At 44.5% G+C, this 57,671-nt stretch carries 51 protein-coding genes and 1 other annotated feature (1 of these 52 running past the window's edge); of the genes, 34 read left to right on the top strand and 17 right to left on the bottom strand.

Features of this window, described 5'->3' with window-relative positions; genetic code table 11:
* From BM003_RS11190 to BM003_RS11165, 6 genes are all read left to right on the top strand, one after another.
* Positions 1–874, top strand: the 3' portion of a protein-coding gene (locus tag BM003_RS11190; protein WP_093673101.1) for a sigma 54-interacting transcriptional regulator. Its footprint begins 1,868 nt before the window's first position; the window shows 874 of its 2,742 coding nt (coding positions 1,869–2,742); its start codon lies off the left edge, out of view; the stop codon is at positions 872–874.
* 97 nt (positions 875–971) lie between these two features.
* Positions 972–1,466 (top strand): PTS sugar transporter subunit IIB, encoded by a 495-nt coding sequence (locus BM003_RS11185; RefSeq protein WP_093673099.1) that lies wholly within the window; start codon positions 972–974, stop codon positions 1,464–1,466.
* Positions 1,467–1,468: 2 nt separating this feature from the next.
* Complete coding sequence (locus BM003_RS11180) at positions 1,469–2,257, top strand: PTS mannose/fructose/sorbose/N-acetylgalactosamine transporter subunit IIC (protein WP_093673097.1); 789 nt, start codon at positions 1,469–1,471, stop codon at positions 2,255–2,257.
* Positions 2,258–2,260: 3 nt separating this feature from the next.
* The gene (locus BM003_RS11175; RefSeq protein WP_093673094.1) at positions 2,261–3,076 is read left to right on the top strand and encodes a PTS system mannose/fructose/sorbose family transporter subunit IID; all 816 of its coding nucleotides are present in this window, start codon (positions 2,261–2,263) and stop codon (positions 3,074–3,076) included.
* A gap of 13 nt (positions 3,077–3,089) precedes the next feature.
* A complete protein-coding gene (locus tag BM003_RS11170; protein WP_177184758.1) occupies positions 3,090–3,497 on the top strand; it encodes a PTS sugar transporter subunit IIA in 408 nt (135 codons plus the stop codon).
* A gap of 14 nt (positions 3,498–3,511) precedes the next feature.
* Complete coding sequence (locus tag BM003_RS11165; RefSeq protein ID WP_093673090.1) at positions 3,512–4,636, top strand: glycoside hydrolase family 172 protein; 1,125 nt, start codon at positions 3,512–3,514, stop codon at positions 4,634–4,636.
* 649 nt (positions 4,637–5,285) lie between these two features.
* Here the strand turns inward: BM003_RS11165 and BM003_RS11160 are convergent.
* The 4 genes from BM003_RS11160 to BM003_RS11145 form a co-directional block, all read right to left on the bottom strand.
* A complete protein-coding gene (locus BM003_RS11160; RefSeq protein ID WP_093673088.1) occupies positions 5,286–6,239 on the bottom strand; it encodes a sensor histidine kinase in 954 nt (317 codons plus the stop codon).
* Positions 6,226–6,876: a response regulator transcription factor gene (locus tag BM003_RS11155; RefSeq protein ID WP_093673086.1), complete on the bottom strand. Its 651-nt coding sequence runs from the start codon at positions 6,874–6,876 to the stop codon at positions 6,226–6,228. The genes BM003_RS11160 and BM003_RS11155 overlap by 14 nt, the downstream gene beginning before the upstream one ends.
* Positions 6,877–6,978: 102 nt before the next feature.
* Complete coding sequence (locus BM003_RS11150; protein ID WP_245734230.1) at positions 6,979–8,964, bottom strand: FtsX-like permease family protein; 1,986 nt, start codon at positions 8,962–8,964, stop codon at positions 6,979–6,981.
* Between the two features lie 10 nt (positions 8,965–8,974).
* Complete coding sequence (locus BM003_RS11145; protein WP_093673082.1) at positions 8,975–9,733, bottom strand: ABC transporter ATP-binding protein; 759 nt, start codon at positions 9,731–9,733, stop codon at positions 8,975–8,977.
* Between the two features lie 224 nt (positions 9,734–9,957).
* On the opposite strand from BM003_RS11145, the gene BM003_RS11140 reads away from it, so the two are divergent.
* From BM003_RS11140 to BM003_RS11100, 9 genes are all read left to right on the top strand, one after another.
* The gene (locus BM003_RS11140; RefSeq protein WP_093673081.1) at positions 9,958–10,284 is read left to right on the top strand and encodes a hypothetical protein; all 327 of its coding nucleotides are present in this window, start codon (positions 9,958–9,960) and stop codon (positions 10,282–10,284) included.
* 219 nt (positions 10,285–10,503) lie between these two features.
* Positions 10,504–10,812, top strand: coding sequence for a coiled-coil domain-containing protein (locus tag BM003_RS11135; RefSeq protein WP_093673079.1), 309 nt, complete (start codon positions 10,504–10,506; stop codon positions 10,810–10,812).
* Positions 10,813–11,205: 393 nt separating this feature from the next.
* Entirely contained in the window at positions 11,206–12,954 is a 1,749-nt protein-coding gene (locus BM003_RS11130) for a sigma-54 interaction domain-containing protein (RefSeq protein WP_093673077.1), read from the top strand.
* A gap of 1,222 nt (positions 12,955–14,176) precedes the next feature.
* Complete coding sequence (locus BM003_RS11125) at positions 14,177–15,220, top strand: proline racemase family protein (protein ID WP_093673075.1); 1,044 nt, start codon at positions 14,177–14,179, stop codon at positions 15,218–15,220.
* On the top strand, positions 15,204–16,490 hold the full coding sequence (prdC, locus tag BM003_RS11120) for a proline reductase-associated electron transfer protein PrdC (RefSeq protein WP_093673073.1): 1,287 nt from the start codon (positions 15,204–15,206) through the stop codon (positions 16,488–16,490). Before BM003_RS11125 ends, prdC begins: the two co-directional genes overlap by 17 nt.
* Before the next feature lie 30 nt (positions 16,491–16,520).
* Positions 16,521–18,236, top strand: coding sequence for a D-proline reductase (dithiol) proprotein PrdA (prdA, locus tag BM003_RS11115; RefSeq protein WP_093673071.1), 1,716 nt, complete (start codon positions 16,521–16,523; stop codon positions 18,234–18,236).
* A gap of 23 nt (positions 18,237–18,259) precedes the next feature.
* Positions 18,260–18,448: a CBO2463/CBO2479 domain-containing protein gene (locus BM003_RS11110; RefSeq protein WP_093673069.1), complete on the top strand. Its 189-nt coding sequence runs from the start codon at positions 18,260–18,262 to the stop codon at positions 18,446–18,448.
* Between the two features lie 66 nt (positions 18,449–18,514).
* A complete protein-coding gene (gene prdB, locus BM003_RS11105) occupies positions 18,515–19,240 on the top strand; it encodes a D-proline reductase (dithiol) protein PrdB (RefSeq protein WP_093673067.1) in 726 nt (241 codons plus the stop codon).
* Between the two features lie 40 nt (positions 19,241–19,280).
* Positions 19,281–20,519 carry an aspartate aminotransferase family protein gene (locus tag BM003_RS11100; RefSeq protein WP_093673065.1) on the top strand — a complete coding sequence of 413 codons (1,239 nt, stop codon included), beginning with the start codon at positions 19,281–19,283 and terminating at the stop codon, positions 20,517–20,519.
* Between the two features lie 1,196 nt (positions 20,520–21,715).
* Here the strand turns inward: BM003_RS11100 and BM003_RS11095 are convergent.
* Positions 21,716–22,873, bottom strand: coding sequence for an RNA-guided endonuclease TnpB family protein (locus BM003_RS11095; protein ID WP_093673063.1), 1,158 nt, complete (start codon positions 22,871–22,873; stop codon positions 21,716–21,718).
* A 200-nt stretch (positions 22,874–23,073) separates the two neighbouring features.
* Entirely contained in the window at positions 23,074–24,132 is a 1,059-nt protein-coding gene (hisC, locus tag BM003_RS11090; protein ID WP_093673061.1) for a histidinol-phosphate transaminase, read from the bottom strand.
* Positions 24,133–24,358: 226 nt separating this feature from the next.
* Between hisC and BM003_RS11085 the strand changes: the two genes are divergently transcribed.
* Complete coding sequence (locus BM003_RS11085; RefSeq protein WP_093673059.1) at positions 24,359–24,685, top strand: YnfA family protein; 327 nt, start codon at positions 24,359–24,361, stop codon at positions 24,683–24,685.
* A gap of 223 nt (positions 24,686–24,908) precedes the next feature.
* Entirely contained in the window at positions 24,909–27,824 is a 2,916-nt protein-coding gene (locus BM003_RS11080; RefSeq protein ID WP_177184757.1) for a PAS domain S-box protein, read from the top strand.
* Positions 27,825–27,905: 81 nt separating this feature from the next.
* Here BM003_RS11080 and BM003_RS11075 read toward each other — a convergent pair whose 3' ends face one another.
* Positions 27,906–29,090, bottom strand: coding sequence for a metal-dependent hydrolase family protein (locus BM003_RS11075; protein WP_093673055.1), 1,185 nt, complete (start codon positions 29,088–29,090; stop codon positions 27,906–27,908).
* A 24-nt stretch (positions 29,091–29,114) separates the two neighbouring features.
* Positions 29,115–30,302: a hypothetical protein gene (locus tag BM003_RS11070; protein ID WP_093673053.1), complete on the bottom strand. Its 1,188-nt coding sequence runs from the start codon at positions 30,300–30,302 to the stop codon at positions 29,115–29,117.
* A 213-nt stretch (positions 30,303–30,515) separates the two neighbouring features.
* Positions 30,516–30,735 (top strand) — a binding site (T-box leader).
* Positions 30,736–30,775: 40 nt separating this feature from the next.
* Between BM003_RS11070 and thrS the strand changes: the two genes are divergently transcribed.
* A complete protein-coding gene (gene thrS / locus BM003_RS11065; protein WP_093673051.1) occupies positions 30,776–32,704 on the top strand; it encodes a threonine--tRNA ligase in 1,929 nt (642 codons plus the stop codon).
* Positions 32,705–33,585: 881 nt separating this feature from the next.
* Here thrS and BM003_RS17390 read toward each other — a convergent pair.
* From BM003_RS17390 to BM003_RS11040, 5 genes are all read right to left on the bottom strand, one after another.
* Positions 33,586–33,771, bottom strand: a complete 186-nt coding sequence (locus BM003_RS17390; RefSeq protein ID WP_143128457.1) for a hypothetical protein — start codon at positions 33,769–33,771, stop codon at positions 33,586–33,588.
* A 115-nt stretch (positions 33,772–33,886) separates the two neighbouring features.
* The gene (locus BM003_RS11055) at positions 33,887–34,879 is read right to left on the bottom strand and encodes an acyltransferase family protein (protein WP_177184756.1); all 993 of its coding nucleotides are present in this window, start codon (positions 34,877–34,879) and stop codon (positions 33,887–33,889) included.
* A gap of 458 nt (positions 34,880–35,337) precedes the next feature.
* On the bottom strand, positions 35,338–35,808 hold the full coding sequence (locus BM003_RS11050; protein ID WP_093673045.1) for an RpiB/LacA/LacB family sugar-phosphate isomerase: 471 nt from the start codon (positions 35,806–35,808) through the stop codon (positions 35,338–35,340).
* A gap of 107 nt (positions 35,809–35,915) precedes the next feature.
* Complete coding sequence (locus BM003_RS11045; RefSeq protein ID WP_093673043.1) at positions 35,916–36,785, bottom strand: TIGR03943 family putative permease subunit; 870 nt, start codon at positions 36,783–36,785, stop codon at positions 35,916–35,918.
* A gap of 12 nt (positions 36,786–36,797) precedes the next feature.
* On the bottom strand, positions 36,798–37,838 hold the full coding sequence (locus BM003_RS11040) for a permease (protein ID WP_093673041.1): 1,041 nt from the start codon (positions 37,836–37,838) through the stop codon (positions 36,798–36,800).
* Between the two features lie 206 nt (positions 37,839–38,044).
* On the opposite strand from BM003_RS11040, the gene rpsN reads away from it, so the two are divergent.
* The 4 genes from rpsN to BM003_RS11020 all read left to right on the top strand — a co-directional run bounded on the left by rpsN (position 38,045) and on the right by BM003_RS11020 (position 40,997).
* A complete protein-coding gene (gene rpsN, locus BM003_RS11035) occupies positions 38,045–38,314 on the top strand; it encodes a 30S ribosomal protein S14 (RefSeq protein WP_093673039.1) in 270 nt (89 codons plus the stop codon).
* A 100-nt stretch (positions 38,315–38,414) separates the two neighbouring features.
* The gene (locus BM003_RS11030) at positions 38,415–39,317 is read left to right on the top strand and encodes a metal ABC transporter solute-binding protein (RefSeq protein ID WP_245734228.1); all 903 of its coding nucleotides are present in this window, start codon (positions 38,415–38,417) and stop codon (positions 39,315–39,317) included.
* 27 nt (positions 39,318–39,344) lie between these two features.
* Entirely contained in the window at positions 39,345–40,118 is a 774-nt protein-coding gene (locus BM003_RS11025) for a metal ABC transporter ATP-binding protein (RefSeq protein WP_093673037.1), read from the top strand.
* A gap of 69 nt (positions 40,119–40,187) precedes the next feature.
* Positions 40,188–40,997, top strand: coding sequence for a metal ABC transporter permease (locus BM003_RS11020; protein WP_093673035.1), 810 nt, complete (start codon positions 40,188–40,190; stop codon positions 40,995–40,997).
* Between the two features lie 34 nt (positions 40,998–41,031).
* Here the strand turns inward: BM003_RS11020 and BM003_RS11015 are convergent, their stop codons facing one another.
* On the bottom strand, positions 41,032–41,919 hold the full coding sequence (locus BM003_RS11015) for a CvfB family protein (RefSeq protein ID WP_093673033.1): 888 nt from the start codon (positions 41,917–41,919) through the stop codon (positions 41,032–41,034).
* Positions 41,920–42,146: 227 nt separating this feature from the next.
* On the opposite strand from BM003_RS11015, the gene BM003_RS11010 reads away from it, so the two are divergent.
* From BM003_RS11010 to BM003_RS11005, 3 genes are all read left to right on the top strand, one after another.
* Complete coding sequence (locus tag BM003_RS11010; protein ID WP_093673031.1) at positions 42,147–42,869, top strand: Crp/Fnr family transcriptional regulator; 723 nt, start codon at positions 42,147–42,149, stop codon at positions 42,867–42,869.
* 212 nt (positions 42,870–43,081) lie between these two features.
* Positions 43,082–43,270, top strand: a complete 189-nt coding sequence (locus BM003_RS17385; RefSeq protein ID WP_143128456.1) for a zinc ribbon domain-containing protein — start codon at positions 43,082–43,084, stop codon at positions 43,268–43,270.
* 156 nt (positions 43,271–43,426) lie between these two features.
* Positions 43,427–44,311, top strand: a complete 885-nt coding sequence (locus BM003_RS11005) for a thermonuclease family protein (protein WP_245734226.1) — start codon at positions 43,427–43,429, stop codon at positions 44,309–44,311.
* 67 nt (positions 44,312–44,378) lie between these two features.
* Here BM003_RS11005 and yvfG read toward each other — a convergent pair whose 3' ends face one another.
* Both yvfG and BM003_RS10995 read right to left on the bottom strand, forming a co-directional pair.
* On the bottom strand, positions 44,379–44,621 hold the full coding sequence (yvfG, locus tag BM003_RS11000; RefSeq protein ID WP_093673027.1) for a protein YvfG: 243 nt from the start codon (positions 44,619–44,621) through the stop codon (positions 44,379–44,381).
* 38 nt (positions 44,622–44,659) lie between these two features.
* Positions 44,660–45,328, bottom strand: a complete 669-nt coding sequence (locus tag BM003_RS10995; RefSeq protein ID WP_093673025.1) for a B3/B4 domain-containing protein — start codon at positions 45,326–45,328, stop codon at positions 44,660–44,662.
* Positions 45,329–45,522: 194 nt separating this feature from the next.
* Here BM003_RS10995 and BM003_RS10990 point away from each other — a divergent pair, with 194 nt between their 5' ends.
* The 6 genes from BM003_RS10990 (at position 45,523) to lepB (BM003_RS10965) (ending at position 51,169) form a co-directional block, all read left to right on the top strand.
* Positions 45,523–46,038 (top strand): methylated-DNA--[protein]-cysteine S-methyltransferase, encoded by a 516-nt coding sequence (locus tag BM003_RS10990; RefSeq protein ID WP_093673023.1) that lies wholly within the window; start codon positions 45,523–45,525, stop codon positions 46,036–46,038.
* An 85-nt stretch (positions 46,039–46,123) separates the two neighbouring features.
* Complete coding sequence (locus BM003_RS10985) at positions 46,124–47,023, top strand: amidase domain-containing protein (RefSeq protein ID WP_245734224.1); 900 nt, start codon at positions 46,124–46,126, stop codon at positions 47,021–47,023.
* A 153-nt stretch (positions 47,024–47,176) separates the two neighbouring features.
* Complete coding sequence (trmL, locus tag BM003_RS10980; RefSeq protein WP_093673021.1) at positions 47,177–47,650, top strand: tRNA (uridine(34)/cytosine(34)/5-carboxymethylaminomethyluridine(34)-2'-O)-methyltransferase TrmL; 474 nt, start codon at positions 47,177–47,179, stop codon at positions 47,648–47,650.
* 226 nt (positions 47,651–47,876) lie between these two features.
* Entirely contained in the window at positions 47,877–49,772 is a 1,896-nt protein-coding gene (locus BM003_RS10975) for a PrkA family serine protein kinase (protein ID WP_093673019.1), read from the top strand.
* 66 nt (positions 49,773–49,838) lie between these two features.
* Positions 49,839–50,408 (top strand): signal peptidase I, encoded by a 570-nt coding sequence (gene lepB, locus BM003_RS10970; protein WP_093673017.1) that lies wholly within the window; start codon positions 49,839–49,841, stop codon positions 50,406–50,408.
* Between the two features lie 197 nt (positions 50,409–50,605).
* On the top strand, positions 50,606–51,169 hold the full coding sequence (gene lepB, locus BM003_RS10965) for a signal peptidase I (RefSeq protein ID WP_093673015.1): 564 nt from the start codon (positions 50,606–50,608) through the stop codon (positions 51,167–51,169).
* Between the two features lie 129 nt (positions 51,170–51,298).
* Here lepB (BM003_RS10965) and yhbH read toward each other — a convergent pair whose 3' ends face one another.
* Complete coding sequence (gene yhbH, locus BM003_RS10960) at positions 51,299–52,456, bottom strand: sporulation protein YhbH (protein WP_093673013.1); 1,158 nt, start codon at positions 52,454–52,456, stop codon at positions 51,299–51,301.
* A 612-nt stretch (positions 52,457–53,068) separates the two neighbouring features.
* On the opposite strand from yhbH, the gene BM003_RS10955 reads away from it, so the two are divergent.
* The 3 genes from BM003_RS10955 to BM003_RS10945 all read left to right on the top strand — a co-directional run bounded on the left by BM003_RS10955 (position 53,069) and on the right by BM003_RS10945 (position 57,423).
* The gene (locus BM003_RS10955; RefSeq protein WP_093673011.1) at positions 53,069–53,743 is read left to right on the top strand and encodes an HAD family hydrolase; all 675 of its coding nucleotides are present in this window, start codon (positions 53,069–53,071) and stop codon (positions 53,741–53,743) included.
* A gap of 130 nt (positions 53,744–53,873) precedes the next feature.
* Positions 53,874–55,616 (top strand): phospho-sugar mutase, encoded by a 1,743-nt coding sequence (locus BM003_RS10950; RefSeq protein ID WP_093673009.1) that lies wholly within the window; start codon positions 53,874–53,876, stop codon positions 55,614–55,616.
* Positions 55,617–55,842: 226 nt separating this feature from the next.
* Positions 55,843–57,423, top strand: coding sequence for a peptide chain release factor 3 (locus BM003_RS10945; protein WP_093673007.1), 1,581 nt, complete (start codon positions 55,843–55,845; stop codon positions 57,421–57,423).
* The last annotated feature ends 248 nt before the right edge of the window (positions 57,424–57,671 follow it).

Below are 57,671 nucleotides of genomic sequence, written 5' to 3'. Positions count from 1 at the left end.
GTTGACGGAAATCAACAGTCAGATCTCCGTAGACGTGGACTTTCCAATTGGCCTGGTCACGAACACATCAACAGCGATTGCTCTTGAAGTCGCGGAAAGTATTGAAAACCACAAGAACATCGAACATATCCTGGAAGCAGTTAAACAGGAGGAGCACATAAAGACTTCTCTTATCTACCCTCAAAGAGTTAAAAAGAATATCATTATTGTGTGTTGCGCCACTGGCCAGGGAACGGCCTCAAAGATCAAACACCTCTTAACAGAAAGTTTTCCTCGAGATATGAAGGTAGAGGTGTTTCCATATGATGAAAAACAATTGGAAAACAAGTCAATCAGAGAAATGATCTTAACCAGTTATCATTGTATGGCCGTTGTTGGAACCATGAATCCATCTCTTCCAGACACCCCCTTTATCTCATTGGAGTCATTGATATCCGGCAATAGTTTTGACTACTTGGCAAGTATTCTCAGTCCTGCTGACGATCAAGAGGCAACCGAGCTCAGCGAGAATATCGTCAGGAATTTTACAATCGAACGTGTTCTTAGCCTTCTCACTATCCTTGATGCACACACGATTATGCGTGCAATCGAGCTGTTCATGCATAAATACACGAGTGTTACCAATAAATCCTTGGACAATAAAACAAAGGTTGCGCTGTACGTGCATATTAGTAGTCTCGTTGAACGTTTGATAAGAAATGAACCAATTGAAAATTACGGCGATCTTAATGGACTTATTCGTGAACATCAACCTGAATTGCGAAATATTAAAGCCGCATTTAGTGTCATAGAGGAAATGTATAGTGTCAAAGTTCCAACGACAGAGCTCGCGTACATTTATGATTTACTGGATAAAGTCCCGCAACAACAGTGATTTTCATACTAATTAATGGCGTGCCCACTAAGTGGCACGCCATTTGCTTAACTAATATTGAACGCAAAAAATAAGACAAAAAAAGGAGGAAACGGTAATGAGTATTGTTATGGCAAGAATTGATAACCGTTTATTACATGGGATCATCGTGACCCAGTGGGCACCAACGTCCGGAGCCAACCGAGTAATGGTAATTGACGACAAAACCGCTAATGACGAGATCGCTAAAGCCAGCATGAAGATGGCCCGTCCTGCGGGGACAGCAATTTCAATTATCACCGAAGAGAAAGCGTTGCAAAACTTCTCAATTGGAAAATACGATGCGGAAAAGGTATTCATCATTTGTAAGACACCAGACATCTTTGTACACCTTGTCGAACAAGGGGTCAATATTCAAGAGCTTATCATTGGCGGCACCTTGGTCAAGCCGGATGGCATTCAGCTTTCTCAACGTGCATATGCGACACAGGAAGAATTGCAGGATTATCAAAAGTTATTAAGTCAGGGTGTTCAGCTTATCACCCAATTTGTTCCGGCCAATAAGCCAGTGAAATTAACCAGTGCGGACTTACGAGACAAGGAAGTGAACTAAGGATGCATTTAACTATCATTGAGATTGTTCTATTAACGACTTTAGCTTTTATAAAACACGTCGATTATTACGGAATTCCTATGATATTTGTTAACTATCCTGTTTTTTGGGGATTCTTCACGGGCCTGCTTATGGGTGATGTTAAGACCGGGTTGATCGTCGGGGGGACAGTTCAACTAATGTCCCTCGGCGTTGCCGGTTTTGGAGGCTCTTCGGTACCTGATTATGGAACGACTGCCATTATCGCTACTGCATTCGGTACATCTCTTGGTGTTAGCGCAGGGTTGGCAGTTGGGTTGCCGGTAGGTATGTTAGGTGTTCAGCTTGATGTTATAGTCAAGATTCTTAACGGTTTTGTTGTACGAAAGTCTCAGCAGTATGCTAATCAACATAAGTTTAAGAAAATGAACGCTATCTTATGGCTGGGTCCAGTTTTCTTTGGACTGTCAGCGGCCATTCCTGTCTTCGTTTCTGTCACGCTTGGTCAATCCGCTGTCAACTTTCTCTTAGAGAGCATGCCGGCATGGTTTATGTCTGGCCTGACTCTTGCTGGAAAGATGCTGCCAGCGGTAGGAATTGCGATGTTACTAAACTATATGCCAACAAAGAAGTTGACGAATTATTTGCTGATTGGCTTCTTCATAGCAGCATTCTTGAAAGTTCCGATCATTGGTGCCGCAATCGTTGGTTTTGCTTTGGCATTCAGTTTTTATAAGCGCGCAGAAAAAGACAATCAACTCAAAACCGCAGTTGCCGCAAACAACGGATCACAAATTGGGGAGGATGAGTAGCAAATGAAGAAAAAGCAAGACAACATTTATGGTCCCATCGTCACAAAGAAGGATCTACGTAAAGCTAATTATCGTTGGTTAATGAGTGTCTGTACGTTCAATTATCAAACGCAACAAGGGGCTTCCGTTGCATACGCGCTATCCCCGATTTTAAGAAAGATTTACAAGCAGGATGACAATTACGTTAAATCCCTGAATAGCCACTTCCAATATTACAACACTCAGCCGTGGCTTGCTGCTATTATCCTTGGTGCCTGTGTCTCGATGGAAGAGCGGCAGGGATTGAAGGCTAAAGACGCTGTCCAAGACTTCAAAGTCGGGACGATGGGGCCATTAGCCGGGATTGGCGACTCACTCTTAATGACGATGATTCCAACTATCATGGGATCGATAGCTGCATATATGGCTTTGGAAAATAATCCGGTTGGTATCTTCTTATGGATGGCTTTAATCGCATTGATCTTCTTTTTTCGGATGCACTGCTTCGAATTCGGTTACAGGCAGGGTGCTAAGGTTATTACTGAATATGGCGACAAGATCAATTATCTGACTGAAGCTGCTTCAATTTTAGGAATCACTGTTGTTGGGGCTCTGGTTGGTTCAGTTATCAGCGTTGCCTCTCCGCTGAACTTTCAGTTTGGAAAAGTTGCAATGAAAATCCAGCCTATGATCGATAAGATTCTACCTCAACTGATACCCGTCCTGCTGGTGTTCATTGCATATCGATTACTGAAATCAAAGAAAATCAGCATGACATGGGTTATTCTTTTGTTTATTGTCATCGCAATGTTCAGCGCAGCATTCGGAATTTTAGCATAAGGAACTGATGAGTATGAAGAAGATTATTGTTGCAACGCACTATACACTAGCAAAAGGCTTCAAAGAGACTCTTGACTATCTAACAGGCTCAGTCGATGGCGTTCAGGCAATTTGTGCATATGTGAACGGAAATAATCAAGAATTAGCAAAAACCATCGGTAAGCAACTTAATAATGACGATGAGTGCTACATTTTGACAGACCTGAATTATGGGAGTGTGAATCAGGCCTTTTACCCCTATATGTCGTCAAAAGTGCACTTAATTACCGGGATCAATCTGCCATTGGCGCTTGAAATTACCTTGGCTGTGAAAAGCGGTCAAGCGGTAAATATTCCTGAGATCATCACTAAAGCAAAATCCCAAATTATGTATGTCAACGCATTTGCTTCTGTATATGAAGAAAGTTCAAAAGATGAATAGGAGTGATTGGTGTCATGGGATTATTTGATGATATTTTGCATTTTCATAATGAACAAAGCAGGACGATTTCATCTGAAAATAAAACTGGGGAGCCCGGTAAAGCCGCAATGAAACCAGGTAAGCTGGGACCTGCGCGGAAGGGTTCTCCGGATATTTCCCTGAATCCAGGTGAAACCGCTATTTTAGCTGATATAAAAGGATCAGGAGAAATTCGTCATATTTGGATGACTGTCACGGATCGAACAACGGCTGGAAGCTTCGTTCTACGTGATCTGGTACTGCGCATCTATTGGGACGGAGAAGAAACGCCTTCGGTAGAAACGCCATTGGGGGACTTCTTCTGCAACGGATTCGGTACGCGCTATCTGGTTAACTCGTTGCCGGTTGTTGTTAACCCGACTTCTGGAATGAACTGCTACTTTAAGATGCCGTTTAAAAAACATGCGCTGATCACCATTACCAATGAACATCCAGTTTTTATCAAACATTTTTTCTACACTGTAAACTATGCTGAAACCGAGCTTACCAATGAAGAAATACTGTATTTTCATGCTAGATGGAATCGGGAAAATCCTGTGCAAAAGGGTTCTGACTACACGCTGATTGATAACATCCAGGGAAAGGGATACTATGTTGGGACCTTTATGGCCCTATGTGCCCTGCAAAGATACTGGTGGGGTGAAGGTGAAGTCAAGTTCTATATCGATGAAGACACTGAATACCCGACGGTTACCTCGACTGGGGCTGAAGATTACTTTGGCGGTGCCTGGGCATTCCATGAACACAAGTTCGGCGAGCTACCGCATGCACTGAACTATTGCACCCTCTTCCAGGGCTATCCATATCAATCGACGAAGGATCACACGCGGGAGCGTTTCAGCGCAGGAAAACCGGATCCAAATCCAGTTCACGCATTTGGCTCAGATGCTTTGCCAATGCACGGACTTTATCGCTGGCACCTCCCGGATCCTATCGCATTCCACAGTCGTCTGAGGGTAGATTTCCAAGACCTGGGAAATGATGATATCGGATTATTCGAACGCGCTGATGATATCTCTACGGTGGCCTATTGGTACCAGATGGAACCCCATACGAAGTTTAAAGGTATGCCAAATCGAGAAGATCGATTGCCAAGGTGATATTTAGTTTTGCCGGAGTGAATGACGTTTATAATAAGGATGAGGGTATGAATCAAGCTGTACTCGCCAGCAGTATTGTACAAAAATCACCTCAGTAATTTGGACTATAGATAAATCAGTAGTCCAAAACAGATAGTAATCAGTATTGCTAATTAAACAATAGTAGAATGAATTTTTAAAGCTACTTTTTATTAATTCATAAGTGTCAAATAACCCCATCTGCAAGTCAGATGGGGATTCCTTTTTAAGACAGTCATTTGATCGAAACAGGTATCCTTGATGTTTTTCAAACTATGTTAAAGTTGGGATAGAAAAATTGTAAGATTAGCAGCAAATCTTTTAACAAGAATTAATACGTCGGTCTTATGTGTATTTACATAGGGATTATCCGAAAGTTCGCCGCTGTGGTCTGCAGTTTTGAGTATAAAAATCTACAATAAACTGAACAAGTGTGTTATGGACATTCGACTTTCAGAAAAAAATAATAAAAAACTTTTTTCACCTGTGATCTATCAATGCGGATATCAGGTACAATCCAAACGGATGTGTTTGGGATTTTTATTTTGATCTGAAGAGCGGTTAGAAGGGAAACTAATCAAATGCACGCAGCTTCATCCCTAGAATAACAGAAGATGGAAAAGTACATGGTTCAAATCATTTGCGATGAGTCTTTATCATTTCTCCTTATCGTCACACTTGTCCCTTTGTCGATTTCCGAATCAACATGAATGCTTAGTGAAAGTCGGTCGACAATTTCTTTTGCCAAGAAGAAGCCTAGACCGGTAGCTTTTTTGTCGCGGCGACCGTTGTAGCCGGTAAAGCCGTGTTCAAACAGGCGTGGCAGATCTTCTTTTAAAATGCCGATGCCTGTGTCGCTGATTTGTATGGAGTCCGGAGCGATATGGATGCTGACCTTGCCTTGTTTGGTATATTTGACGGCGTTGCTAATGATTTGTTCAATGGCAAAAGAAAGCCACTTTTCGTCTGTGGTCCAGGATGCGTCGCCTTCGACGGTTACGCTCAGCCCTTTTCGGATAAACAGTGGGGCGAATTTGCGAACGATCGCCTGGACGAGCGGCTTTATTGGCACCTTTGTAAAACGGTAATCCGTCTGTTCATGGTTCAAGCGCAGATAATGGAGTAGCATCTCCAGGTAGTTCTCTAACTGAAAGGTTTGCTCTTTCATTTCCTCAACTGTAAAATCTTGCGTCTGGCCCATTAAGTCAAGCGCAGACAGCGGTACTTTCATCTGGTGGCTCCACATGCGCACCACGTCGGTTAAGTCCTCATCAAATTGTTTGATTCGAGCGATTTTATTTTCGTAGTATTCCTTTTGTTCATCAAGCAACTTCAGCATATCTTTTTCAGCTTGCGACACGGGTTTCAAGTCAACCTGAGGAACGACTTGATTGAGGCGTTCTTTATGGCGGCGTTGAAATCGGTAATAATCATAGCTGCCGAAAATGACGAGGACAGTTGCTCCAAATAATAAGCTTGACCAGAAGGTACGCGTAGGCAGACCGCGCAGATAAAAGGTCAGTCCCATGACAGCCACGATCACCAAGACCGTATAAAAATAATGCTTTCGTTCACGCCAGTACATAGCCGACACCTCGCACTGTTCCGATGTAATCGAATCCGATGACATTCAATTTTTTGCGCATGCGGGCAATGTTGACTTGCAGGGTATTGGCATCGATGTAGTCATCGGATTCCCAGAGTTTTGCGAGCAGTACGTCTTTGGAAACGGTTTGGTTGGGTTGCTCGAATAATGTGCGTAGCAACTTGGCTTCCGTTGGTGTCAAATCGACCCTGTCCTGCCCTTTTTTCAATTCTGTTCCCTCCAATATGAATCCGTTGAAGGTCAATTGCGCTTGAGAGAAATTGTAGGTTCGGCGCAGCAGAGCATTGATCTTTGCCTTCAATAATTCTACCGAAAACGGTTTTGTGACATAGTCGTCAGCTCCCATGTTCATTGCCATGACTTGGTTCATTTCATCATTAGCCGAACTGAGAAAGATAATTGGTGTTGTTGCGTGCTTTCGAAGTTCAGTTGTCCAGTAAAAGCCGTTAAAATAGGGTAGGGTAATGTCCATTAAGATCAAATCCGGCAGTGCTTCTTCAATTTCTTGGCGGACGCTGCGAAAGTTCTGTACGGAAACAACTGTGCATTCAGTCAGTGCTGACCGCAGCTGTTTCACCATTGCCGCGTCATCTTCTACAATAAATAGTTTTGTCATCAAAAATTCTCCTATAATGAGTGGCTACATTTATTCTACTGATTTTTACGGTTTGGGACAAATACGAAAAGGGTACCCGCAACCAGGATACCCTTTTATTTGTTACCGCTCTACAATCCGATAGTACGCGCGGCTCGTCTGTTTGTAGATAATGTAGTAAATGGCGGCTACGACAGCAATTGTTCCGGTGCTGGTCAGCAGAAGCAAACCAAATCGGGTTGTGCCGAATAAACTGATCAGTTTCTGAATCATGATGAAGGCGAAACCGAAATGGACGATGGCGACGGCAATTGGCATGAAGAACACAAGAAGGACCTGTGAGCGAATGGTTTGCCGCACTTCCTCACTGCTCAAACCGACTTCCTGAAGAATTTCGAAGCTGCGTTTATCCTGTTCCCCTTCAGAGATTTGTTTGTAGTAAATGATTAATGCGGTACCGAGAATAAAGGTGAAGCCCAAGATCAAACCGATGAACAGGAACCCGCCGGCAAAAGATAGGAGTTGCTCGTGCATGTCATCATAACGTTCAAAGGTCGGCGGCATACCCTCAGGTGTTGATTTTTTGTCTTGATTAATGTGCCGAATTGGTTTGTCACCGTTTGCTCGGTAGTCAGACAAAGCAGTTTGAAGAGTCTTCGCATCCGTTGTCGTCATATCCGCGCTGATCGTTGTCTCAAAACCAAGCTTGTTAGGACTGCCCATCGCTTTAGCCGCATCAGCTAAGATCGGCTGAATCTGTTCCTTGTTCGACACAATCAGAATCAGCCAGTTTGATGCTGTCATACTGATCGATGGAAAGTTTCGAATGCCACTAATCTTTGACTTGATTTCGAACGTGTGATTTCCAAACGTCACTTTGTTCTCAATGAGGCTGCCCACTGCCGGATAGGCAATGGCCTCACTTCCTTTTAGATTAATCGTCCTCCCTGTCAGCCGTTCATATGTTTTTGCGGTCATAAAGTTCACGGAGGTAAGATCGGAAAGGTTTTGCTTATTTTTAAACGTTCCGTCTTTCATTGTTCCGATTAAACTGGGCGAAAGTTCATAGGAAATCTCATTTTTTAAAGGTATTCCGTTTTTTTCAGCAACCTGTTCAATGAGCGCGGTGCTTCGCGGCTCTGTCGCGTGAATAGTGATGGTCGTGTTGCGAACAAAATGGTCGTCCAGAAATCCGTTGATACTGGAAAATAAACCGACCGTTGTCGCCAAGGTAACGAAGGTCATCGTGACCAAAATCGTAATGTTGGCGAGTCCGACCGCATTCTGTTTCATTCGATAAAGCATACTTGAAACGGTAATAAAATGCTTGGGTTGATAGTAATAGTGTTGGTTTTTTTTCTGCCGTTTGAGCAGCCAGATGGTAAAACTCATGTAGAACAGGAGCGTACCGAAGATGACAAACAGCACGGCGATAAAGAATTTCGTCAAGGCATCGAGCGGAGAGGCTACTGTAAGGGCAAGGTAATAACCGATCGCTAAAAAAATGATGCCGAGTAAAGCCAGAATGCCGCGCGACTTGGGCTCTTTTTCTCCTTTGCTCGCATTGTGAAGCAGCTCCAGACTGGAGTGCCGATGGATTGAGCAGCTGCTGATAATCATGAGCAACAGATAGATACACGCAAACATGATGGTAACGATCCCAACCGCAAGTGGGCTCCACTGCAAGTCAAAGTAGTTTTCACCAACGAGATGAATGAGGAAAAGATAGAGAAACTTGGCAAGAATAATGCCTAAAATGGTTCCGATAACGACGGTCACAAGGAACATCATCAGCAGTTCCAGAATGGAAATTCGAGCAATATGCCGCTTTTTCAGACCAAGAATGTTGTAGAGACCAAATTCTTTCGTTCGTCTTTTAAGTAAAAATCGATAACTGTAAACCATAAAGATGGTCGCGAAGATGGTCAGGACGATCAAACCTAGGCCCAGCAGCATCGCGAAATTTCCCCATCCTGGCAGCTTTTTCAAACTCGGACTAAACAAAATTGTCGCGATCATCAGATTCATGAGAAACATTACAACACTTGAAAGGCCAAAGGGAAGGAAATTGCTCATGGATTGACGGATATTGCGACTGGCTAATTTCACGTAAAACAACTTATCTCACCTCTGTCCCGAGAAGATTGGTCATCGTCATGCTGATCTCTTGCATGAACTCGGCTGCCTCTCGTTTTGCGCGGTAAAGTTGATGGAAAATGCGGCCGTCTTTAATAAACAACACGCGTTTGGCGTGGCTTGCGGCGATCGCCGAGTGCGTGACCATCAAGATGGTCTGACCGGTTTCGTTGATCCCTTCAAGCAGAGCGAGCAAGCTTTCACTGTTCTTGAAATCAAGCGCCGCAGTTGGTTCATCGGCCAGGACAAGTTCCGGCTCGGTGATCAAGGCGCGGGCGATGGCGACGCGCTGTTTCTGACCGCCCGACAGTTCAAATGGCTGTTTGTTCAGCAGATCGGCAATGTTTAATTTTGGTGCTAGCTTTTCTAAACGTTGCTCCATCACGCGAACTTTTTGACGGCCAAGCACAAGCGGTAAGAATATGTTGTCGCGAACCGACAGCGTATCAAGTAGATTGAAATCCTGAAAAATAAAGCCCAGATGTTCGCGGCGAAACTCCGCCAGCTTGTTTTCTTTAATTTTCGTCACATCATGACCATTCAGGATAACGGATCCTGATGTCGGTTTATCTAGTGTAGCCAATGTGTTCAAAAGCGTTGTTTTTCCCGAACCGCTTTCGCCCATAATGGCGATGTACTCCCCGTCCTCGACGCTAAAGTTCACATCTTGTAAGGCAATTGTTTTTTCTTTACTGAATCGTGTCTGGAAAATTTTCTGCAAGTGATTGACTTGTAACAACATCATGCACGCTCCCTGTTCCTGTTTTAGATGATGAGCTTAGTATACAAGAGATTGCGCAACGCTCCCTTACAGGTCTGACCTCCAGTCTTACAGATTTGTCAGATTGAAGCAAGCATGATGGAGAATGGATCTGTGATCATGGGGTACCGGCAGCTCATTTATGTAGTCACATGCAGGAATCATTTCGCTTCTTCAAGAATAAAGTAAGAGAGAGGTGTTGCGACTTGCAAGGAACTGAAATTCCCCGCTTTAATTTTATTGAACTCGAAGAGGATCGGAAAGCCGATCATAAGGAACATTTCTATTTTGTAACAACAGATGTGGATGAGGCAGTTGAGCATTATCTTCATAAGGTGCGTGAACATCATCCGTTTTACATGACAATCAGTTCGGTTGACGGCCGGATCTGTGTAGCCAAATCTCATGGACTCAGCAGTGACAAGACCAAACCACGGATTATTCGAATGAGTCCGAACTTGAACGAAAAAACATGCAACTATACATTGTATACGAACAAATTTATTAGAACAGTTAAGAGAAAACTAATCTGATATGACTTTTGAGGCGGCCGAAAAGGGGTGCCTCTTTTTTTATTTTCAAGACTTCAGCAATTATTTCTTTTGTCATTAAAAAATTTTTTGAATTAAATAAATTCAACTTGGCTGAGCTGTGAATAATCAACAAAAAAACAGGTAAGAAGGTCTGACTACGTTCTTGCAGGATTCATTTGGCAGCTGTTATGATAGTAGTGCTAAAGGAGGTGCTGAATTATGGCTGAGGAATTGAGCATGATCATGCAGGCGATTAAAGAAGTTGACGCGAACGTCAAAGGCATGCGCGTTGAAATGAACGAGATGAAACAGGATATCGTTGAAATGAAGCAAGACATCGTTGAAATGAAACAAGACATCGTTGAGATGAAACAAGACATCACAGATATTAAACGTGAGCTGAAAAAAACGAATCGGCGAATTGATGAGATGGGTGAGGATTTGTCCGACCAGATTAAAATGGTTCATGATGAATATTGGGAAACCCGTAAAGAAGTTCAGAAGATCAAAAAGAAAGTCGGCATATAATATAGCATTTTTCCTTCTGCAAGTGAACAAATCCGTTCTATCTTGTTAATGATCCACATTTGATTCTTCAATTAGAAAACTGGTAAATCTCATATTTTTGTTTTATTATAATTCAATTTTTTTCCTCGCTTCGTTAGATAAACCTTATTGTAATGGGCTAAACCTGCCTTATTGATCTTCTTTTTCATTTCCTGAAGCACATCATCAAATAGCTTGAACAGTCTTTCAGTACAAGCCCAGTCTCATTCATCATGTCGAAGCCCAACCACTGGTATCAGAATCAGGCTTTTTTGCTGTATCGGGATTCGAAATAATTAGACAATAGTGAATTTTTATGCTTAAATTTGTGGTAATGGTGACCTGTTTGTTGGGATGATATGAGGAGGAAGATCAGTGAACCATCTGCTGCCCGATTTTAACGATTTGCTTCATACGGATTTTGTCGTGACAACAGAGGAACGGTGGAATGAGTCTGCGCACAGTCAACGATTCAGCGTTGTTATTGTACAGCAGCAACCGTCGCAATTTCTCGTGCTGTCTCATCGCAATTATTCAATGGCTCAAAAGTACTGTATTCCTATCAATGAACTAACAGAATTTCGCGCTTACTGTATTCATAGTGATGATACGTGGACGACTCTTGAGGAGAAAATAAAGTGCTGTGATTATGTGGTCGTTATGCGCGATGGCGCAGTGATCGGTTATTTTAAAACCAGCGAACTTGCCTCGCGTGTTTTACAAGCCTATACATATCTTAAAGCCTATTACGATACGATACTGGAGACAACGGACAGTACGATTTCGGTGATTGATAAAAATATGGATACGGTGGTTTGGACAAGCGGTGCGGAGCGATTGTATTCGATTAAAAAGGAAGAAATTTTGGGCAAGCCGATGACTCAGTTCTTTCCTGAAAACCGTCTTGATAATCTTAAAATTCTCAACACAGGCAAGCAATTTTATCATAAACAGCACCAGCCTAGAGAAGATCTGTTTGTCCTCATCAACTCAAATCCGGTGAAATTAGACGGCAAAATTATCGGTGCTGTTTCCTGCGAACAAGATGTGACGTATCAGGCTCAGTTGACTAAAAAATTGACGAATGCAAAAGAGACAATCAATCATTTACAGAAACAAGTCTCGCGGATGGACCGTTCTGTTGATCCGTTTCGATCTATTAAGGGTTCGAGCGGGGCCTTGCAAAATACGATTGATCAGATCAAACAAGTGGGCGCGGCAAAGGCGAAAGTGCTGCTTCTTGGTGAGTCAGGGGTTGGGAAGGAGCTATTCGCAAATGCGCTTCATGATTTGCGAACACTTGGAGCTGCTCCTTTTATTCCGATTAACTGTGGCGCGATCCCCGATGCGTTGTTCGAAAGCGAGCTTTTTGGTTATGAAAAAGGGGCTTTTTCCGGCGCAAACCCTCTTGGCAGTAAAGGAAAATTTGAACTAGCGAAGGATGGAACGCTCTTTTTAGACGAGATAGCTGAGCTTCCCCCTGAAATGCAGGTCAAGCTGCTCAGGGTCCTGCAGGAAGGAACATTTTACTCAGTGGGCGGGACAAAGCTCAAACACGCGGATTGTTCCATTATTGCGGCGACGAATAAAAACTTAAAAGAACGTGTTCATCAAGGAAAATTCAGAGAAGATTTGTATTACCGATTGAATATCATCACGATTACCATTCCTCCGTTAAGAGAGAGAAGTGAGGATATCATCGAACTAAGTCATCAGTTTCTCTATGAATTTGCGGAGAAGTATAGACGGTCATGCACGAGAATTCCAAAAGAAGTCATGATGGCGCTCATCGATTATTCTTGGCCGGGCAACATTAGAGAATTGCGAAATATAATCGAGCGGCTCGTTGTTTTTTCAAGAGACGAAACGTTGAGTGTCGATGATTTACCCGTACAGATTCGCGAATCCAATCACCGAATTGGGATGACCGAACGCTTCTCACATAATCAGCCGTTCGAAAATCAACCGCCTGTTTCGTTGGATCATGCGATGAAAGAATGTCAGCAACAAACGATCAAGAAGGCATTGGAACATACCCATGAAAATAAAAACAAAGCTGCAGAGATTCTAGGAATATCTAGAACAACGCTTTATAACAAAATGCATCAGTTGGGCATTTCATAATCATTAGTCTATTTTTTTGAAGCAAAGGCACAAAGAATCTGAGATCAGGTTCTTTGTGCTTTTTTAACAAGCTAAAAAAAGTATAGTGTTTTGCCTTGTCGGTACGACGATAAGGTCATAAGATTCGGTTGGGCGATCAGGTAAGCGCCCAATCCGAGAAATAAACGGAAAAATTCCGCTTAATTACAAAATGAATGAAAAAATTGCTTAAATAGACGGAGAAATTCCGCTTATCGAATCGAAAAATGTGAAAATGGAGGGTTTTTCTATGATTAACCGGAAAAATTACCCTTATTTACCTGCGAAACAAGCGCCAGGATGCATATAAGCGGAAAATCTCCGCTTATTTTACTCCGGCCGCGTTACTTAATTAAGGATCCAAATGATTTATTAGAAAACTTGGCTTCGCCAAGCCCCTGGCGAAGGCGAAGACTTAGTTGCGCTTACACTCGTTTCCTTGAATCTCTAATTTTTTTATACTTTTTTATCAGTGTTAGAAAACTTGGCTTCGCCAAGCCTCTGGCGAAGGCGAAGACTTAGTTGCGCTTACACTCGTTTCCTTGAATCTTTAATTTTTTTATACTTTTTTATCAGTGTTAGAAAACTTGGCTTCGCCAAGCCTCTGGCGAAGGCGAAGACTTAGTTGCGACGGCCATGGACGGCCTAGTGTCCGGTGAGTCGCAGGACGCGGCGTTTTTTCGGACCGCTTACACTCGTTTCCTTTAAATGTTTTCTTATACTTTCCTACCAGTGTGAACTAGAAATGTCTGTTCAAGACAAGATTGATGATTCAAAATGTTATTTGGAGCAAAGAAACGTTCGTATGTAAGGAGCCTTCGCTAAGTGGAATGGAACTTTCGCTATAAAGAGGAGCTTTCGCTAAGTACGCATACGTCCTGTATGCAACGCGAAAGTCATCACATCCTGCGGAAGTAGGGACCGGGCGATCTTTGCCCGGTTTTTCCTACTATTTTAATGTCGTATTATCTTACAAAATAATTTTTTTTGATGATCATCACAGCTTTCATGACACAAAAGTTAACAACGATGTGTCATTATTTTGAAACATGTATCAAAATCGGAACACTGTTTTCCGATTTTTTGTACAATTCAGTTCATTTATTGCGCTTTTTCATTTGGCACGTTTCTTGCTTAGAGTAATATAACCATGTTTTTTTAACACCTGGTAACTTGTGATTCTAACAGGAAAGGAGTCGATCAGATGGAGTGCTGCAAAAGCCTGTTCGCTATTGATTCTCACACTTTGGGCGAACCGACCAGAATTATTGTGAGCGGTTTTCCCGAAGTGGACGGCGGATCCATGATGGAAAAGAAAAGAAATTTGCAGAAGAACTATGATCATCTTCGTCGCGCCATCATTGACGAACCCCGTGGGCATCGCAATATGTTCGGAGCTATTCTCATGAAACCAACGCGCAAGGAAGCGGATCTTGGCGTCGTGTTCATGGACAGCGGCGGCTACCTTAACATGTGCGGCCATGGTTCGATCGGTGTGGCCACCGTTGCAGTTGCTCGAGGACTTGTTCCCGTCACGGAACCCTATACACAGGTTGTGCTTGAGTCGCCGGCAGGCCTGATTCAGACGAAAGTTAAGGTGGAGCGTGGCAAAGTGAAAGAGACAACAATTGTCAATGTTCCCTCTTTCCTGTTTAAAAAAGATGCTGAAATCACGATACCGGGGTGGGGAGCGATCAAATTAGACATTGCGTTTGGCGGTAACTTTTTTGCCCTTGTTGATACGCGAAAGGTCGGTATTCCAATGGATCAGAGTCGCTTAAGTCAATTTATAGAGATCGGGGCTGCGGTCCGTGCGGCGGTTAATCAGCAGGTTCAAGCTGTCCATCCCATCCAAGGTGATATCTGTTCTGTTGACCTGGTTGAATTTTTCCAAACGAATCAGGAAGCGAAGACAATGAGAAATGTTGTTGTTTTCGGTGACAATCAGGTCGATCGTTCTCCATGCGGTACGGGCACAAGTGCCAAAATTGCCTCGCTTTGCGCGAGAAATAAATTGATGATCGGTGAGTCTTTTGTCAGTGAGAGTATCACAGGGACAAAATTTACCGGTCGAGCAGTGAGGCGCACGATGGTCGGCAGCTTTGCGGCGATCATTCCGGAAATCACCGGACGGGCTTATTTGACGGGTGAAAATAAACTTCTTTTTGATCATGAAGATCCATTTGAATTTGGTTTTAGTTTGCAAGAAACACAGGGAAGGAGCGACCGCGTTGAATCGAGACTATAAGCTCCTTCTAAAACAGCACATTGGAAAACCGGATAGTCCCTGCGTGCAAGAGGGAGATTGGGTCGAGCGAGGGGAACGCATCGCGCTTGCTGACGGCAGAGGAGCTGATCTGCATGCAAGTGTTTCAGGCACGGTGATTGAGGTCAATTCAGAGGATATCGTTATCCGTGGGAAAAAGCCGGAGCATGATTTATTTAGGCAGCTTCCACCCGGAGAACTCAGGGAACGCATTCGTTCTGCCGGGATTGTCGGTATGGGCGGCGCAGGATTTCCTACCGGAATCAAGCTAAGTCAGGAGATTAGCGGCGGGACAGTGATTGCGAACGCCGCGGAATGTGAACCGATTCTGAATCACAATGTGACACAAATTGAGGCAAATCCTGATGAGGTATACCGTGGTCTAGTTTACGCCATGGAAGCGGTCGGCGCGGCAAGCGGCATCATTGCGATTAAAGCGAAGCATCGACAAGCCATAGCTCAACTAGAAAAGGTGATCCGGGATGAGCGTATTACCGTATTCCCGTTGCGCGATCTGTATCCGATTGGTGAAGAACGCGCGTTAATTCGCGATACTCTTGGCATTCTTCTTCCGCCTGAGGCTCGTGCGATCACCGCGAATACGATCATCATCAATACGGAAACCCTGTCGCGCGTTACGCAGGCTGTGGAGCTCGGACGTCCTGTTCTCTCGAAAAATATTACGGTTGCCGGCAGATTGCGCGGCGGACCAAAGGCTCAAGTTCTCATGGATGTACCCATTGGCACGCGTGTTGGTGATTTGATTGAAGCTGCCGGCGGTATAGACGGCGACTACGGGGAAATCATTATGGACGGTCCGTTCATGGGACACAGCGTTACGCAGGATGATGTGGTAACGAAAACGACCGGCGGCATTATCGTGACGATGCCTTTTCTTCAGGCAAAATCTCCCCTTGGCTTATTGGTTTGCGCATGCAGTGCGAGTGAAGCGCGCATGCGCGAGTTGGCGAAAAAAATGGGAGCAGAGGTTGCCGGAGTCGAGGTGTGCAAGCATGCGGTTTATGCGCGCGGCTCGCTGAAATGCCGAAATCCCGGCGTTTGTCCCGGTCAGGCAGATCGCGTGCTTCGGCTGAGAAAAGCCGGTGCCGGATCGCTGCTCATCGGCAACTGCAGCGATTGCAGCAATACGGTGATGTCACTGGCACCGAAATTACATATTCCGGTGCATCATGTGACAGACAATGCGATGCGTGCCATGAATTTGCATCTGATTCGTAAATTGCAAAAATAAAATTCATTTTTTTCATAAAGGAGAATTCACATGTCCATTACTTTTGAAACAGCCAAGCAGCATCAGAATGATCCAGCAGTCCTCTGTTGTTTAAGAACAAAAGGTACGATTATCTCCGCTTCTGATTTGGAAGATCCATCTATTTTTCCTGATCTGGAAGAATCTGGTCTTCTGAACATTCCGGAACACGGACTCACAATTGGTCAGGTATTGGGCGCGACACTGGAGCGGGATGCGGATTCCATGACACCTCTTACTCCTGAACTGGTCAGTCATATTTCGGAAAATCAAATGGATGAATTGGAATCAGAAAAAATAACGACATCCCCAAACACAGGTGAAGATCCAACTCATGAAACGCAGGTAATCCGTTTCAACATTGATAAGCTCGTCGGACAGATTGAGTTGCCACCGGGACTCAACGTGAACGCCCTGCCTTTTGCAACAACAGCGAGTAAAAAGGCGGAGGATAAAGTCATTCGTACCTTAACGCAGAGAGCGTATCCGGTTGACCAGGTTTGCGTGGGAGCGGAAACTTCATTTCAAGATAAGGTACTGACTATTCGTGAAGCGTTATGCGAGGAATCGCTAAAGGCAGATCCTTTAGTCAAGAATGTTGAACTGGACATTATTCGCCCCGAAGACCGTCATATTTATTCCAATACGATTATGGATGTGATTCCGATCGCCACAAAGGTCGAGGGAATCCTTGGCGAGGGCGTAACCCATGTGATGAACGGCGTCATTGTTGTTCTGACCGGTGTTGATGAAAAAGGTATTCAGGTTCATGAATTTGGTTCCTGCGAAGGTTATTTGGATGAAAAGATTCGTTTTGGCCGCCCAGGCAGTCCGGATTCTGAAGATATTATGATTCGCGTCAATGTGACTGTCCAAGAAAATACCGGAATGGAACGCCGTGGGCCTTTTGCGGCACACAAGGCCTGTGATTCCATTATTCAGGAAATTCGTGATGTCTTAAAAGACGCTCCGGCTGACGCGTCAACGGATCAGAAAGTATTCCGCGATTGGAAAAAATCCGGCAAGCCTCGTGTGATTCTTGTTAAAGAAATTATGGGGCAGGGGGCCATGCATGATAATGTGCTGCTTCCTAGCGAACCTGCAGGAGTCATCGGCGGCCGGCGAAATGTTGATCTTGGAAATGTACCCGTTGTGCTTTCGCCGAATGAGGTCCGTGACGGCGGCATTCATGCGTTGACCTGTATCGGACCGGCGACCAAGGAAGTCACCCGCCACTATTTCCGTGAACCGCTTGTTAATCTGATGGCTGAAGACGAGGAAATCAATCTGGCAGGGGTTGTCTTTATCGGCAGCCCGCAAGTGAATGATGAAAAGTCCTATGTTTCCGCTCGGCTCGGCGCGCTCGCCGAAGCACTCGACGTCGAAGGTGCCATCGTTACGACAGAAGGCTTCGGAAACAACCACATTGACTTTGCGGGAAATATTGAGCAAATTGGCCGCCGAGGTATCAAGGTTGTCGGTGTTTCCTTCTGCGCTTATCAAGGACAATTGGTTGTTGGCAATAAATACATGGATGCAATGGTTGAACTTAATAAGGACCCGGAAGGCTTTGAAAATGAAATTCTTGCCGACAGTACCATTTGCCCGACAGACGCTGAGCGGGCGTTGATAATGTTGAAAACGAAAATGGCCGGTGTTCCAATTGAACCGGCGAACCGCAAATGGTCTCAGGAAGTGATCGACGCAAACGAGCAATTGATGTCATAAAGGGAAAAGGATGTGCGAGCAGTATGGATTATGAACTGACACCTAAGCTTTTGCCGGGAACCATTCTCGAAGTTACCGAACGTGATGTTAAAGTCACGTTGAAGGGGCGTATGGGAATCATTCAAGTGCCGTTAAGATCTGTTATCTCAGATCATGCGCTGCAAGTGGGACAGACGATCCAAGTTTATCTTAGTTATATTCAGGTTGTTTAAGTAAGTCCGGGGATTCGGGCATGCCTTTTCGACAACGAAATCAACTTTTTAAGGGGGACATAAACGATGTCATTAACAACAGTAAGAGGACTCAAATCTGAAATCTTTGTTCCGATTACGCCTTCACTGGTGTGGGCGTCGCTCGACAAACCATTGAGCGAATGCACCGTTGCTTTTTGCACGGCAGGCGGTGTGCATTTGAAATCACAAAAACGATTCAATCTCTCTGGTGATTACTCATTCCGGGAAATCCCGTCCGATACGCCGGCCTCAGGACTGATGGTCAGCCATGGCGGATTTGATAACAGCGATGTGAATAAGGATATAAATTCGATGTTTCCTATCGACCGGCTTCACGAACTTGAACAAGAGGGCTTTATCGGCAAAGTCGCACCGGTACTGTTTGGTTTTATGGGCGGTGGCGGCAACGTGAATAAATTTAAAGAGGAAACCGGTCCCGCTATTGCGCAGATATTAAAAAGAGAAGGCGTTGACATCGCGGTGTTTACGGGAGGCTGCGGGACCTGTCATCGTTCCGCAACGCTAGTGCAGCGTGCGGTCGAAGCAGTCGGCATTTCCACGATCATTATTGCCGCGCTTCCGCCCATTGCCAAGCAGCAGGGGGCACCGCGTATCACTGCGCCACATGTGCCGATTGGATCGAATGCCGGAGAACCCAATAATATCGCCATGCAGACAGCTATTTTAAAAGATACGTTGGTTCAGGTCGAGGAAATGAAGACATTTGGGCAAATGAAAACCTTGCCTTATGAATACCGACAGAATGTCTGAAAATAATTGAGTTTAATTTGAAGAGTGAAGGAGAGGTATCATGAAACTATCCGATGTGCAAAAGACGCCTGAAGAAATTAAGGCACTGACAAAAAAATATATGATTGAGACCTATGAGCGGTATGATTTTGTTGCTCAAAGTGCCAAAGGGATGTACCTGTATGGTGAAAACGGCGAAGCTTATCTGGATTTCTACGGCGGTATTGCAGTCAATAGCGCGGGAAACTGCAATGAGAAAGTCGTCGCGGCGGTTCGCGATCAGGTTGGCGATATCATGCATACCTTCAACTATCCTTATACTGTTCCTCAAGCACTGCTTGCCGAATTAGTTTGTCAAACCTTGCAGATGGATAAAATCTTCTTCCAGAGTACAGGGACCGAAGCGAATGAAGCGATGATCAAGATGGCGCGCAAATACGGTGTCGATAACTATGGCCCGAATAAGTATCACATCATTACAGCAAAGGGAAGCTTTCATGGCAGAACCTACGGGGCGATGTCCGCAACCGGCCAGCCGGATAATGCCTGCCAGATCGGATTCAAACCGGTAGTTCCCGGTTTCAGTTATGCCGAATTCAATAATGTTGATGATTTTCGAGCAAAAGTTACGGAGGACACGATTGCGATTATGCTTGAGCCGATTCAAGGTGAAGGCGGTGTGACCCCTGCGACTCCGGAATTCATGGACGATATCGTTGCGTTATGCAAGGAAAAAGGACTTCTGCTGTTGTTTGATGAGGTGCAGTGCGGATGGTGCCGGAGCGGGAAAACGATGGCCTATATGGACTATGGCGTCAAACCGGATATTGTTTCGATGGCGAAAGCGATGGGCGGCGGCATGCCGATATCTGCGATCTGTGCTTCCGAAGAAGTATCCAAGGCTTTCTCGATGGGATCACACGGAACGACCTTCGGCGGCAACCCGGTATGCTGCGCAGCGGCTTACGCCGAAATTAAAGAACTATTGGATCGGGATCTCGCCGGCAATGCCGAAAAGGTTGGGGGTTATCTGGTAGAAAAATTAAAGACGATCCCTCATGTTAAGGAAGTGAGAGGCAAGGGTCTGATGATCGGTATCGAATTTGACGCATCAATTGGTCACAATGTGAAACACGAATGTTTTGATCGGAAAATGCTGGTCACACTCATCGGAGACCGCATTATTCGGTTGATCCCGCCACTCATTGCAACCAAAGAGGATTGCGATCAGGCGTATGCGATTCTGCGAGACGCCGCTATCGCTGCAACAAACGTGATGAGCGATCAGGGGGTAATGTAAACCCTCATGATTTGTTTGGTCCGGTTGCCTGTCATGTCTCCCCTTGTTATCTTCATCTTAGATTGAAACGATAGGGTATTAGAGCAGCGATCGCAAATGTTTCAGATGCTTTAGCAAAATAGTGAATCATGTACGTTTATGCATACAAATAAGGCAGAAATATTTATTTCTGCCTTATTTGTATTTTTAACAAGTGAAGAAAGTGTTTGATTTTCGCCAAAGCAAAAGGTTGTGAACCAAACGCGCAGGTGCGAGACTCCTACGGAGCTTCTCTGTTGATCGCGAGTCAAAGAAGACCATTTGTTTGAGGAGGCTACCGGACTGCCCGCGGCCGTGCTCAGTTGATCGCGAGCAACCGGAGCAACGATTCATAGGTACCGTAGAAGACCCAAATCAATGCTATATAAACAAGGAACGTTCGCTAAATACGCATGCGTCCTGTATGCAAAGCGTATGCCACCGCTGTGATAAAGTGCCATATATATACGTATAAAAGTTTAACGTTTTGCCTTGCTGGTACGACGATAAGGTTATAAGATTCGGTTGGGCTGGGCGATCAGGTAAGCGACCAATCTGAGAAATAAGCGGAGAAATTCCGCTTATTTAGAAAATAAATGAAAAAATAGCTTGAATAGACGGAGAAATTCCGCTTATCGAATCGAAAAACGTGGAAATGCAGGGTTTTGCAGGGCATAACCGGAAAAATTACCCTTATGTACCCGCAAAACAAGCTCTATGGTGCATATAACCGGAATATCTCCGCTTATTTTACTCGTTACTTAGTTAAGAAGCAGAATGCTTAATGAAACAGAAGTGAGATGCCCGCGGAGCGTCTCTGTTGATTGCGAGCAACCGGAGCGTAATCAAAATCCGGCATGGTTTATGGACCGGACACTTTTTTTCGGGTTTTTCTTAGTTCAACCACAAGGGGAATAAATGCCTCATTACAGATCAAAAAATCTGCCTTCATAAAAGACAGCTTGCACTAAGTGAAAATTGGTGGAAAGCCAATGTAGTTATTAAAAACATGCTACTGCTCCAATCTTTTGTAAGGATCGTATAATCATGCGTACCTGTCTAAGTGAACTGCATCGGGATTAAAATCCCGAGCTTCTAGGAACATCTCATACTTGCTTGGAACATCCAAGTAGCGGTTAAGACTTTTTTACTATGGCTCGTACCAAGCCGTTATTTATTTAGTAGGCGATTGCCTTATTTAGAATATTTTTCGCTGCGTTGATATCCCGATCATGGAGCGTGCCGCAACTCGGACACGTCCATTCACGGACACCCAGTTCATGTTTCCCATCATCATGGCCGCAATGGGAACAGATTTGTGAGGTCTTATACGGATGAACGATCACGAGCTCTTTGCCATACCAGGCACATTTGTAGGTAAGCATTCGGCGAATTTCTCCCCAGGCTTGGCTCGCAATCGCCCGTGCCAGTTTATGATTGTGCATCAGATTTTTGGTTTTCAATTCTTCAATGGCGATCAGATCATAGCTTTTCACTAATTGTGTGGTGATCTGATGCAAATAATTCTGACGCTGATGGACAATTTTTTCGTGGAGTTTCGCCACCATTAATCTGGCTTTTTGCACATTTTTGAAGTCAGCGAGCTGTCTAGGCTGAAGGACCTTGTTATGCTTGTCCCAAGCCATGGCTTTTTGTGCGTGCAGGCGACGCCGAGCGAGCCGTTTTTCCCACTTGTGCAGCTTTGTTTCCTGTTGTTTGTCAAAACGAATACTGGGGATCTTTTGTCCATCCGAACCAATAACTAAATCAGAGATCCCCAAATCAAGACCAATACGTGCGTTCGTCTTCCTGAAGGCTTGGCTTTCGTCTTCAACAAGAAGAATGGCGTAGTATTTTCCGGTAAACGATTGTCGGATGGTTACCGATTTAATGACCTTTGGGATGGTTTTCCCAGCTTTAAAACGGATCCTGCCCAGCTTCGGCAATTGGATCGCGTGCGCGGCCGTCTGTTTCACATTCTGATTGACGCATTTGCATTGATAGGATTGCTTGAAAGACTTCTTCGACTTAAACTTGGGGAAGCCATGTTTTTGTTTAAAGAAATTTTTGTACGCTTCCACCAAATCGTGATTGGTGATCTGAAGACTCGTGCTTTCCGCCTCTTTGAGCCAAGCGTATTCACGCTTTAAGGCAGGAAGTAAAAGATTCAGAGCATAAGCATTCAAAAAAGTGGCTTTCGGGTTATGGTCATACCGTTCGATCAGCATATGGAGCATTTGATTCCAAACAAAACGGTTGTAGCCAAAGTTACATTGGATGAGTAGCTTCTGCTTTTTATTGGGGTAGATCCGTACGTTAAGCCCTTTTAAAGTCATCGTTTCACCTCTTTTCGCAGCTCAATCATAGCACAAATGTTCGTGCTTTTGCTATGATTGAACCGATTTTCTAACAAAAAAATTGGAGACCCAAGACGCTGATTCATCTCGGCAATGAATGGCCGAGTTTTCTCAGGCTGGTCTCCTTTATAAAAACACGGACAAGGAGTATTCACTCCTGTCCGTGTTTCATTTTTTTCTTAGTTCAAAATATCCTTCAACGCTTCGACCAGCTTGTCCATTTCCTCATCCGTGCCGATTGTGATTCGCAAATAATTGGAGATGCGCGGCTGGTTGAAGTAGCGGACGAGAACGCCGCGGTCGCGCAGCGCGTGGAAGATGACCTCCGCGTTCACTTCTGTATGACTGGCGAAAATGAAATTGGACTGCGACGGGATGATCGTGAATCCGATATTTTCAAGCCGCTTGATTGTTTGCTCACGTGTCGCGATGATTTGTTGCGCCATGCCTTTGGAGTAGGCGTCGTCATCAATCGCTGCCAATGCGCCGGCAAGTGCCAAGCGGTCGATTGTATAGGAGTTAAATGAATTCTTTACGGTGTTCAGGCCATCAATCAACGCTTTCTGACCCAGAGCAAATCCGACCCTGATGCCAGCTAGTGAAGAATATTTGGATAGGGTTCGGACAACGAGCAGATTCGGATAGTCCTTGATAAGCGGAATGACCGATTCGCCGCCAAAATCGATATATGCCTCATCAATAATCACGACATGCTCTGAATTCGCATCAAGAATCCGTCTGATTGAATCGATAGGCAACCCGCGTCCTGTCGGCGCGTTTGGATTTGGAATCACAACGCCGCCGTTAGGTTCACAAAACGCATCCACCGGCAAACTGAAATCGTCGTTAAGCGGGATAATTTTCGGGCTCAAGGAGCATAAATTCGCGTACACCTTATAAAAGCTGTATGTAATATCACCAAACGCGACCGGATTTTCTGCTGAAAAGAAGGTCATGAAACTGAAGGCAAGAACCTCGTCTGATCCATTGCCGATAAACACTTCGCTTGGTTTTACTTCAAAATGTTCGGCGATCTTTTTTCTCAATTCATCGCAATTCGGGTCTGGGTACAAGCGCAGCTGATCATTAACAGCTTCCTTAATTGCTGCAGTGACTTTTGGCGAAGGCGGATATGGATTTTCGTTCGTATTGAGTTTGACATACTTTTTATCCTTAGGCTGCTCACCGGGCACGTAAGGATCGAGTTTCTGAACAAATGGATTCCAATAGTTACTCATGGCGCACCTCACATAATTAATCGACAGTTTTCTTTTCGAAAATCCGCTTTTTTAGAATGAAACTCTATTATTTAATTTAACAAACTTCTCTTTACTATTATGCAGTATTATTGAAGAAAAGCAAAAAAATTATCAGCAAAGGTGGGCATCACAGGTATAGTGAACGATTTGCATTATAATAGATTAACTAATGATTTGACTCAATTTGATCTTAAAGGAGAAACCAATGGTTCGCGTTATCTTTTTATTTATTTGTGCCGGTTTGGCTGAAATCGGCGGCGGTTACTTGATTTGGCAATGGCTGCGAGAAGGAAAATCGATTTATTTAGGTATGATTGGCGGAATCATATTGGCGTTATATGGCGTCATCGCGACGCTTCAAGTATTTCCGTCATTCGGCAGAGTGTATGCGGCATACGGCGGAGTTTTTATTGTTCTGTCATTGCTCTGGAGCTGGGGAATTGATCGCAAAGCACCGGATCTTTATGATTGGGTCGGTGCCATGATTTGCATTCTAGGTGTTTCTGTTATGCTGCTCGCACCAAGACATTAGTAAGACTTATAGGTATTTAGATTCATGCCCATGAAGAAATAGGAGTAGAATAAGTGATAATTCCTTAACATCTGCATACTTTTTCCGATATAAGTAATAACGACAATGGAAATAGGTCTAAAAGACTAGTAATGCTATTAGAGTTTAATCACAGATATGGCCTACAGATAGATAAAAAGCGTGTTAAGTATAGAGTACTTTTATTAGTAATGGGGCTGAAATGATGACTAAAGCTTACAAACAAATGCTTCCGGTGGGGGTTGCGTATCAAGAACTGATTTTTGACGCGGCAGGAAAACCATGCGATTTTGTTTTTCTGCAAACGAATACCCTATTCAATGAAATGATCGGGATGAAGGATGTACCGATTATTGGCAAACGGTATACTGAGATCATGCATGGAGTTGAGTATGATCTTGTTCAACAGTTTGCGAATATCGCACTTCATGGAGGAACAAAACTCTTCGAAATTACCTCAACGATCATGGATCACCGTTATAAAGTCTGCGCGTACTCCTTCGAAAAAAATAAATTCTGGACCAATGTCATTGATATGGCACCTGATCAAGACTCATTCCTTGAATTGCAAAAAATTATTGGGCTAACTGAGACGAACGATCATGCGTTGAATCATGTACTTGACCATTTTTCATTACCCATCACGATTATCTCACTAGATGGAACGATCCTCTATTTAAATCATGGAGCAGAGAAGTTATTCGCTGTGGACTCAAGTGCCGTCAACACCGAAGCCGGTCGCTTTTTTGCCGATCCGAAAGACATCGATACATTTATTATTCGGATCGACTCACAAAAGGTTTCCCAAGGCGATGAAGTCCGCTTAAAAACAAGCGGCGGTAAACGATTTTGGTCAAAATGTGATTCGGTGCGTTTCGACTATCGAAATTCCCCATGTATTCTTTCTGTACATCAGGACATTACCAAGCAGAAACAATTAGAATATTCCGCCGCCAAAAGCAAAGAAAACTATCATTTGCTGTTCGACAATGTATCGGAAGCAATCGTCATTGCACAGAATGGCTATGTTAAGATGTGCAACCACTATGTGCGGGAGATCAGCAAATACAGCGAATCCTATCTGTTCTCAACACCTTTTGAAGAGATCGTTGTCCCTCAGGATAGAGAGCGTCTGATGAAGAATCATTATAAGCAGATGAGGGGAGAACGCAGTGGTTCATTCTCGCGTTTTCGCATCACTACGGCAGATGGAGAATTACGATGGATCGCGATGAAATCGGTGCGCATTGACTGGGAAGGTAAGCCGGCAAGTTTGAATTTTCTAAATGATATTACTGAAAAAATGCATATGGTAGCAGCCTTGGAATCCAGCGAGGAGAAATTTAAATTTATATTTGAAAATGCCGCCGAAGCGATACTCATTATACAGGACAACCGCATTCGAATTGCCAACCCAATGACGGTACGTTATTCGGGTTATTCTCTCACAGAACTTCTTACTATGGACATCTCACGTATGATTTTTCGTGAGGATCGAGTTCGATGTATTCAAGCCTATCAAGAGCGCTTACGGTCCGAAGCGGCAATTGGGAAAATAGAGTTTCGCGTTGTTCGAAGAGATGGATCAATTATTTGGGTTCAGGCGGTTGGTGCTAAGGTAGCATGGGAAGGTCACATGGCTGTGCAATATTTCGTTAATGATATAACGGATCAGAAGAAAGCGGAGCAAGACAGAGAAGCGAGTGAATTGAAATATCAGTTGATCGCTGAATCCGCCTCTGACGTGATTTGGGTTTATAACTATACGCGCCATTGCTTCGCTTACATCAGTCCCGCAGTAAAAAGTCTGCGCAACCTCACCCCAGAGCGCGCCGAGCAGATGACTCTTGAAGAGACATTCGCTCCGGAGTCATTGCACTTATTGAGAGGTATGGTCGAAGAAAAGATTAAAATGCTTCAAGAGAAAGAGAATGGGGAAGGTTCGAACACATTCATCAAAGAGATGCAGCAGTATTGCGCGGATGGGCATTTAGTTTGGACGGAAGCATCAATACGTCTTCGCCTTAACAATAGAAATGAGTATGAGGTCTTCGGTGTATCACGCAATATTGAGGAACGGAAAAAATCGGAAGAAAGTATCATTTATTTAAGCTTTCATGACCAACTGACCGGATTATACAATCGACGATTCTATGATGAAGAACTGATGCGGCTCGAACATTTGGGAAGTTCTCCAATGACTTTGGTACTTGCTGACGTCAATGGCCTAAAATTAACGAATGACGCGTTTGGACATCAAGCGGGTGATGATTTGCTGGTTGCCATCTCTCAGATTCTTAGGGAAGAGAGCAAAGAAGGCGATATTATCGCCCGAGTTGGCGGCGATGAATTTGTTATGATCTGGCCGAGAAATGATGAGCTGCAGACAGAACGGCGGATCAATCACATCCACGATCGTTTGCTATCGTCCAAAAGTGTTCATCATACCATTCTGTCTGTTTCATTTGGTTGGGCTGTGCGAAAATCAAAAAAAGAAACAATGACCTATATTTTTACCGAAGCGGAAAACAACATGTACCAGCATAAGCTGTTCGAAGGAAATAGTATGCGAAGCCGAACGATCAACATGATTACGAACACACTATACGCGAAGCTGCCTTCTGAGGAGCGTCACGCGAGACGAGTCAGCAAATTATGTATGGAAATCGGTCAAAGGCTGGGTATGGACGCTAATGATTTGAATGAACTGAGAACGGCAGGACTTCTGCATGACATTGGCAAGATTGCCATTGAGGAAAGCTTGTTCAAAAAGGAACATCTGACCGAAGCGGAGTGGTCACGAATTCGTCTGCATCCTGAAAAGGGGTATCACATCTTAAAATTGTCCAATGAATTTATGAGCATTTCTCAGTATATTCTATGCCATCATGAACGGATCGACGGCACAGGATATCCTCTTGGTTTAAAAGGTGACCAGATTCCATTGCCTTCTAGGATTATCAGCATCGTGGGCGCTTTTGACGCGATGGTCGCCGACCAGCCCTATCGAAAAAAAATCGCGCAGCGGGAAGCCATAGAAATCTTGAAAAAAAATGCCGGAACTCAGTTTGATCCGGTCATTGTCGATACATTTGTTACAGAAGTTCTTGTAACAGAGTAAGCCGTACAAAAAAAAGCCGAAGCATTTGAGGCAACGCGCTCCATGCTCCGACTTTTTGATTGTATTTATTCCCTTGGTTGTTTACTTGATTTCTTTTCCCTTTTTAAAGACGCGCTTGTCTTGCTGTACAACTTTAATGTTATCCAGCGGATTGCTGTCTAATACAATAAAGTCCGCGTATTTTCCTGGTTCAAGAGTTCCGTATTCGTTGTCGATCTTCAGCAGCTGCGCGCCATTGATGGTTGCTGACTGCAGCGTTTGAAGCGGCGTGCATCCGGCTTCAACCATGAGTTCAAGTTCGAATGCAGAGTCATTCTTAAAGTCGTTATTCGGCGTTCCGGCATCGGTACCCATTGCAAGTTTAATGCCCGCTTTGGCGGCTCTGCCGATACTCTCCATATGAGCTTTCTTTACTTCACGAGCAACATCCAGCATGAAATCAGGGACTTGTCCCGCACCGCGATCGGAAATGCCATAAACAGCGATTAAGGTAGGAACGATAAATGTATCTTTATCAAGAAACATTTGAATGGCCTCGTCATCGAGATAAAAGGCGTGTTCCACCGAATCAACACCAGCGCGTACCGCGTTTTTTATGCCTTCTGTTCCTTGAGCGTGTGCGTTCGCGGTTCTTCCTTTATGATGCGCTTCAATAACTGCGGCACGCAGCTCGTCTTCAGTTAACTGAACGTCGTCAGGAGATTCGCCGCCGAAAGAGACACCGCCGGTTGCCATCAATTTGATATTATCCGCGCCATTTTTCAGCGCTTGACGCGCCGCTTTACGGGCTTCATCAGGGCTGTCCACCTCATAGCCGATTGTACAGAAATGGCCGCCGGTCATGGCGAGCGGACGCCCGGACGCGCAGATACCCGGGGAAAGGATATGCCCGCCTTTTTCAAGTTTTGAAAGTTCGATGTCGACATCAAAATCAGCGCCGACATCGCGAATATAGGTGACCCCGTGTTTCACAAGGTCTGCCAAATTATCAAGTGCAATTTTGGTCGCAATAATCGGCGTGAGCTTCGGTGATCCGAGCGGTTCGAGTTTTCCAGATACGTCGGAGGTGATATGAGTATGCGCGTTAATCATGCCCGGCATAACGAATTTGTTCTCAAGATCAACGGTTCGGTCTGCCTCTGATGAGCCTGTTCCTGCTTCCACAATTTTTCCTGTTTCATCGTCGACGACAAAATAAGCGTCAGTCTCAAAGTGATCTTTCGTTCCATCAAAAAGTGAAAAGTTCTGATACAGTGTTTTTGCCATAAATGTTTCTCTCCTTTTAACGTTTTAGATTAATTTAAGGAAGATTGAAGCAATGATGACTGAAGCGATCGAGACTGTTGCGAAACCGCCAACGAGCATTTTCGGAAGAATATTTTCGAGAAGGTATTCCTCTTCGTCCGATGTGCTTGAATTGTTTTTGCAAACTTCGGTGGTTAATATGTAGTCTGCAGGGAAACCAAACAGCGCAGTAAGTGAGCACGCGAATGCCATAGGCCGGCTCATGCCAAACGGTTTTGCGAGAATAAGAGATGCGAGATACATTCCTAGTATACCAAGAATAATTAATACAACAATCTGAATTATGATATGACCGAGCATTGCCGGCGTTGTCAGATTCAGTTGCGAGAATACGTAGGCGAGCAAACCGTAAATCAGCCAGTTGAACACGCCCGCACGATTCAAAGCGTTGTCTTCAAGAAATCCGAATTGATGCGCGATGACACCGAAGATCAGACAGATGACAAATGAGTTGATCACGCCATGCATCAGCTGAGCAACGTAAAGACTGAGAATGGCAACGAGCGCGACACGTACCAAAATAAATGCAGAAGTTTGATAGTCATCCGCGAGACCGAAAATGCGTTTCGTACTAGCGCTTCCCGGTCCTTGCATCATCATTCGCTGACGAGTAGGATCGAGTTTAATGCCGCCGTCACGGAAGTTCTTCAGCAGGCGACGGCTTTCTTTCTTAAGCATGGCCGATGTAATCGGGTAGCCGATCAGACTGTGCGTGATGAACATGGAAACCGGAAGTGCGACCAGGGTAGTGATTCCGGCAGCTTTAAGTCCGTCCGTCATCAAGAGTGCAGCAACAAGTCCACCGGTCAGCGGAGGAACAGCGGCAACGACTGTATGCCAATCGAAAATGAGAGAGCCGATGGTCAAGGTTAATAGTATGGTTCCACAGACGCCGAGCAATGCAATGGCAACAGCTTTCCACTGAGCAATAAGCTGTTTCAAATTCATCAGCGTTCCAAGGTGTACCAATAAGAGCGCAATGCAAATCTGAACGAATTCCGTGTTATAAGATGCTTGAGTGACAACATCCTTAGGAATAAAGGTCCAATAGCCGAGGATAAATAGAACGGCTGAAACGAAAACAGATGGAATATAAGCTTTCGACGCAGTTGACACCCATTCCCCAATAAGCATGAAGAGCATGACTGCCAGAAAGCAAAGTAAAAACGACATGATTGTGCCTCCTGAATATGTAATAATAATTCACTTGAGTAAAGTGTGAGTAAATACTAACACCAGGTATCATAAAAATCAAATAAATTTTTATTAAGGTAATAAAAATTCACGCAGAAACGTTTACTCATTCATTTAAATAAATACCGTCACATGGATACTTGCACTTCTTGATCGAAACGCATACAATAAAAGCATTAAAAGCACTAAAGTATACAAGCATTGAAAAGGACATGGGCCGTTGTGATCGTTGCCAGAGAGGGAAGGCTTGCTGCGAACTTCCTAACGGGGCACAATGACTTACCGCCTTCGAGCTTCAGCGGTGAAATTAGAGTAGCCGCTGACGGCACAGCCGTTATCTGATCAAGTGCCGTGACCCCGTGCGGGTTGCGGAACAAGGGTGGAACCACGAGCTTAAACACTCGTCTCTTATTGGAGACGGGTGTTTTCTATTTTTTAAAGGAGTGAAAGTCATGTCATCTGTTTCATTAACCTTTCCCGATGATTCTGTTCGGGAATTTCCAAAGGGCGTTACTGCGGAACAAGTCGCAGAATCAATCAGTTCCAGTCTTAAGAAAAAAGCTGTTGCAGGCAAGGTCAACGGTAATCTGTACGACTTGACCCGGCCGATTGAGGAAGACGCGGCTGTAGAAATCGTTACGCTGGATTCGGAAGATGGCTTGGAAATCATGCGTCACAGCAGCGCACATTTATTAGCCCAGGCACTAAAGCGTATCTATCCTGATGTTAAATTAGGCATTGGTCCCGTTATTAAGAACGGTTTTTATTATGATGTCGATATGGAACATTCGTTGTCTAAAGAAGATTTTCCAAAAATCGAAAAAGAAATGAAAAAGATCGTCAGCGAAAATCTGCCGATCGTTCGCAAGGAAGTCAGCCGCGCAGAAGCCATTGATCTTTTCACAAAATTAAACGATCACCTGAAGCTTGAATTGATCCGTGATTTGCCGGAAGACGCGACGATCACGATCTATTCACAAGGTGAGTATGTTGATCTTTGCCGCGGACCGCATCTTCCGTCAACCGGCAAGATTAAAGTATTCAAGTTGATGAATGTATCCGGAGCTTACTGGCGCGGCAATAGCGATAACCAAATGCTGCAGCGTATTTACGGCGTCGCCTTCTTAAAGCAGAAAGAACTGGATGCACATCTCCATTTTCTTGAAGAGGCTGCGAAACGTGATCATCGTAAGCTGGGCAAACAATTGGAACTGTTCATGTTCTCTGAAGAAGCACCGGGCATGCCGTTCTATCTGACGAACGGACAAATTATTCGTACCGAGCTAGAAAACTTTTCGCGTGAGTTACAGCGTCAAGTGGATTATGATGAAGTGCGCACGCCATTGATGATGAATCAGAGACTCTGGGAAAATTCAGGCCACTGGGATCACTATCATGAGAACATGTACTTCACAAAAGTGGATGACGTCAACTATGCGCTCAAGCCAATGAACTGCCCTGGGCACATGTTGATCTATAAGGATACCTTGCATTCCTATCGCGACCTGCCGATTCGTATTGCAGAATTCGGCCAGGTTCACCGCCACGAACTGAGCGGCGCGCTGAATGGTATGCTGCGTGTTCGTACGTTCTGCCAGGATGATGCGCACATTTTTGTTCGTCCGGATCAGATTGAAAGTGAAATCAAGAATATTTTCCAATTGATCGGCAAGATTTACGAAACATTCGGATTCAAATATACAGTGGAACTGTCAACCATGCCTGAAGATCATATGGGTAGCTTGGAAATGTGGCAGCAGGCAGAAGCAGGTCTGAAGCGTGTGCTTGAGGCAATCAATCAGCCGTATACGATCAACGCAGGCGACGGCGCATTCTACGGTCCAAAAATTGACTTCCATATTAAAGATGCCATTGGACGTGAACATCAGTGTGCCACGATTCAGCTCGATTACCAGATGCCGGAGAAATTTGACCTTACGTATATTGATGAAAATAACGAAAAGGTACGTCCGGTCGTTATTCACCGTGCGGTATACGGATCGCTTGACCGTTTCTTTGCCATCCTGATCGAACACTTCGCCGGCGCGTTCCCAACTTGGCTTGCGCCAACGCAAGTGCAGCTGATTCCGGTTGCCGATGTGCACATTGACTATGTCAAGAAGCTTGTGACCGACATGAAAAAGGTTGGTATTCGCGCTCATGCTGATCTGCGCGGCGAGAAGTTGGGCTACAAGATCCGCGATGCACAGACGCACAAGATTCCATACATGCTCGTCATCGGTGATCAGGAAATCGAACAAAACGCAGTGAACGTCCGTAAATACGGCGAACAGGATTCAAAAACGGTCGCCTATGAGACGTTTAAAGCGGATATTTTGAAGGAAATCAAGAACAGAGTTACCCCTGTTCCAAAGGCTTGACCAAAACAGATCAAATGAATAGAAGAGAGAAGCAGGTGGAGCGAATCCACCTGCTTTTTTCAGATCAAATTGAATCGTAGGCGGGAGATGCACACACAATTTTTGGATAGGTAGCGCATACGAAAAGGGAATGCGCATAAACGAAAGTTTGATCATTCAATGCACGAAATTCGTAACGAATGAGCCAAAACTCGTAACGAAGGAGTCCCAAACCGTAACGAAGACTCTCAAATTCTTAACGAAGAATCAGAATAAGAGCGCGAGCGGAGTCCATGCACGAAAGCTGAAGTTCAATGCACGAAAAATAGGGTCCAATGCACGAAAATCAAACTCCAATGCACGAAAATCAGAGATCAATGCATAAATAAGAGCGCGAGTCGAGTCCATGCACGAAAGCTGAAATTCAATGCACGAAAAATAGGGATCAATGCACGAAAATCAGAGATCAATGCATAAATAAGAGCGAGAGCGGAGTCTATGCACGAAAACTGAAATTCAATGCACGAAAACCAAGGTCCAATGCACGAAAATCAGAGATCAATGCATAAATAAGAGCGCGAGCGGAGTCTATGCACGAAAACTGAAATTCAATGCACGAAAAATAGGGATCAATGCACGAAAACCAAAGTCCAATGCACGAAAATCAGAGATCAATGCATAAATAAGAGCTCGAGCCGAAGTCATGCACGAAAACCAAGGCCCAATGCACGAAAATCAGAGATCAATGCATAAATAAGCGCGAGAGCAGAGTCCAGTTATGAATTTTCTTAGGCTACAAGGTCTGTATTTACTGTGAAGGGTAAATTATCCACGCTAACGACCGAGGATTCTTCCCAAAAGAAAAACGCCGCAAATGAAGAGTGCGGCGTTTCCAACTTGCTCTATTTTCGTTGATCCAGTTTCTTGCTGATCTCATCCAACTTATCAAGAATTTCTTTGTTTCTTCGTTCAGGTGAATGGACGAGCAGATTTTTAATCAAAAAAATGATGATCAAGATGGTGATAACAACTGGAATTAGGATAACAATCAGCTGAAAAATAATATTGCCCATACTAAAAGATAGCACATCCATTCCTCCAATACCAAAAAGGTTCGATATCTAAGTATAGCTTCAACTTTTTTGTACAATCAAAAAACTCCGGCAGCGCTCGGAGTTTTCATCATTTTTTTATTGTTGATTCTTAGTGCTGCAAATGCGGCATTTTAATCTCAACAATGGGTTCGGTAAAGCGGCGTACCGGACGGCTTGCAAGCAGGTAGCACAGAGCCAGCGATGCGGCGAACAAGAACGAATATTGATACAGGTCTTGGATGCTGTCGTAAATGGGTAACAGAACAATTGTTTTTATGAAGAATCCGTGAAGCAGGTAGATATACAAGGTGTTTTTTCCGAGTGCTGTAAATGAGAACTGTTTTTTCGGAATCAGTGACATGAATGCAAAGATCGTCAGTAAAGCTACACTGTAAACAGCAAGGCGAATGAGGCTGCCTTGCACAGCTGTTAATCCGAAGGCTCGATAGGATGAGTCATAGAGGACCCAATCTTGAAGATCCTTCGGGAAGATGAAATGGCAGGCAAGGAAGACGCCGGTTAAAACGGCTATTCCCCCAATTCGAACCGGTGTGCGTGTCAAAAAAGTCGTAAACTGTTCCTTCTTCAGTAAGTAACCAAGAAAGAAGAAGGGGAAGAAAGCGAGTGTACGGGACGCGCTAAAATCCGTTCCGATTGTGTCAAAGAATCCAGCGCATACGCCAATTAGGAGTGCGACGGGAAAACCGAATTTTCCGAGCTTTGAAAAAGGGATGATCATCAGCTTCCAAAACAGGATACTGATCAAGAACCACAAGGTCCAATGCGGCGACACTAGATCAATTTTTAAAACTTTGGTGTAGCCGGTCACGTAATAAAAGTAAGAATAGATAATTTGAAAGATCATGTAGGGAATGACCGTCTTTTTAATTGCGTTTTTCACATAGCCCTGCTTGTTGAAGTGCTTGGAGAAAAATCCGGAAATAAGAATAAACGCAGGCATATGGAAAATAAAGATGAACGTGTAAAGTGAATAAATCACAGGCATGTCGGATTTAAGATTTGTCAAGCTGTGTCCGAAAACAACAAGCAAGATTAAGAAGAATTTGGCGTTATCAAAATAGCTGTCTCTGATTTTCGTCATCAGTTTCTTCTCTCCCTTTTCACTGGTTAACATAGGATGTTCGTTCCCTTTCGTGATTAAGTTGTGATTGTCATAGAGCAATCATGCGAATGCAAAAAGGATGTAACACAGTAATAATTAAGACGAATGAATCGACCTTTTACGTGTTTATTCTTACGCAGGACTATTAAATTTGGCTTAACAGATCTGCGGAGTTATTCAAAAATTCCACACAAAAAAAGCTACTTGATTATCTCTTGCCTTTGCTCCGGCTCAGTTCCGGATCGAAGAGAAACTAAGAAGCAGAATATGTTATAACACACTTAAAAAGCGTATTCAATATGCGTGCAAACATTAAATTTAAGTTACATTTTTAAGGGGATAGTGTAGGTTTTTTTCAATTAAATGGGAAACAAACGAGCAAAAAAACAGCCCCCGTGAAGGAGACTGTTTTGATTGGCCTATTGATTGGAGGGCTCTCAGATTTCTGAAAGTTTTTTCAAGTGCTTCTCAGAAATAGCTTGTACTTTCTTAATTCGATTTGTATATTTTTCGATGCCACTGAGTACGTCCGTGTGCATCCAGACATTGACAATTTCCAGCGCGATACCGGAACCGATAATTTTTCCACCGATACAGAGTACATTGCTGTCTGTGTGCTGACGAGCAAGTTTGGCGCAGAACGGGTCTTGGCAAACGGCCGCGTTCAACCCGTAGATGCGGTTGGCAATCAACGCGCTTCCGTAACCGACACCATCGACAAAAATGCCACGATCGGCTTCACCTTTGGCGACTGCGAGCGATGCAGGGTAAATGTAATCAGATAGGTCACACGATTCCTTGCTGTCTGTTCCGAAATCGATGACTTCATGTCCTTCATTTTCGAGCCAAGCTTTGATTTCACCTTTCAATTCATAACCGGCATGGTCACTTGCCATTGCGATTTTCACGATTCATACCTCCAGAGGATTAGCGATCTTCTTTATTCGTTCATACCTATTATAATATACGATTCAGTGAAGTTAATGAAAAGGCGACCATTCTCCTAAAATAAAAGTCAATCGAGCAGGATACCGTTGTCATAAACATAGGGGTGATCCGGTTCTTTGATTGGTTTAATTTGCGTATTCGTGAGTACCGGAACACGTGCGGCGCCTGCGTGCTTGGCTGTATCAATTGTGCCGCTGACACGCACCCAGCTGTCTTTTTTTAGCGTAGCAACGTTCCCCTTCGTCAGGACACCATACACGGATGCATCAGCAATGCAGCATGAAATATCGAAGCGCGCAGTGATGATCTCATCAGAAGCGACATGCTGGTCTCGGTAGACGAAGCCGGTCAGCATCAATTGTTTGCCTTTGAACGCACGAGGATCCTGCTCAAGCATAGTTAAAATATAGGTGTAACGCGAATCGTCCACAATTATCGTCTTCTGCTTTAACAACTTTTTCTTGAGTGAATTAAATTGCTTTTGGCTTATCGGATTCCTTAAGCTGCCCGCAGGTGTTGCACGATTGCCGGAATTTGACGATTGCCCTTGCGTTTTTACTGGTGACGCTTGTTTGAAGGTACGATTTGCCGCGACATCGCTGCCTAAGGTGTGGTTGGGAAAAATAAATCCGGTAAGCACCGGAAAGAAAAAGAGACAAAAGAAAATGAGCGTGTGCAAACCGCGTTTAGGGAGAGGATGCTCATGTCCGCAATCGTTGCAGTGATCGTGATCATGGCTGCTCTCTGGCGGCACGATAAAATGAACAAGACTGAGCAAAGCGAGCACCGCAATACTTATATTTGTATAGATAACCAGTTTGGGAGACAAGTAATAGTTGAGATCGCCGTACACTGCCAGTCGAAAGAGGAATAGAGCAATCCCCCCAAGCACAATCCCTCGGAGATAGTGATGAAATGCATTTCGTTGTTCATCCATAGTTTGTCACCCTCACACGAGAAAATCCATTAGTCGGCTTAGAATATAAACGGTTGTTATCGTTAGTAGAAAGAAAACAAGTACAAAACGGAACTTGAAGGAACCAAGCATCATCATTGTGTTTTTGATGTCCAACATCGCGCCAAAGACAAGAAAAGCAGTAATTGCTCCAGGCGAGAACATACTGGTAAATGAAGAGGCAAGAAATGCGTCGGAAGTTGAGCACACAGACAGAAGGTAGGCAAGTCCCATCATTGAAGCAGGTCCAAGTGCCGGATTTGAGCCGATGGAGGTGAGCAAATGCTGATTAAAGAAAGTCTGGAAGGAACTGGCGATTAGCGCGCCAAAAATAAAGTATTTGGCGGTATCAAAGAATTCATTGCTTATATGCAAGAGCAGATTGTGTACCTGGGAACGTTCGTGATCATGATGATGATGGTGATGCGCATGTTCATAAAAGGATTGCCAAGTGATGACATTGTTTGTGCTTCGCGCGGCTCCTTTTATTATTGATGTATTTCGAAACAGAAAATATACCGCGCTGCCGATGAGAAGCGAAGCGAGCAGGGCGACCGACATGCGGGCATATAAAATGATGGGATTGTTCTGGAAAGCGTAAAAGGTGGATAGAAAAACGACTGGGTTAAGAATTGGAATCGACGTGATCATGACAATGCCAAGATGCTGAGGCAGTCCTTTTTTGATCAGGCTGCGGATGACCGGAATGATGGCGCACTCGCAAATAGGAAAGAGAAGGCCGGTCAGTGCCGCGGGAATCATGGCGATCAGACGGCGACCCGAAAATAAACGCTGGACAAAATCTTCATTAATGAATGTTTGAATCACAACAGAAACCACAACCCCGATCAGTATGAAGGGCAATGATTCAATGATCATACTTAGAAAAATGGTATTAAAACTATAAAACTGCGTTGGAATCTGTTTTGGTGCTATGCCTGCTGTTTTTTCTGAAAAGAAAACCAAAATAAAGAAAAACAGAAAAAAGACAATGGTCATGGGATGGCTGATGCGTTTGGAGTAGGAAGTAGTCAAGATGGCTTGTCTCCTTTTTGGAATACTTGGTATTTGTACACAGCAACAAAGTGATTGCTCTGTTTTTACCCTATGTCAAATGAGCGATGCTAGAACCATTGCAGCTGTCTTTCTGCAGGTTCCGACTTGCACTTCTAGATAATTGGTGTTTTAATAGATAGTGCAAAACGTAATTATTACGATTTAAAAAAGAAAGGAACATTTTTATGGCTAAAAAGTCTAAAGTAGTAAAAGAACTGGAACGCGAAGCTCTTGTTGCGAAGTATGCGGAACTCAGGCGCGAGTTGAAAGAAAAAAAGGATTATGCGGCGCTTGCCAAGCTTCCTCGTGATTCATCACCGACACGCTTGCACAATCGCTGCCCTTTGACCGGCCGCCCTCATGGCTATATGCGTAAATTTGATATGTCACGTATTGCTTTTCGTGACTATGCCCATAAAGGTCAAATTCCGGGTGTAAGGAAAGCAAGCTGGTAACAGCTTGACAAAATAAAACGTAATCTTTACTATTTATATTTGTTGTCAAATCGTAATCATTACGTTTATATACATAGATAAATAGGAGGAACAAAACAAGATGATGAAACGACGATCGAAAAAAGTAGCTTTTCTTATGGGGATTATGATCTTATTAGTCGGGTTGTTAGCCGGATGTGGCAATAATCCAGCTTCTGATGATAAATCATCCAACACGATTAGTATTGTCGCGGCTGAAGATTTTTATGGGGAGGTAGCAAAGGCTGTTGGAGGAAATCATGTATCGGTCACCTCGATTATTAATAAACCAAACATGGATCCCCATGATTTTGAAGCGACACCTCAGACAGCGAAAGCGGTCAGCTCCGCAAAGCTTGTGATCTATAATGGCATTGGCTACGACGGCTGGATGGAGAAACTTGTATCCAATCAAAAGTCGGGCAATGTGATTCGTGTCGGCGAAGATGTCATGAATAAGAAAGATGGCGACAACGAACACCTATGGTATCAGCCGGACACGATGCCGGCGTTAGCCAATCATCTTGCTGATAAACTCGCAAAGCTAGATTCCGCTAACGCTGATGACTATAAAGACAATGCTGCAAACTATATAGCTTCGATGAAACCAATTAAAGATGAAGTTGCAAAACTTAGTAAAAAATCGGATAATAAATTAGTTGACGTTTCAGAGCCTGTATTTGATTATATGCTTGAAGCGCTCGGCTATAAAGTGGCAAATAACCACTTCGAACAAGCGGTGGAGGAAGAATCAGATCCGTCACCGAAAGATATCGCGCAAATGCAACAGGATATTGAAAAGAAAAAAATCGCCTTCTTTGTCAGCAATAGTCAAGAAATGAGTCCTACCGTTGAGAAAATGGTAAAACTGGCAAACAAGCATCACGTTCCAGTCATTAAAGTGACTGAAACATTGCCTGCCGGTAAGGACTATAAGACATGGATACTTGATGAATTAAAGCAAATTGAGGCAACACAAAAATAATAAGAAAAGAAGCAAGGAGGTCTTTTGATGCTGCGCAATCTCCAAGTCGATCATCTGCAGGTCAGTTTTAATGGTCAAGAAGTATACACTAATCTATCTTTAAACGTGTCTGCAGGTGAACTTTTTGCAGTCATTGGACCGAACGGGGCGGGAAAGTCAACCTTGCTTAAATGTATTCTGGGTTTGTTAAAACCTCAGTCCGGCTCAATCCGGATCGAAACGGATCATAAAAAGGCGATTGTCGGTTATGTACCTCAGTCACGCGCGATTGATGATGAAGCGCCAATTGAAACCAAAGATTTTATTTCACTTGGCCAATGTTCGGGACTATTGCCATGGCTTTCTAAAAAGGAACGAGCTTCATTACAGGAAATCATGCATTTTACCGATACAACGCGATTTGCGAAGAAAGCGATTGGCAAGCTTTCGGGCGGAGAACGGCAGCGTGCTTTTCTTGCTCAAGCACTTGTCCGCTACCCTGACTTGCTCCTTTTAGATGAATCGACGGCGAATCTTGATCCAGAAGCTCAGAAAGAAATGATGGAACTCGTTAAACGAGTCGCACGAGAATGGAATGTTGCGGTCATCTTTATTAGCCATGATCTCAGTCTGGTTAAAGAGTATGCTGATCGCTTAATGTTGATCGCGCCCGGACGCCATGAGATCTCGGAGAGTACGGCAATTCTTGATCAACCGGAAAAGCTGAGACAGTACTATCGTAAGGTACCGGAAGTAGATGAGGAACATGCGGTGCCTTTAGATTCCTTCCATGACAGGCCTCTTAATGGAACAGTTCGGTGAAAAAAATACCATTGCCTAAAGAATTATGAAATGAATCTGCCATAGGGGCAATCTGGGGGATTAAAACAGATGTTTTACTATGATTTTATGCAGCATGCTTTTATAGCGGGGACCTTGATCGCCATCATGTGCGGAGCGATTGGTGTTTTTATAATAGGAAGAAATCTATCCTTTATTGCCCATACTTTTTCGCATATTGGTTTTGCCGGCGCTTCTTTTGCTGTATTTGCCGGCATTGATCCGCTGCTTGGACTTCTGCTCTTTACCCTTCTTGGGGCTCTAGGTGTCGGGCAATTGGGTGTTAAGATGTTCCGGAGAGATGCTTCTGTAAGCGTGATCCTTAGTCTCGCCCTTGGTCTTGGGATCCTTTTTCTCTCGTTGTCGAATGTTCAGGCAAGCTTTACGAAAACGATTCTGTTTGGGAGTGTTGTCGGCATTGATCTGCAGGATGTGTGGCAGATTATTATATTGTCCATCTTTGTTTTGCTCGCACTTGCGGTCAGCTATCGCTGGTTAAAGTTTGATTCTTTTGATCAACTTGGTGCCCAGTCTGCAGGATTGCCGATTCGCTGGATCTCGATTGGCTTTCTGCTGCTGATGGCAGTTGCTGTCAGTGTTACTGTACAGATTGTCGGCGCGCTGCTGGTGTTCGCGCTTATGACGATTCCTGCAGCCGCCGCGCGTTTTTATACACAATCAATCTTTGGAATGATTCTGCTTTCGGTCCTAATCGCTGTTCTTGGTGTATGGTTTGGGCTCATCATCGGCTACTACACCAACGCGCCGGTCAGCTTTTTCATCGTTTGTTTTGTTGCCGCCGCGTATTTTCTCGGCATGCTTTATCATCGTTTTACAGAGCGGCGGCGCATTGCCGCCTAAATGAGTCCATAGAAGAAAAGCCCTGATCAGGGATTTAACCTTGATCAGGGCTTTTTGGCGTTTCCTCTTGCTTTAAATAGCTCCATCCATCTTCTTGGTACAGCTTTCCCTCTTTCATTAACTGGCCAAGCGCCTTTTTGAAATCACCTTTACTGATGCCGAACCGCTCTTTTATCTCTTCGGGAAGACTTTTATCCCAGTAAGGCATGGCCCCATCCCGGCTGTTCATGTATGCGACGATTTTTTCTGAATTTCCGCCAATTACTTCATAGCTTCTCGGTTTCATGGACAGGTTTAATTTACCATTTTCCTTAACAGCGATGACTCGGCATTCAATGGATTGACCGATGCGTATAGTGCCGCTTGTCTCGGCGTTATGAATGAAGCCGAGATAGCCCTCCTCAGTCAACACATGGGCGCCATCATCAAGTAACCGATAGATGGTCGCGTGGACATCTTTGTTCCGGAGTTCCTCCGGTGCGGGTAGAGACAGAGTGCTGATTACCGTTTCATCCGCTAAACGGGCAAATAAGCGCTGCTTTTTATCCAGCTTCAAACTGCAGTATACTCGGTCACCGGGTTGCGGCCAATAGATCCATTCATAAGGAAGATCGTCCTTGGAGAGCAAGAGATCTTTGCTGACGCCTATATTAAGAAAGACACCATACTTTTTGTGCAGGGAGGTGGCTGTTGCCCAGTCAAAGGAGTTGAATCGTACAGTAGGGATCGTCATTGTCGCCGCAATCCGTCCTTGATGGTCCTGATAAAGAAATACAGTGATTTTGTCTTTATCATTCAACTTACCGGTTACATCATTTTCGTGGAGCAGTACTTCGTGCGTGCCATCGGTGAGAAAATAGCCGAATGGCGCTTTATGTGAAACCTCTAAGTTTGCAATCGTTCCGGCTGTCAGTTCTGCCAAATTTGTTCCTTCTTTCTTCCATTCATTGTCATTACCGCAATACGACGGTTTTATGATCATTATAGCATGAGTATGTCCGATCCTATTCATGTGTTTAAAGATGAAAAAAGGTAAGCGGATACTTTTTTAAGGTTGTATGATTTCCGTCACACTTTTCACGTTGAATTAAGAAATAATCTTGTATAATGAAAGAAGATAAAGCTATCGAACAATAAGGGCGTGATGCTATGGAAGAAGTTGCTTGCTTGAAACAGGACGGATTGAACAATACATGTATGTTTTCAAAGCAGAGTCTGCAAGCGCTGAAATCAGTAATGACCGTGACAACTTATAAGAAGGGCGTGAATATATTCTGGGAAGGAGATCATGCCGACAAGCTCTTTTACATGCTCGGAGGCCGTGTTAAGCTGTTCAAGTCCGCGTATGATGGTAAGGATCTTGTGCTTCATTACTTTATGGAAGGCGACTTATTCGGCGAGATCGGCTGCTTGGGAAGCGTGGAAAATTCTTTTACTGCGGCGACTGTTACAGAATGCACGGTTGGAATTATTTCTGAAAAAGATCTTGAGCCGTTGCTGCTGTCCAATGCGAGTCTGTCCTTCGAATTTATGAAATGGATCGGCATGATGGGGCAGTACACGCAAATCAAGATGCGGGATTTAATTTTCTATGGTAAGAATGGTGCGCTCGCCTCAACACTTCTCAGGATGATCCATGGATACAGCCGCACAGATGAAGATGGCATACATTATACAATCAGTTTGACGAATTCCGATTTGGCTCAGTTAATCGGTTCGACGCGTGAAACGGTGAACCGGATGTTGCAGTCTTGGAAAAGTGATGGCGCGATTGACTATTATCATGGGTCGATTGTGATCAAGGATTTGACGTATATTAAAGCGATTTGTCATTGTGAAGATCGGTGCCCGATGAACATCTGCCGCCTTTGATGCGGCATTAACTTTTAGAGCTGCCTCTTTTTTGCTGAGCGGTCGTTTCTTTATATGGTAGACCAGCCTGATTCAACTCGGCCATTTATTGCCGAGTTGAATCAGGGTCATAGGTCTCCAATTTTTTTGTTTGGAAGCCGGTTCAATAATAGCTGAAGTGCGAACACTCGTGCTATAATTAAGCTCGGCATCGCCTGCACGCACAAAAAGCCATGGCTTGGGACAAGCATGACAAGGTCCTTCAGCCAAGACAGCTCGCTGACTTCAAGAACGTGCAAGAAGATGATGATGGGAAACATGAACTGGGTGTCCGTGAATGGACGTGTCCGTGTTTCGGCATGCGCCATGATCGGGATGTCAACGCAGCGAAAAATAGTTTATATAGGGCAATCGCCTACTAAATAAAAAACGGCTTGGTACAAGCCTTAGTAAGAAGTCTTAACCACTACTTGGGTTTTCCAAGCAAATATGAGACGTTCCTAGAAACTGGGGATTTTAATCCCGATGCAATTCACGTCCAAAACAATGAATAGGTGAACATGATGAGAAAAAATATGATGACGTTTATTGGGAGCTTAATGGCGATCGTTCTGCTTTCAGGTTGCGTGCAGTTCGATGAAAGCGGTCAGTCGGATGTATCAAGCGCGACAACCCCGTCACCCGAATCAAGCACACCGGCTGAATCCGCTTCTACCGCAAGCGGAAATTCACAGGTAGTCGTCAACAAAGTTGACGTGCCCAGAGGTGCCGTGAATGCAAAAGTGATCAAGGTCGTTGACGGTGATACGTTGCAGGTGTTGTATCAGAAGAAAATTTCAACGGTGCGTGTGCTTCTGATCGATACGCCGGAGACACACCATCCAAAATTAGGGGTCCAGCCTTATGGACCGGAAGCAAGCGCCCATGCGCATCAGTTGCTGGATGGGAAAACCGTAGCGCTTGAGCTCGCCAAAAATGGAGGACGTGATAAATACGGGCGGATGCTCGCTTATGTCTTTGTTGATGGCAAATCCTTTGAAGAGCTGCAGCTTGCAAGCGGACTGGCGCGCGTCGCCTATGTCTATCCGCCGAATACCAACTATGTTGATCACTATCGTGCAATTGAGGCGCAGGCGCGAGAAAAGAAAATCGGTATTTGGTCTGTGAGCGGCTACGCTGAGGCAAACGGCTTTCATCCGGAAGTGATGAAGGGAACAGAAGCTTATAAAGAGACACAGAAAAGCGGTGGTCAAGCGTCGAGTGATGCCGCAGAATCGACAACCGCAGGTCAACCATCGCCGACTCAGGCGGGTGATTGCAATGGCGCGATTAAGGGCAATGTCTCATCTCGAGGAAAGATTTATCATATGCCCTCCGATCGATACTATAAAGTGACTAAGGCGGAAGTTTGTTTTAAAAGTCGTAAGGATGCGGAGAAAGCAGGATTTCGGGCAGCAAAATGATATACATATACGTATAGGAACGATCAAAAAGATCGTCTAGAACTCGGTGTTCCGGACGATCTTTTAATTATTGCTGCATTTGTTGTTGCTGCGCGATTTCCGTTTTAACTTCCTTGTATGCCGTATCCAGATTCCGAATCCGGCGTATCAGTTCAAAATTTTTGTTGATCCGGTCTTGAATGATTGCGGAAACGACGGTGTGGTAGTAGCTGTTCATCGTTCGCGCCGGGGGCTGAACATCACTGTTTTTCTCAATCTGTAAATGAAGTGCTTTTTTAAAATAATCAATGCTGAATAAATCTGAGTTCATATATTCTCCTCCTCGCGCAAGTCACTAATGACTATATTCTATTGGATCAACGTAAATTCATGGTTTCCACCATGGACTTGGGTGAACATTTCTGCCATTTTATCGATCAGTTGACGTGCTTCTTTATGATCCATTGAAGGTCTTAGATAAACGATTTGCAGGGCGCACGTGGTTTGCTCGGTTACGCAGGTTCGTTTCGAATCGACAATCGGGCTGCCGAACGCGCTGATCGCGTCCGCGGAGACAATCTTTTCATTCATATGCATGGTTCTTCCGTTCAGTCCTTCATACTGGTCCGCTTCAGTACCAACTTTTATTTGTACAGGCCCGCGAAGCTGTTCCGCGTCATACAAGCCCATGGGGATGCTGTGCTGAACACTGAAAAAGTTAAGTAAATCGACGGCTGAGTGGATAAAATGCGGACGACCATCTTTTTTGATTTTTCGCAGCAATGCTTCTTGTGATGGACGATAACGGGAAGGATCAGTTCCTACCTTTTTAAAAACAGTTCGCCATTCTTTGACCCCGGCGATCTCGCTTACCGGATGTTCGTCCAGTGAAAGCTGTATGTTCTCATAGTAAAGGGGCAGGCGGTCGCCGATCAATGGAGGCAAGTCGCCAATGACAATCGACGGATAATAAATGACACCGATTTTAAAACCAGGTACTGCATCTCTTAATTGAGAAGAAATCGAAACATCAACCATAACGCGCCTCCTGACTGACCAATCTACCAATAGTGTACCATAATTGATCCTATTTTCTTTAGTACGTTTGCTATAATGTTAGTTAAGAAAATGATAAGTAATGGCTTAAAGCCTTCATCTAAATGTGAATGGATAATGACTACTTTGGCAGAAATGGTCCTTGTAAAGGATAAATGACGGAGGAGAACAAACCCATGGATCAAACTAATTATCTTGCTGTTCATGAACTAGAAACCTCGATCGGAATGCTGACACTTGCTGTCTATGAGCAGCAATTATGTCATCTCGATTTTGGATCTCTCGAGGAGAATCAGGCTAAATTGATGCTTTGGGCTGAAAAACACGGACTCCCTTCAGTTCTTGAGGAGGATCAAACACACTGTGCGGAAGCAGCGCGGCAGCTGCACGACTATTTTAACGACGACAGGAAGACATTCACATTGAAACTGCTCATGAAAGGAACAGAGTTTCAGCGCAAGGTATGGACCGCACTCGCCGCTATTCCTTACGGGGAGACGCGGTCCTACAAGGACATTGCGCGTGAGGTGAAAAATCCGAAAGGGGTGCGAGCGATCGGGATGGCGAATAATCGCAATCCGATTCCAATTATTGTTCCTTGTCACCGGGTTATCGGGGCAGACGGTTCACTGGTCGGTTATGGAGGAGGACTTAAGACCAAACAGTTTCTATTAACTTTCGAACGGCAATAATTCTCCATGAGCAAAGGCCGCCGGGTATGAATTCCTGTCTCTTCGCATAGAGTGTAACGAAATCATGCTGAAGCGGGGAATTTAAGTGGACTGGAAAAATGTGTTTCAAAAACAGTTAACAATGCTTGGTGATTTCTGGGTAGGGAGTGCCGACATTCACAACACGGTTTTGGGCGCGGAGGAACAAAATCGTCTCTTGAATAAGACTAAGGCATTGCTCAAACAGCAGGCGGAGATCAAACAGGCCATTGTTCATGCACAGAACGTTAGAACGAGCGATAAGCGAGAAGATTTGGTTGTTGATTATTGTCTGCATACTCAGTGGTTGATTAAAAAACAAGATGACTTTTTTCTTGAAGAACGCCAAGAGGATCGCCAAACGGTTATCCGTGATAATCGACTTGTTTCGGATACACTTGTTTCGTTCGCCCCGATCGAGGAACAAGCCTCAGTGCGTGAGGAAACTGCCGATCGAACTCCAGAGGAAGTCAGATCACGCACCTATGATCGTTTGCAGGCGGTACGTTACGCCGATTTATGGTGGAATCGCAGAAACCCCAACTATCCAATGGTGAGCGACGATTGTACAAACTTTATTTCACAATGTCTTCATGCGGGCGGAATCCCAATGTGGGGCGAGCCGATCCGCGGCAGAGGATGGTGGCAGCATCAGACAAACTGGAGCTTTAGCTGGACTGTGGCCAACAGCTTGCGTTGGTATTTGAGCAGGCAGGGGAGTGTAATGGGCGCCATTGAAAAAAGCAGTGCGAATGAGCTGGTCCCTGGGGACGTGATTTGTTATGATTTTGACGGGGATGGGCATTGGAATCATAATACGATTGTTACGGCGATGGACGGGTCCGGCGCGCCGCTTGTAAACGCACACACCTATGACGCTCGTCACAGGCCATGGGCCTATACCGACTCCCCTGCATGGACGAAACAGATTCACTATAAATTTTTTCATATAAAAGATCAGACATAATTTCATTGCCTAAGGTGTGCTATAATAAATGCGGATTTGAAAACAATAACTGAAATGGTCGGTTTTTCCGACCATTTTTTTGCGATCGGGAATAGTTTATCGGACGAGCATTATACGTTAGACAGCCTGATCAACATAGGAGTGTTGATTGAAATGAGTAATCATGTTGTACTTTATCAACCGTTAATCCCGCCGAACACAGGTAATATTGCGAGAACCTGTGCGGGCACGCATAGCTCGCTTCACTTGATTCGTCCGCTTGGATTCTCAACAGATGATAAACATTTGAAGCGTGCCGGACTGGATTATTGGGAATCAGTGGATCTGCATTATTATGATTCTCTCGACGATTTTTTCTCTAAGCATCCTCAAGGTGAATACTATCTGGTCGAAACCGATGGCAGCAGGCCATACGACGCTTTTGATTATACTGATCCGAGCAAGGACTATTTTTTCTTTTTCGGACGCGAAACAACCGGTCTCCCAAAAGATTTCGTCGCCAAGTATCAGGACAGATGTGTCCGGCTGCCGATGACCGGAGCGATTCGATCACTTAATTTATCCAATTCGGCTGCTATCATTGTCTATGAAGCCCTTCGTCAACAACGTTTTCCGGGATTGTCTTGATTAACGCTCTCTGAAAGAAACGCTGTATTTATTGCTGCAGTTCGGAAATTGATAAGTTTTTTTTACAGTTAGTGGACGTATTCCTCCTATTGGCAGGCTATTCTTGTTTCTTGAATCAAGTTGCTTCTGCAATCTGCCGGCAGTTTCCATGAAAGATTAGCAATCACCCGCATACACTTAAGTACATGGGTGGAAGCAGTGACGAATCTTTCCTAGGGGGGATACAATGAACTTTCTTGATAAACTGAAACAATTTCGCGACTATGAGGAACAGCTGAAGTGGGAAGGCACGTTTGCAGATTACCTGGAACTAGTAAAGAAGAATCCGTTGATTGCTCAATCCGCACATTCCAGAGTCTATCAGATGATTATTTCTGCCGGGGTTTCCGAGCAAGACGGACACAAGCATTATCACTTCTTTGACGGACAGATTTTCGGACTCGATGAACCCATTGAACGACTTGTCGAGGAATACTTTCATCCTGCGGCTAGACGCTTGGATGTCAAAAAACGAATTTTGCTCCTTATGGGGCCGGTCAGCGGAGGAAAGTCAACGATTGTAACTATGCTTAAGCGTGGACTTGAAAAATATTCGTGGACAGATGACGGTGCCATCTATGCGATAAAGGATTGCCCAATGCATGAAGATCCGCTTCATTTAATTCCGCCGCATCTGCGCGAGGACTTTTTTCAAGAGACGGGCATTCGCATTGAAGGAAATCTCTCACCATTGAACGCCATGCGTCTGGAAAAGGAATATGACGGTGAGATTGAAAATGTGCCGATTGAACGAATTTTTCTTTCGGAAGATAAGCGGGTCGGCATTGGCACCTTCAGCCCGTCTGATCCGAAATCTCAAGATATTGCTGATTTAACAGGCAGCATCGATTTCTCAACGATTGCCGAGTATGGATCAGAATCTGATCCGCGCGCGTATCGATTCGATGGTGAATTGAATAAGGCGAATCGCGGTCTCATGGAATTTCAGGAAATGTTGAAGTGTGATGAGAAATTTCTATGGCATCTGCTTTCGCTGACGCAGGAAGGAAACTTTAAGGCGGGTCGATTTGCCTTGATTTCCGCGGATGAGTTGATTGTCGCACACACGAACGAAACGGAATATCGGACCTTTATCAGCAACAAAAAGAATGAAGCCCTTCACTCACGTATGATTGTTATGCCGGTTCCCTATAATCTAAGAGTCAGCGACGAAGAGAAGATCTATGAAAAATTGATTTCCGAAAGTGATGTGGCGAATGTCCATATCGCGCCGCACGCCCTTAGGACTGCTGCGGTGTTCTCCATTTTGACGCGCCTAAAGGAGTCAAAGAGCCGCGGCATTGACTTGATTAAGAAAATGCGCCTATATGACGGTGAAATTGTCGAGGGCTACAATGCGGCCGATATCAAAGAACTGCAGCATGAATTCTCTGATGAGGGTATGAGCGGAATTGATCCGCGCTATGTCATAAACAGAATCTCTTCAGCAATCATAAGAAAAGGCGTTCCGTCGATCAACGCGCTGGATATTCTACGCTCCATCAAGGAAGGCTTGGAACAGCACCCCTCGATAACTGATGAGGATAGGGCACATTATAGCGAATATATTGCGCTTGCCCGCCGTGAATATGATGAATTGGCGAAGGGCGAAGTTCAGAAGGCATTTGTTTATTCATTCGAGGAATCAGCGAAAACGCTGATGGACAATTATTTGGATAACGTTGAAGCCTACTGCAACAGCAATAAAATTTTCGATCCGATTACCGGTGATGAAATTGATCCGGATGAAAAGCTCATGCGCTCGATTGAAGAACAGATTGGAATTTCGGAAAATGCGAAAAAATCCTTCAGGGAAGAAATTCTGATTCGTATTTCGGCCTACGCACGTAAAGGCAAGCGTTTTAACTATAAATCTCATGAACGCCTGAAAGAAGCCATTCAGAAGAAATTGTTTGCCGATCTTAAGGACGTCGTAAAAATTACGACCTCCAGTAAGACGCCTGACGAGACTCAATTAAAGCGAGTTAATGAAGTTATTGCGAGACTTGTGGATGAATACGGCTATAATACGACTTCGGCAAACGAATTACTAAGATATGTAGGAAGCTTGCTCAATCGCTGAGACTGCGGATCAAGGTAATCGGGAATCAGGATGGGCGGCTAATAAAGAAAGGACACTCGCGAGTCAATGAGCAAAGCAAAGAGAGAACTGTGGAGTTGGATTCGAGCGGTCGCAATCGCGATTTTGATCGCCTTGCTTGTCCGCCATTTTATTTTCAGTAATTATATTGTTCGCGGAGAATCAATGATGCCGACGCTTCAAGACGGAAATCGGCTGATCGTCAACAAAATCGGTTATTCTGTCGGCACGCCCCATCGATTTGACGTCATTGTCTTTCACGCGACAAAGACAGATGATTACGTGAAACGAATCATTGGGTTGCCTGGGGATACGATCTCTTATAAGAGCGATCAACTTTATGTCAATGGAAAAGCGGTGGATGAACCCTATCTCCAGAAGTACAAAGGCGCCTTACCTAAAGGGCAGCAGCTAACTGAAAACTTTAGCTTAAAGTCAAAGACAGGTGAGATTCGCGTGCCGAAGGGCGAGCTCTGGGTAATGGGTGACAATCGAGAGAACAGTGAAGATAGCCGTTATTTCGGTTTTATCAATGAAAAATCCGTAGTCGGAAAGGTTTCTGTCCGCTATTGGCCGTTCAATGAATGGTCGGTCATGCAAACGGGCGTTATCCATTGACTCGCGGCATGCAATCTATGAGCGCCGAGCCGTTTATCGGCGCTTTTTTACTGGGCGACATAGGACAAGGATCTGCGTTTCTTGTGAACATTGATTGATTCGTGTACATTATAAGAAGGGCCTGCCTATGGTCGGATCAATGGGTGTATGGATTAAGCTATTCAAGTGAATGATGATAGTCGGGAGTCGTTGCAGCTATGCGTCAAACAAAAAAGAGAAATGAAACATTTGCCTGGTTTCGAGCGATCGCACTCTCCGTGCTGATCGTCATCGTTGTCCGGACATTTATACTGGGTAATTACATTGTTGATGGGCCGTCAATGGAGTCAACCTTATACAACGGAGACCGGCTGATCGTGAATAAGATCAATTACAAGTTGTCGCAGCCAAAACGGTTTGATGTAGTGATTTTCCATGCGACCAAGACGGATGATTACGTGAAACGCGTGATTGGACTTCCGGGTGATACGATCCAGTATAGAAATGACCAACTCTATGTGAATGGAAAACCGGTCAATGAACCATTTTTGAAGCAGAAAAAAAACAGCATGCTGGCAGGGCAGCTTACTTGGGATTTTTCATTGAAGGAATTGACCGGCAAGGAAAAAGTTCCGAAGGGAATGCTGTGGGTGATGGGCGATAACCGCCAGAACAGCACGGATAGTCGCGTGTTCCACTTTGTCAGTGAAAAGAAGGTAGTCGGTAAGGTCGATCTGCGTTACTGGCCGATAAACCACTTTGGAATGATCCACCGCAATTAAAAAACGTCGCTCGGGCGTTTTTTTTCTGCATTGAAACGCAGATTTCACTTAACGATGGAACAGTTTTACCAGCTATTGATGCATAAGAAGGGCCGGACTTTTGCCCGGCTTTTCAGAACTTATTCTTAATTAAATGACTTCAGTTTCGGGATCTTTATGGAAGAAATATTTCATTGCGTGATAGACATCGCTTTTTTGCTTTAAAATAAACGAATGAAATGCGTCATTATTAATGCTCCTGTAGGCGCTCATTAATGTGCTTGATCGATGGTAGGGATTGATTTCTCCGTATCCGAAAAAGTCGGTGATATCCATGATCTCTTTAACGAGCCGTGTACATTTCGGATTGTCTGAGGACAAGTTGTCACCATCGGAAAAATGAAAAGGGTAAATATTATATTTTGATGGTGGATAAGAAGCGTCGATCAGTTCCAGTGCCTTGGTATACGCTGAGGAGCAAATCGTTCCGCCGCTTTCACCTTTTGAAAAGAAATCTTCCTCGCTAACAACGGTCGCTTCGGTATGGTGCGCGATAAATTCGATCGAAACCTTCTCGTATTTGGTGCGCAGGAAGCGGCTCATCCAGAAGAAAAAACTGCGGGCAATGTATTTTTCCCAAACGCCCATTGATCCGCTTGTATCCATCAAAGCGAGCACGACAGCGCGGCTTTCCGGTTTGACAATGTTCTCCCATGTTTTGAAACGCAGATCCTCTTCGCGAATGGGATGAATTTGTGTTTTTCCTTCGCGTGCGTTTCGTTTGATGGCAGATAGAATGGTGCGCCTTTTATCAATATTGCCCATCAGCCCTTTGCGGCGGATATCTCGGTAATCGAAACTGTCTACGGTGATGTCCGGTTCCTGTTTTCTTTTGAGGTGGGGAAGCTCTAATTCTTTGAAAAAAAGATTTTCAATTTCCATGATGGAGACATTTGCTTCGTAGTAGTCGATTCCTGGACGATCACCCGCGCCAGGTCCTTTACCGGGTCCTTGTGCTTGCTGCTTCCCAGGTGCTTTGCCGATTACATCGCCTACTTTGCTTTTGCCGTCACCTTGACCAACATGTTTGGTCTTATCATAATTATAGCGCAGTTTGTACTCATCCAAAGATCGGATCGGAATCCGTGTCATTTTTTTGCCGTCTGAGAGAATGATATTCTCGCTGCTGATCAAATCAGGAAGATTGTTCTTTATTGCCTCTTTGACTTTGCTCGCGTGCCGGCGTTGATCCTGTTCGCCTTTGTGATGAAGATCCCATTCTTCTTCCGATATCAAGAAGTTACTCATTTTGAATCCCTCCTTTAATTTGCAAGATGAACCGCGGGACTGCTGTGAAGGTTGATTAATTTAGTTTATGCGAAAGCGGCTGAACCTTGACCTCTTTTATAAGAAGATTGAAAAATGGACGTTGATCACTCGAGTAGGAGCAAGAACCGACGCTTTTTGACACTGGTAGGAAAGTATAGCGTTTTGCCTTGCCGGTACGACGATAAGGTCATAAGATTCGGTTGGGCGATCAGGTAAGCGCCCAACCTGAGAAATAAACGGAAAAATTCCGCTTAATTAGAAAATAAATGAAAAAATTGCTTAAATAGACGGAGAAATTCCGCTTATCGAATCGAAAAACATGAAAATGGAGGGTTTTTCTGTGCATAAGCGGAAAAATTACCCTTATGTACCTGTGAACCAAGCGTCAGGATGCATATAACCGGAAAATCTCCGCTTATTTTATTCCGGCCGCGTTACTTAATTAAGGATCAAAATGATTTATTAGAAAACTTGGCTTCTCCAGAGGCTTGATGAAGCCAAGTTTTCTAATTAAATATTTGTGACAATTATAGAAATAGGACCCGTGCATGTTAAAATGGAAAACGAGACCACTTAGAAGGGTTGTATTTGATGATTAAAGCAATTGTGTTTGACTTTGACGGTGTGATTTTAGATAGCGAACGTATCATGTATTTGGTCATGCAGAAAATGTTTCATCAATATCAAGTGGAGCTGCCGCTCAGTATCTGGAGCCAGGCGATTGGAACGCAGCATGGATTTGATTCACTTGCTTATCTTGAAGAGCATGCGAATGTGAAAATAGACAGGGAAGCCTTTCAAGAAGAACGCTACGCGCTTTTTAATAAGCTCGTGGATGAGGAGGATGTATTGCCTGGCGTAAAGTCTGTGCTGAATCAAGCGAAAAGTCTTGGCTTGAAAGTTGGACTTGCAACGAGTTCAAAGGGCGAATGGCCACGCAAACACTTGGGGCGTTTCGGACTCTCAGACTATTTTATGAGCATCAAGTCTTGGGACGATGTCCAAAAGGTTAAGCCGGATCCGGCGCTCTACGTTAAATCTTTGGAAAGCCTCGGGGTGAATCCGAAAGAAGCGATTGCGATTGAAGATTCCTTTAACGGTTCACTCGCCGCAAAACGCGCGGGCATGTATTGTATTGTCGTGCCAAATGCGGTCACCAAACAAATGCCGTTCGGCCATGTCGACGGCTGCTTCAAATCCCTCCAAGATGTATCTCTGGAAAAAATTATCCGATATTTTTCGCCTGAATTAAGAAACAAAGCATAAGCTTTTAGAGGGGGAATGTTCCTCTTTCCCTCTCAAAGAATGACAGCGCTTTTTACATTTTTGTTATATAATAGAAATGGCAATATTCGTTGTATTGATTGAGAAATTCTTACTATTATGGGGTGAACACATGGGTTGGGAAACGGTGTACGAGAAATGGACCGCCGACGCGAATCTGGATCTGGATTTGAAAAAGCAATTAGATACGATCGCTCAGGATCCGTCAAAGTTGGAAGACTGCTTTTATACAAACCTGGAGTTTGGTACCGGGGGCATGCGCGGTGAAATCGGGCCAGGAACGAATCGTCTGAATATCTACACGATCCGCAAGGCATCTGAAGGCCTCGCGCGGTACATTGTGAATGCCGGCGAGGATGCTGTGAAAAGAGGCGTTGTGATCGCGCATGATCCGCGCCACTTCTCTGCGGAGTTTACGCTGGAGGCAGCTAAGACCCTAGGAGCTCATGGAATCAAAACCTATATTTTTGACGCGCTTCGTCCGACACCTGTGTTATCATTTGCCGTACGCTTTTTGAACGCATTTTCCGGCATTGTGATTACCGCGAGCCATAATCCGCCTCAATATAATGGCTATAAAGTATATAACGAGTTCGGTGGACAGCTCCCTCCCGCGGAGGCTGATGAAGTGATTCGTTATGTGGCTTCTGTTGAGGATGAACTGTCGGTGAAAGTCGGTAATGAGGAAGAACTGAAAGCAAGCGGACTTCTTGAAGTGGTTGGCGCAAAAGTGGACCAGGCTTATCAGGACAAAGTGAAGACTCTGTCGCTGAATCCAGAAACCATTCAAAAAGTTGGTTCCGACCTGAAGATCGTTTACACACCGCTTCATGGAACGAGCTACCATCCAATTGTGAACGGATTAAAGAATTGGGGCTTTACGAATGTGACGGTCGTGAAAGAACAGGCAGAGCCTGATCCGGAATTCTCAACCGTTAAATCACCAAATCCCGAAGAACACGCGGCGTTCAAAATAGCGATTGACTATGGCAAGAAACTGGATGCGGATCTTTTGATCGGAACGGATCCGGATTCTGACAGACTTGGTGTAGCAGTGAAGAATGATCAGGGTGAGTATGAGGTTCTGACCGGGAACCAAACCGGCGCGGTTCTCCTGAATTACTTGCTTACGCAGAAGAAGGAAAAAGGACTGCTTCCGAATAACGGAGTCGTTGTTAAGACGATTGTTACATCTGAAATTGGACGAACAATTGCTGCGGCATTCGGCATCCCAACCATCGACACGCTGACCGGATTTAAGTTTATCGGTGAGAAAATCCATGAGTATGAACTCAGCGGCAAATACAGTTTCTTGTTTGGCTATGAGGAAAGCTACGGTTACTTGATCGGATCCTTTGTGCGTGACAAGGACGCTGTACAGGCAGCACTATTTGCCTGCGAAGCCGCTGCTTACTTCAAGTCGCAAGGCAAATCGTTCTATGACGCGCTCCAAGATGTATTCAAGACCTACGGATATTTTGAAGAGGGTCTGGAGTCTCTGACATTAAAGGGAATTAGCGGGAAAGAAGAAATCAATTCGATTATGAATGATTTCCGTACGCAGCCGCCTACAGAAGTTGCCAATGTCCCAGTCGCTTTTATCGAGGACTATAAGAAATCAGAGACTACGGATGTAGCGCAAAAAGCAGTCTCAACAATTGATCTGCCGGTGTCCAATGTTCTTAAATATAAGTTGAGCGATGGCTCGTGGTTCTGCCTTCGTCCATCCGGTACCGAGCCGAAGATTAAATTTTACTTTGGTGTTAAGGGCAGTGACGCCGCAGACCGTGACAAGAAATTTAATGCGCTTAAAACAGCGGTTATGGATCGCGTTCACGGATTGGTCAGCAAATAATTCATTTGTTTAAATGAGTATCAGTGATCAAATTGATCAGGCATTTATGATTCAAATGGAATATGTATATAATTAAGATAGAATGATGATTGAAAAAGCATTCGCAGCAAGATGGCTGGAAGCAAGGCGGGGAGCACGTGCCGTTTTCATCTAGCAGCGCGAGTGCCTTTTTCTTGAATAGGGTAATAATTGCCGATTGGCGATTTGATCTTTTAAGTAGGAGGAAATCATGAATCAGTTACAGCAGGAATTAAAAAGGCGTCGTACGTTTGCCATTATTTCTCATCCGGATGCCGGTAAAACGACGCTGACTGAGAAGCTGCTGGTGCTTGGCGGTGCCATTCGAACAGCCGGCGCCGTCAAATCACGAAAAGCCGAAAAATTTGCGACTTCAGACTGGATGGAACTAGAAAAGAAGAGGGGAATCTCGGTCACATCCAGTGTTATGCAATTTGAATACGACAGCTACAAGATTAATATTCTGGATACACCCGGACACCAGGACTTTAGTGAAGACACCTACCGAACATTGATGGCCGTCGATAGTGTAGTCATGATTATTGATGCGGCAAAAGGTGTTGAACCGCAAACCATTAAGTTGTTCAAGGTCTGCCGCGAACGCAAGATACCGATTTTCACCTTCATCAATAAACTTGACCGGCAAGGTAAGGAGCCGCTCGAGCTCTTTGAAGAAATTGAGAATGTACTTGGTATCGAATCCTACCCAATCAACTATCCAATCGGCATGGGTCAGTCTTTTCGCGGTGTCTATGACCGCCAGGAACATAAGATTGAATGGTATAACGAAAAAAGAGAGCGCCAGGTACAAGCGCTAAGTGAAGTTGATGAATTGTCGGAACTATTGAAGGATACAGTAGATGATTATACACTCAGTCAACTGGAAGAAAATCTGATGCTTCTGGATGAGGCAGGCAGTACCTTCGATCTTGAGGCTGTTAAAGCCGGCAAACAGACGCCGGTATTCTTCGGCAGCGCGATCTCAAATTTTGGAGTACCGACTTTTCTTGAGCACTATCTGAAGCTTGCCCCGCAGCCGCAACCGCTTCAGTCTAGTGAAGGTGTCATTCAACCGGATGATCCGAATTTTTCAGGATTTATCTTTAAGATTCAAGCAAACATGAATCCGGCCCACCGCGACCGGATCGCATTTCTGCGCATTTGCTCCGGAAAATTTGAGAAGGGCATGAGCGTCTATCTTGATCGAACCGGGAAGCAGTTAAAGCTCGCGCAGCCGCAGCAATTCTTTGCGGATAGCCGAGAACTGATTGACGACGCTTATCCCGGAGATATTGTCGGTCTCTATGACACGGGCTTTTATCAGATCGGGGATACGGTGTGCAGCTCGAAGGATACCTTTAACTTCGGCGCGTTGCCGCAATTCTCTCCGGAACATTTTGCGAAGGTTCGCGCTAAAAACGCGATGAAACAAAAGCACTTCTTGAAAGGCGTGAGTCAGCTTGCTCAAGAAGGCGCAATCCAGGTTTATAAGACGCAGTACGAAGAAACCATTCTCGGCGTTGTCGGAACGCTGCAGTTTGACGTGTTCGTTTACCGCATGCAAGCTGAGTATGGCGTTGATCTCGACATTGAGCGCATGCCACATCAGGTTGCTAAGTGGATCGCGAATCGCGAGGAAGCTGAAGCACTCAGACGCAATTCCAATAATTTGGTTGTGTCTGATTATAAAGACCGTCCGGTTATTATTTTTGAAAACGATTTTTCCTTGCGCTGGTTTCAGCAGAAGCATCCGAAAGTCGAGCTTCGCGATTCAAGCCATAATATGTAAGAGCAGCAAAAGAGCCCTTAGGCTCTTTTTTTGCATGAAAAATAATAACGGGGAATACGTAAGCGACCCGGCAAAAAAAGGAACCCTTGACATTGCCCACTTCCTGCGAGTAACGTCGAACTTACTCCATCCTGCGGAAGCACGTCAGGTGCCAATCCGAATACTAGGCTGGTCATTGCAACGGATCCTTGCCTTTACGTTGCTCTGAACGCTGATTCTTTTGTCTGAACGCTGATATTTTTGTCTGA

Origin of the sequence: Sporolactobacillus nakayamae (genome assembly GCF_900113325.1) — a bacterium.
GTDB classification, from domain to species: Bacteria; Bacillota; Bacilli; order Bacillales; family Sporolactobacillaceae; genus Sporolactobacillus; species Sporolactobacillus nakayamae.
The sequence above is the reverse complement of the archived record's forward strand: the minus strand, read 5'-3'. Positions and strand labels throughout refer to the sequence as shown.

Bases quoted from the DNA above. Each gene is read 5' to 3' on its own strand.
- BM003_RS11070 (WP_093673053.1), bottom strand. From the start codon at position 30,302: ATGTCGTTTTTACTTTGCTTTCTGGCAGTCATGCTCTTCATGCTTATT.
- BM003_RS11175 (WP_093673094.1), top strand. From the start codon at position 2,261: ATGAAGAAAAAGCAAGACAACATTTATGGTCCCATCGTCACAAAGAAG.
- yvfG (WP_093673027.1), bottom strand. From the start codon at position 44,621: ATGAACTCAGATTTATTCAGCATTGATTATTTTAAAAAAGCACTTCAT.
- BM003_RS11165 (WP_093673090.1), top strand. From the start codon at position 3,512: ATGGGATTATTTGATGATATTTTGCATTTTCATAATGAACAAAGCAGG.
- prdB (WP_093673067.1), top strand. From the start codon at position 18,515: ATGTCATTAACAACAGTAAGAGGACTCAAATCTGAAATCTTTGTTCCG.
- BM003_RS11180 (WP_093673097.1), top strand. From the start codon at position 1,469: ATGCATTTAACTATCATTGAGATTGTTCTATTAACGACTTTAGCTTTT.
- BM003_RS10975 (WP_093673019.1), top strand. From the start codon at position 47,877: ATGAACTTTCTTGATAAACTGAAACAATTTCGCGACTATGAGGAACAG.
- BM003_RS11125 (WP_093673075.1), top strand. From the start codon at position 14,177: ATGGAGTGCTGCAAAAGCCTGTTCGCTATTGATTCTCACACTTTGGGC.
- BM003_RS11010 (WP_093673031.1), top strand. From the start codon at position 42,147: ATGGAAGAAGTTGCTTGCTTGAAACAGGACGGATTGAACAATACATGT.
- BM003_RS17385 (WP_143128456.1), top strand. From the start codon at position 43,082: ATGGCTTGGGACAAGCATGACAAGGTCCTTCAGCCAAGACAGCTCGCT.
- lepB (WP_093673017.1), top strand. From the start codon at position 49,839: ATGAGCAAAGCAAAGAGAGAACTGTGGAGTTGGATTCGAGCGGTCGCA.
- BM003_RS11155 (WP_093673086.1), bottom strand. From the start codon at position 6,876: ATGACAAAACTATTTATTGTAGAAGATGACGCGGCAATGGTGAAACAG.
- BM003_RS11055 (WP_177184756.1), bottom strand. From the start codon at position 34,879: ATGACGAAAATCAGAGACAGCTATTTTGATAACGCCAAATTCTTCTTA.
- BM003_RS11045 (WP_093673043.1), bottom strand. From the start codon at position 36,785: ATGGATGAACAACGAAATGCATTTCATCACTATCTCCGAGGGATTGTG.
- BM003_RS10995 (WP_093673025.1), bottom strand. From the start codon at position 45,328: ATGGTTGATGTTTCGATTTCTTCTCAATTAAGAGATGCAGTACCTGGT.
- BM003_RS11095 (WP_093673063.1), bottom strand. From the start codon at position 22,873: ATGACTTTAAAAGGGCTTAACGTACGGATCTACCCCAATAAAAAGCAG.
- lepB (WP_093673015.1), top strand. From the start codon at position 50,606: ATGCGTCAAACAAAAAAGAGAAATGAAACATTTGCCTGGTTTCGAGCG.
- BM003_RS11135 (WP_093673079.1), top strand. From the start codon at position 10,504: ATGGCTGAGGAATTGAGCATGATCATGCAGGCGATTAAAGAAGTTGAC.
- BM003_RS11030 (WP_245734228.1), top strand. From the start codon at position 38,415: ATGATGAAACGACGATCGAAAAAAGTAGCTTTTCTTATGGGGATTATG.
- BM003_RS10950 (WP_093673009.1), top strand. From the start codon at position 53,874: ATGGGTTGGGAAACGGTGTACGAGAAATGGACCGCCGACGCGAATCTG.
- BM003_RS11185 (WP_093673099.1), top strand. From the start codon at position 972: ATGAGTATTGTTATGGCAAGAATTGATAACCGTTTATTACATGGGATC.
- BM003_RS11020 (WP_093673035.1), top strand. From the start codon at position 40,188: ATGTTTTACTATGATTTTATGCAGCATGCTTTTATAGCGGGGACCTTG.
- trmL (WP_093673021.1), top strand. From the start codon at position 47,177: ATGAGTAATCATGTTGTACTTTATCAACCGTTAATCCCGCCGAACACA.
- BM003_RS11005 (WP_245734226.1), top strand. From the start codon at position 43,427: ATGACGTTTATTGGGAGCTTAATGGCGATCGTTCTGCTTTCAGGTTGC.
- yhbH (WP_093673013.1), bottom strand. From the start codon at position 52,456: ATGAGTAACTTCTTGATATCGGAAGAAGAATGGGATCTTCATCACAAA.
- BM003_RS10955 (WP_093673011.1), top strand. From the start codon at position 53,069: ATGATTAAAGCAATTGTGTTTGACTTTGACGGTGTGATTTTAGATAGC.
- rpsN (WP_093673039.1), top strand. From the start codon at position 38,045: ATGGCTAAAAAGTCTAAAGTAGTAAAAGAACTGGAACGCGAAGCTCTT.
- BM003_RS11160 (WP_093673088.1), bottom strand. From the start codon at position 6,239: ATGTACTGGCGTGAACGAAAGCATTATTTTTATACGGTCTTGGTGATC.
- BM003_RS11080 (WP_177184757.1), top strand. From the start codon at position 24,909: ATGACTAAAGCTTACAAACAAATGCTTCCGGTGGGGGTTGCGTATCAA.
- BM003_RS11110 (WP_093673069.1), top strand. From the start codon at position 18,260: ATGGATTATGAACTGACACCTAAGCTTTTGCCGGGAACCATTCTCGAA.
- BM003_RS11075 (WP_093673055.1), bottom strand. From the start codon at position 29,090: ATGGCAAAAACACTGTATCAGAACTTTTCACTTTTTGATGGAACGAAA.
- BM003_RS11085 (WP_093673059.1), top strand. From the start codon at position 24,359: ATGGTTCGCGTTATCTTTTTATTTATTTGTGCCGGTTTGGCTGAAATC.
- BM003_RS11170 (WP_177184758.1), top strand. From the start codon at position 3,090: ATGAAGAAGATTATTGTTGCAACGCACTATACACTAGCAAAAGGCTTC.
- hisC (WP_093673061.1), bottom strand. From the start codon at position 24,132: ATGAGTAACTATTGGAATCCATTTGTTCAGAAACTCGATCCTTACGTG.
- BM003_RS11100 (WP_093673065.1), top strand. From the start codon at position 19,281: ATGAAACTATCCGATGTGCAAAAGACGCCTGAAGAAATTAAGGCACTG.
- BM003_RS10990 (WP_093673023.1), top strand. From the start codon at position 45,523: ATGGATCAAACTAATTATCTTGCTGTTCATGAACTAGAAACCTCGATC.
- BM003_RS11145 (WP_093673082.1), bottom strand. From the start codon at position 9,733: ATGTTGTTACAAGTCAATCACTTGCAGAAAATTTTCCAGACACGATTC.
- thrS (WP_093673051.1), top strand. From the start codon at position 30,776: ATGTCATCTGTTTCATTAACCTTTCCCGATGATTCTGTTCGGGAATTT.
- BM003_RS11025 (WP_093673037.1), top strand. From the start codon at position 39,345: ATGCTGCGCAATCTCCAAGTCGATCATCTGCAGGTCAGTTTTAATGGT.
- prdA (WP_093673071.1), top strand. From the start codon at position 16,521: ATGTCCATTACTTTTGAAACAGCCAAGCAGCATCAGAATGATCCAGCA.